Raw genomic sequence first — 56,120 nt, 5'->3', positions numbered from 1 at the left:
GTTTTAAAGTGCTGGATGTGGGCGGGCCGCTGACCCTGAGCGCCATGAAAAACAACCAGGTGCAGGTGGCCGACCTGCTTTCCACCACCCCGGCAATCAAAAAAGATCGCCTTGTCGTGCTGGAAGATACTAAGCATCTGTTTGCGGCACAGAATATCGTTCCCCTCGTCGCAGACGGTTCGCTGGACGGCAGCGCAGCGGCGATTGTGAATAAAGTTTCCGCCCAGTTAACCACCGACGACCTGATCGACATGAACGAGCAAATGGCAGAGTTTGTCGGCGTTGATGAGGTGGCCCACCAGTGGCTGCTGAAACACGGCTTTGCGAAATAAGGACCGACAATGACAACTGACCTGGGCTGTATCACCTTAGGTGGCGGGCCGTGCACAATTGAAGAGATTGTGCGTATTGCGGACGGGGCAGAGGTTTTTCTGGAGCCGCACGCGCTGGAGAACATGGCTGTCGTCAGCCAGTACATCCGGCGGGCCATTCAGGAAGAGCAGGTTATATATGGGCTGACGACGGGGGTGGGCGATCTGGTTACCACCCGGCTCTCCGCCGGGCAGATAACGGATACTCAGCTCAACATGCTGCGCAGCCACGCCTGCGGCGTCGGTGCTGCTCTGACGATGCGTGAAGTGCGGGCCACGATGGCGGTGACGCTGAAATCGCTGCTTCAGGGCTACAGCGGCGTCACTCCGGCGCTGGCGCTGCGCATGGCCGATATGCTGAATAAACAGGTCACGCCCTGGTCGCCATCAGGGGGATCGGTCGGCTATCTGATTGCGACAGCCCATATCGGCCTGTCGGTCTTTGGTGAAGGAAAATGCTGGTATCGGGGGGAGCTGCTGCCCTCGGATCGGGCACTGGCGCTGGCGGAAATCCCGCCGTATCTCCCAGGCCCCCGAGAAGGCCACGCGCTGGTGGGCGGCACCTATGAAATTACCGCTCTGGGCTGCCTGGCGGTAGCAGATTTCCAGCGGCTGCTGCCGGTGGCCGATATGGCAGGCGGCATGTGTCTGGAGGCGCTGAAGGGCAACACCCGTGGCTACGATGCTCGTCTGCACGCCCTGCGTCCGCATCCCGGCCAGCAGGAAACGGCGAAAAATCTGCGGCTGCTGCTGAGCGGAAGCGAGATACTGGAACGCTATCGTGAACACCGAATTCAGGATGCCCTGAGCTTACGCTGCATTCCCCAGATCCACGGCGCGGTGCGTGACCAGCTGGCCCACTGCCGCCAGGTGATGACCATTGAGCTAAATTCGGTGACGGATAATCCGCTGTTTCTGATAGAAGAAGAGCGGCTTACCGTGCTGCCGGGCGGCAACGGCCACGGCGCGCCCGTCGCGCTGGCGCTGGATTCGCTGGCCGTCGCCATCGCGCAGCTGAGTAGCGCATCCCAGGCCCGCTCCGACCGCATCACCAATGTGCATCTTAGCGGGCTGCCGGCCTTCCTGGTTACGCCGGGCAGCGGCTGTTCCGGGATGATGATCCCGCCTTATGTCGCCGCGGCGCTGGCGGGTGAAAATCGCAGCCTGGCAGGCCCGGCGAGTATCCACACGGTGCCTACCTGCGCGGGCCAGGAAGATCATGTCAGCATGGGAGTGTCGGCGGCCCGTCAGGCTCTGAAAGCCGTAGAGAACGCCGTAGATATTGTGGCGATTGAGCTGCTGTGCGCCTGTCAGGCGCTGGAATTCCACCGTCCGCTACGGGCCGCGGTGGGAAGCGAGGCTACGCTTGCCATGGTTCGCCGGGCGGTTCCCTTCCGGGAAAAAGACACCGCGCTGTACCCTGACATGCATGCGCTGCGCTCTCTGATTGTTGAGGGGGAATTAAGCGAGATGCTGCAGGAATTGTGTAGTCAACAGTAAAGAGATGACGCCACGGAGGACGAAGGTCTGTCCGCGGCGTTATTTATTCAAGAGAGTAATGCAGGCAAGACGTGCTTCCGGGGATCCGCTGTTGACGTCCAGCGTTCCCGGCTCGTCCACCAGCAGGCTGTCATAGCGATCCAGCCGATAATCCTGCCCCGCGATCTGAACCCGCACGGCAGAGCCTGCGTTGAACAGCACGCGTAATCCGCCCTGATAGTCCCACTCCGCAGAGCGGCACCAGGTCACCGTGGCCTGCATGGCCGCCTCACGGTAAATCACGTTAAAGTCCAGCAGCGGGCCGCCGACTATCTCGCAGGAAACGCTGCTTTCGCCGTTAAAATTCAGCGCCTGAAACGGAGGTATCAGCGGGCTGCGCTCCGCCTCTATCGTCAGGTACATCCCTTCCCCTTCCAGCACGCTGATACTGCGCAGGTAGCCGGGAAAACTCGAAAACGGGCCAGAATCACGAATGGTCGCCAGCGAAATCCGCCAGTCGTACTCTCCGGCTTCGGGAAAACGGCTGACTTCACGCGTGACCCCCAGGCCATTCTTCCAGGGCATCTCGATGTGTTTTTTTGCAGGGAGCAGGCGGATCATTTGCGCATGCTTCCTTCAAGACGGTAGCGCGACCCCGGATAGACCAGGCGCACGCTGGTAACAATTTTCTTATCCTGACGGCCAGTCCAGGTCCGTCGGTTCACCATCAGGCAGGGGGTATGCTCTTCTATTTCCAGGTAAGCACACTCCGTACGGCTGACGTTCACCGCCTCGATAACGTGCTCGCCTTCAACAATGGGCGCAATAGATGACAGATAGGCATTGGGCGTGATGCGGGTAAAGTCCTGCTGCAAATAGTCCGGCACCACCAGGGTGTTCACCAGGCGATCTTCGAGCATCACCGGCACGCCATTTTCATAATGGCAAATCAGCGAATGGTAGAGCGCGCAGCCCTGCTGCATGCCAAAGCTAAGCGCCTGCTGCGCATCGGCTTCTATTTCAGTCAGACTAAAGACTCTGGCGTGGTGACGATGCCCCCGGTTGGCGATCTCATCGGCAATATTGTTGATTTCCAGCAGCGCTGACTGACCGCGGATCTCCGCCACAAAAGTCCCCACGCCCTGCATACGCACCAGAAGCCCATCCGCCGTCAGCTCACGCAGCGCACGGTTGACCGTCATCCGGCTGTAGCCAAACTGGCTCACCAGCTCACTTTCGGAAGGGACACGATAGTTAACCGGCCAGGCACCGCTGTGGATCTTGGTTTTGATCATCGCCTTCACCCTTTCATAAAAAGGGGCCGGCGGCTCTTGCAGTGCATCCTTTGAAACCGGGTTAGTCAGGTCGTTTTGCGCCATGAATGCTTCCTCAATCTGATGACGTAGAAAGTTTACTCTATGGCCTGTTAGATGTATATCTATGTACATGTATATACATTTACAACAAGCTGAATACAAGGTGATAACATGACGGTCTGGTTCGCAAAGAAAGCGCTCTTGCCTGATGGCTGGGCAAACAATGTCAGCATAACCGTGTCCGATGAGGGAATCATCACGGCCCTGGCGAAGGAAACCAAACCCGCGCCGCAGGCCACCCTCATCAACGGCGTGGTAGTGCCGGGCATGCCCAACCTGCATTCTCATGCCTTTCAGCGGGCGATGGCCGGCCTCACTGAGGTGGCGGGAAATCCCTCTGACAGCTTCTGGACCTGGCGGGATCTGATGTACCGACTGGTGGATAAAATCTCGCCTGAACAGTTAGAAACCATCGCCAGCTATCTGTATATCGAAATGCTGAAAGCGGGCTATACCTCCGTCGCTGAATTCCACTATCTGCACCACAGCAATACCGGCGCGCCGTATGGCGAACGCGCTGAGCTGGCGCTGCGGATATCCAGCGCGGCGAGCACGGCGGGCATTGGCCTGACCCTGCTGCCCGTTCTCTACAGCCATGCCGGATTTGGCGGGCAAACGCCGAGCGCCGGGCAGCGCCGTTTTATCAACGATACCGACGGCTATCTGGCGCTGTATGAGACGCTCACCGCCCGTCTGTCCCGTGAGCCGATGCAGCGCACCGGGCTGTGCTTCCATTCACTGCGGGCCGTGACGCCGCAGCAAATCGACACCGTTCTGAACTGCCACCCTGGCCAGCAGCCGATCCATATTCACATTGCCGAACAGCTTAAAGAGGTTGAGGATTGCCAGGCCTGGTCCGGCGAGCGTCCGGTTGACTGGCTTTACAACCATGTCCCCGTGGACGAGCGCTGGTGTCTGATCCACGCCACGCATTTGACCCCGCAGGAGACGCAGAAAATAGCCGCCTCCGGTGCCGTCGCAGGGCTCTGCCTGACGACAGAAGCCAACCTGGGTGATGGCATCTTCCCGGGCGTAGAGTATCTGGCCCATCAGGGCCGCTGGGGAATTGGCTCCGACAGCCACATCAGCGTCAGCGTCACGGAAGATTTACGCTGGTTCGAGTACGGACAGCGATTGCAGGCGCAGCGCCGCAATCGGCTGTATACGCCGGCGGAGGCGAATATTGGCAACGTGCTTTATCACGGAGCGCTGAGCGGCGGCGCAAAGGCTCTGGGGCAGAACATCGGTAGGCTAGAGGTGGGTTATCGTGCGGACCTTCTGGTGCTGGACGACCGGGATCCGTTTATCGCCAGCGCACAAGACCAGATGCTGCTAAACCGCTGGATCTTCGCCTGTGCCGGCAACCCGATTCGGGCGGTCATGACCGGCGGGCAGTGGGTGATTCAGGAAGGACGGCACAGTAAAGATGAAGAGATCGGCTGCGCGTTTACGCAGGTGATGAAGGAATTGGTGGTCTGAGCAAGGCTTCAAAAGCAAAGAGATCCGGCTGCGGATCTCTTTTGCAGGTGTAACGAGACGGAGATTATATCGCCGCGTCGTCTTCTTCGCCGGTACGGATACGCACCACGCGCGCCACGTCAAAGACGAAGATTTTACCATCGCCGATTTTACCGGTTTGCGCGGTACGGGTGATGGTATCGACGCAGGTATCGACGATATCGTCGGTCACCACAATTTCAATTTTTACCTTAGGCAGGAAGTCGACCATATACTCCGCGCCGCGATACAGCTCGGTGTGACCCTTCTGACGGCCAAAACCTTTCACTTCCGTAACCGTCATACCGGTGATGCCCACTTCTGCCAGCGCTTCGCGCACGTCATCCAGTTTGAACGGCTTAATAATCGCATCAATTTTTTTCATGGTTTTCTCTGTCATTCCCGCACAACTTGTGTGTGCTGCAAGCTTGGTAATCGGTTGCTCAAATTAACACAGACTACTCTTTAAAGTCATTGGCATCGAGTTCATGCCGGGAGAGTAATTTGTAGAATTCCGTGCGGTTGCGCCCTGCCATTCTCGCCGCGTGGGTCACGTTGCCTTTGGTGATTTGCAGCAGCTTGCGCAGATAGTTCAGCTCGAACTGGTTGCGCGCCTCGACAAAGGTTGGCAGCGCGGTATTTTCCCCTTCCAGCGCCTGCTCCACCAGCGCTTCGCCGATCACCGGGGCCGACGTCAGGGCCACGCACTGTTCAATAACGTTAACCAGCTGGCGCACGTTGCCCGGCCAGCTGGCGGCCATCAACCGCTTCATGGCATCCGTCGAGAAGCTGCGCACAAACGGCTTGTGGCGATCGGCGGACTGGCGCAGCAGATGGTTCGCCAGCAGCGGGATGTCTTCGGCTCGCTCATGTAACGCCGGGATTTTCAGGTTGACTACGTTTAAGCGATAGAACAGATCTTCGCGGAACTCCCCGCGCTCCATCGCCTTCGGCAAATCCCTGTGGGTTGCAGAGATAATGCGCACGTTGATATCCAGATCCCTGTTGCTGCCCAGCGGGCGCACTTTGCGCTCCTGCAATACGCGCAGTAACTTCACCTGCAATGGAATCGGCATATCGCCAATTTCGTCGAGGAACAGCGTGCCGCCTTCTGCCGCCTGGAACAGGCCTTCACGGCTGCTTACCGCACCGGTAAACGCGCCACGCGCATGTCCAAACAGCTCCGACTCGAGCAGCTGTTCCGGGAGCGCGCCGCAGTTGATGGCAATGAAAGCATTTTTGCCGCGCGGGCTGGCGTTATGAATGGCCTGCGCCAGAATCTCTTTGCCGGTGCCGCTCTGGCCGTTAATCAGCAGGCTGACATCCGACTGCGCCACCATACGCGCCTGCTCTAACAGGCGAAGCATGTTCGGGCTGCGGGTGACAATGGTTTCGCGCCACATGTCATCACCTGCGGCAACCGTATGCTCCAGCGCATTATCAATGGCCTGATATAACGCGTCTTTATCGACAGGTTTGGTAAGGAAGCTGAACACGCCCTGCTGGGTTGCCGCTACGGCGTCCGGAATCGAACCATGAGCGGTGAGGATAATTACCGGCATCCCCGGCTGTAGCTTCTGAATTTCGGCGAACAGCGCCATGCCGTCCATCTCGTCCATGCGCAGGTCGCTGATAACCAGATCGATCTTTTCACGACCCAGCAGCCGCAGTCCTTCCGCGCCGCTCTCCGCCGTGGAAACGGTGTAGCCTTCGCTGGTCAGACGCATACCGAGCAGCTTTAACAAGCCCGGATCGTCGTCAACCAGCAGTAGTCGGGCCGGTTTGCGCTGCGTCATGGTTTAGCCTCCTGCTCGGGTTTTTCTGCGTCCTTAGCTGGCGCAGGCTTAGCGATCTCGTCGTCAGCATCCCCTTGTGCCGCTGAAGCCGGCGCTGCTTTATCCGCGCCTTTAGGGTTTTCGGGCATGTAGCTGCCGGAAGGTTTGCGGCTGGAGAGCTGACGCTCAATGTCCGTAAGGTTTTCGAGTTTGCGGGTGGTCAGATCCAGCTGGCTGCGCAGGCGCTGCTGCTGCTCGCGCAGCGTGTCCAGCTCACCATCCGTCGATTGCTGGAGCTTGCTGTAGCGGCTGCGCTCATCAGAAAGATCGAGCAAAGAGGCCTGGCCATCGCGCCAGACCTGGAAGAGTGGCCGCACCTGAGGGGGCACCTCGCCGGTCATCGCGTCAAGCTTAGTCATATAGCGACGGCGCTCGGTGGGCGTGATTTTGGCATTGGCTAACAAAATGCCGCGCTTGAAGGTGTCCTGCCAGTTCTGAGCCTGCCAGCGCCGGGCTTCCGCGCGGGCTTCCGCAGGCGGCAGGCGTTCTGCACAATCCATACCGCGCAGCCAGAACAGCGGGTTATTCAGCGATTCATGGGCCTGGATGTGCCAGATCTCCATACAGTCGGTAGAGAGGTAATCCGCCAGCTGCTGCTCAGGTTCCTGAGGCTGATGTGGCTGTTTGACTAAACTGGTCACCGCGTTTTGCACACAGCCTGCGAGCAGTAACGGCAGCAGCATTACGCCAACGCGGCGACGGAAATTAGTGACTTTCATTGTTATTTATTCTCGGGGAAAACAGGCAATTCGATACGGAAACAGACGTCCGTCGTGTCATCATCAACCAGATGCAGCTCGCCGTGCATACGACGAATACAGTCCTGGGCGATGCTCAGCCCCAGGCCACTGCCTTTGACCGCACCTTTACGTTGTAAGCTGCCCTGATAAAAAGGCTCAAAGATCATCTCCCTTTCGGTAGCCGGAATAGGTTGTCCCGTGTTGGCTACCTCGATACGCAACACCTGTCCATTTTGGGTGCTACGCAGATAAATGGTACCGGATTCACTGCCATAGTGCACCGCATTGGAATAGAGATTATCCAGTACGCTCATCAATAGCACAGGCTCAGCAAGGCAAGCCACCGGGCTAAGATCGCACTCGGTACGCATCATTTTAGCCCTTGCTGGTAAACTATGAGCGGAGATCACCACTTCTACCAGCGGCGCCAGCTCAACTTTCTCAAGTTCTACCTGGCCATCGGCCAGCTTGCGGTTGTAATCGAGCAGCTGTTCAATCAGCTTTTGCAGATGGCGGCTGCTGCTGTCGAGGATCTCCACCACCTCTTTCTGGTCCGCCGTCAGCGGCCCGGCGACCTGGTCGGCCAATAATTCTGTCCCTTCCCGCATGCTGGCAAGCGGCGTTTTCAGCTCATGGGAAATGTGCCGCAGGAATTCGTGACGCTGTGATTCGAGCCAGGAGAGCCGCTCGCTCAACCAGACGATACGCTGCCCAACAGAGCGCAGCTCGCGCGGGCCTTTGAACAGCACTGAATCGCCAAGCGAGCGCCCTTCGCCCAGCAGGTTGATCATTTGTTCTATGCCCTTCACCGGGCCGATAATCATGCGGGTAAAGACGATGACCAGCCCGAGGCTCAGCAGGAAGAGCACCAGCGCCTGCCAGCCGAAGAACTGTCCACGCTCGGCGATTTCCTGTTGCAGCTGCTGGCCGCGGGAGAAGACCACCGCGCGTGTCGCCTGCACCATTTCAGCATTGGCGTTGGCGAAAGTTTCGAGATGTGCCGCAGCCGTGGTATCCGGGCCGCTATTTCTGCATTGCAGAAGAGCAAGATTGTTCAGCGACTGACGCAGGGTCTGATAGAGATCTTCGTCGGGCAGCACGTCAGCGTGAGCCTCAAGCATTTGCGCGTAGCGCTTGCGCTGCCCCTGATAAACCTTTGCGAGGGTCGCGTCGTCCAGTACGCAATACTGACGGTAGCTACGCTCCATTTCGAGAGCGGCATTGGTCATCGCTTCGCTGCGGCGCGCATCAATAAGCGTGGTGCGGTTGGTCTGGGCGGCCTGGGCGCTTAACGCATTCAGACTCTGCCAGGCCTGCCACGCCAGCACCAGCAGCGGCACCAGCACCAGCAAAAAGGCCATCATCACGAGCTGACGTAGCGAACGGGGGAAAAAGTGCCACTGGTTCAATAGCTTCATCTCATTCTACCTGTGAGACCTGATGCTAGCTGGGATTGGCGGGAGTTGAAAGGCTTGAATGCAGGAATTGTTATTCGGCAGCTTAACCACAAAGAAGGAAAAACCACGTTTTTTCCTTCTTTGTCAGAAACGACAAAGGCAGAGATTTTTCTCTGCCTTTGCTTTCGGAAACAGGCGGTGCCTTACTCAACGTTTCGCCCGGAGTATGCCAGGTCTCGAAGACTATTGGCAAAAGGTGGACGGCAGGCACCTTGAGTGCGTCATTCGATGGTTTATGTAGCGCGCTCTGTAAACAGAGGTCTGACATAAGAGAGTGAATGAGCCACTGCTTATATTAATGCACTATGCGTGCCAGTTTTCCACAAACATACATATACGCATGATTTTAAATGAATTTAATTATTCAGCGCCAAAAACCGATCTGAGCAAAACTCGCTCACTGTGTCGCTAATCAGCTACACCTAAAGGGTACTCATATTAAATCATTTAAAAACAACCAGTTAAATGTCTCCATTTGGAGACGGTAAAAATCAGGTTATGTCGGGATTTGCAGACAGGGAGGAAACGATCCCCTTTCCCTTGAGGGAGAGGGTCAGAATGAGGGGGAATATTAAGTCATGGCGCAGGGCGTAAGCTGGTTACGCCCTCACCCGACCTTCTCCCCCAGGCGAGGGAGAAGGACTGTGCGGTTAACCCAACTGCTTACGCGCGTTGCGGAAGATACGCATCCATGGGCTGTCCTCGCCCCACTCTGCCGGGTGCCAGGAGTTGCTCACGGTACGGAACACACGCTCCGGGTGCGGCATCATGATGGTGACGCGCCCGCTTTCGTTGGTAACCGCCGTTATCCCGTTTGGCGAGCCGTTCGGGTTCGCAGGATAGTTCTGCGTCACTTTGCCGAAGTTGTCGATAAAGCGCAGCGCCACCAGCCCTTTGCTTTCAAGCTGGGCCAGATGGGCGGCGTCACGCACTTCCACATGGCCTTCGCCGTGGGAAACCGCGATTGGCATGTGGGAGCCAACCATGCCCTGCAGCAGCAGGGACGGGCTGGAGGCCACTTCGACCAGGCTGAAACGCGCCTCGAAACGGTCTGACTGGTTGCGCACAAAGCGCGGCCACAGATCGCTGCCGGGGATCAGCTCGCGCAGGTTAGACATCATCTGACAGCCGTTGCAGACGCCCAGCGCCAGCGTTTGCGGACGATGGAAGAAGGTTTCAAACTCGTCGCGCACGCGCTCGTTGAACAGAATGGACTTCGCCCAGCCTTCACCAGCGCCGAGTACGTCGCCGTAAGAGAACCCGCCGCACGCCACCAGCGTCTGGAACTCCTCCAGGCCACGGCGCCCTGCCAGCAGGTCGCTCATGTGCACGTCTATGGCGTCAAAGCCCGCACGGTGGAAAGCCGCAGCCATCTCTACGTGGGAGTTAACGCCCTGCTCACGCAGCACGGCCACTTTTGGTCGCGCGCCCGTCGCGATAAACGGCGCGGCGATATCTTCTTTGATATCGAAGCTCAGCTTCACGTTCAGGCCAGGGTCGCTGTCGTTCGCCTTCGCTTCGTGTTCCTGGTCGGCACACGCCGGGTTATCACGCAGGCGCTGCATCTGCCAGGTGGTTTCCGCCCACCACATACGAAGCGTGGAGCGGCTTTCGCTGTAGACCGCATGTCCGTCAGACTGGATGGTGAAACGGTCGCCGGCGGCTGCTTTACCGATAAAGTGAGAGCAGTCAGCCAGACCATGATCCGCAAGGATTTGCTCAACCGCAGCGCGATCCGCAGCTTTCACCTGGATAACCGCGCCCAGCTCTTCGTTGAACAGCGCGGCCAGACGATCGTCGCCCAATGCGGCAATATCGGCTTCGATGCCGCAGTGGCCGGTGAAGGCCATTTCAGCCAGCGTTACCAGCAGGCCGCCGTCGGAACGGTCGTGGTAGGCCAGCAGTTTCTGCCCGGCCACCAGCACCTGCATGGCTTCATAGAAGCCTTTCAGCTGAGCGACGTTGCGCACGTCCGCCGGCTTGTCGCCGAGCTGACGATAAACCTGAGAAAGCGCCGTTGCACCCAGCGCGTTGTGGCCTGCGCCCAGGTCGATAAGCAGCAGGGCATTGTCTTCGGTGCTCAGCTGCGGCGTGACGGTACGACGGACGTCTTCCACGCGGCCAAAGGCAGTGATCACCAGCGACAGCGGAGAAGTCATCTCGCGCTGTTCGTTGCCTTCCTGCCAGCGGGTTTTCATCGACATGGAGTCTTTGCCCACCGGAATGGTGATGCCCAGCTCCGGGCAAAGTTCTTCACCCACGGCTTTCACCGCTTCGTAGAGGCCAGCATCTTCGCCCGGGTGTCCTGCGGCAGCCATCCAGTTAGCGGAGAGCTTAATGCGTTTCAGCGAGCCAATCTGCGTCGAGGCGATGTTGGTCAGCGCTTCGCCTACCGCCAGACGGGCAGAAGCCGCAAAGTCGAGCAGCGCGACTGGCGCACGTTCACCGATGGACATCGCTTCACCGTAGTAGCTGTCCAGGCTGGCGGTTGTGACCGCACAGTTGGCAACCGGGATCTGCCACGGGCCGACCATCTGGTCACGGGCAACCATACCGGTCACGCTGCGGTCGCCGATGGTTATCAGGAAGGTTTTTTCTGCCACCGCCGGCAGATGCAGAACGCGATTTACCGCGTCGGCAATCGTTATACTGCTGCTGTCGAGCGCGTCGCCCTTCGCTTTCAGGGTCTCGACGTTACGCTCCATCTTCGGCGCTTTGCCCAGCAGCACGTCCAGCGGCATATCAATCGGCTGGTTGTCAAAGTGGCTGTCGTTCAGGGTCAGGTGTTTTTCTGCGGTGGCTTCGCCGATAACGGCATACGGCGCGCGCTCGCGGCGGCACAGCTCGTCAAACAGCGCAACCTGCTCCGGCGCGACGGCCAGAACATATCGTTCCTGAGATTCGTTACACCACACTTCCAGCGGGCTCATACCCGGCTCGTCGTTCAGGATATCGCGCAGTTCAAATCGCCCGCCGCGCCCACCGTCGCTGACCAGCTCCGGCATGGCGTTGGACAGACCGCCCGCGCCCACGTCGTGGATAAACAGAATCGGGTTGTCTTCGCCCATCTGCCAGCAGCGGTCGATCACTTCCTGGCAGCGGCGCTCCATTTCAGGGTTGTCGCGCTGCACGGAGGCAAAGTCCAGATCCGCATCGGACTGGCCGGAGGCCATAGAAGAAGCCGCACCGCCGCCCAGGCCAATGTTCATCGACGGGCCACCCAGTACGATAAGCTTCGCGCCCGGAGGGATTTCCCCTTTTTGCACGTGGTCAGCACGGATGTTGCCGATGCCGCCCGCCAGCATGATTGGCTTGTGGTAGCCGCGAAGCTCCACGCCGTTATGGCTGTTGACCTGCTCTTCGTAGGTACGGAAGTAGCCGGTCAGCGCCGGACGGCCAAATTCGTTGTTGAACGCCGCGCCGCCAAGCGGTCCTTCGGTCATGATATCCAGCGCGGTAACGATACGCTCCGGCTTGCCAAAGTCTTCTTCCCAGGGCTGTTCAAAGCCCGGAATACGCAGGTTAGATACGGAGAAACCGACAAGACCCGCTTTTGGTTTTGCACCGCGACCCGTTGCGCCTTCGTCACGAATTTCGCCGCCGGAACCGGTAGCCGCCCCCGGCCACGGAGAGATCGCCGTCGGGTGGTTGTGCGTTTCAACCTTCATCAGGATATGCGCCTCTTCCTGATGGAAATCGTAGCGGCCCGCCTCGTGGTCGGCAAAGAAGCGCCCTACCTGGGAGCCTTCCATCACCGCCGCATTGTCTTTATAAGCTGACAGCACGTGGTCCGGCGTTTTCTCGAAGGTATTTTTGATCATTTTGAACAGCGACTTTGGGGCTCGCTCGCCGTCAATCACCCAGTCGGCGTTGAAAATCTTATGGCGGCAGTGCTCGGAGTTCGCCTGCGCGAACATATAAAGTTCGATGTCATTGGGGTTGCGCCCAAGCTTTGTGAACGCATCCTGAAGATAGTCGATTTCATCTTCCGCCAGCGCCAGCCCCAGACGGATATTGGCTTCCGCCAGCGCGTTGCGGCCCAGGCCCAGCAGATCCACGCTCTGTACCGGAGCCGGCTCGTGGCGGGAGAACAGCTTTTCACCGTCCTCAAGGGAAGCAAAGACGCTTTCCATCATGCGGTCGTGCAGCAGGGCGTTAACGTCCTGCCACTGCGCCTGCGTCAGGGTTTCGCCGCTGACGTAATAAGCCACGCCGCGTTCCAGACGCTTAACTTTTGCAAGGTCGCAGTTGTGCGCGATGTCGGTAGCTTTAGAGGACCAGGGTGAGAGGGTGCCAGGACGCGGGGTAACCAGAATCAGGTGGCCTGTCGGGGCATGGTCAGCAAGGGTTGGACCGTATTTCAGCAACCGTTGCAGGCGCGCGTGCTCTTCATCAGTTAGCGGTGCGTCGAGATCGGCAAAATGAACATACTCGGCATAAATGTCGCTCACCGGAAGGTGGGCGTCTTTAAAGCGGGCCAGCAGTTTGTTGGTACGAAATGCCGATAGAGCGGGGGAACCACGCAGAATTACCATCATCAAAGATCTCTCGTCTTCAAGCGTGAGCGACGCTCACGTGGGCGCAAGGGGAAAACGGGCGTCATTATAGAGAATCCCGGGCCGCGACGAAACCGTTTGCGTAGAAATAAAAGCATTAGTTTTTACGGTATAAAAAATGCGCGATATATCCGAATAAGTTGCTAAGTGGCGCTTAGTTAAGCAAAATGCGCATCAACTTATGACAGAACTACTGTTGGCATGACCAGTTGTTAGCGACCATGTGGCGCATATAAAAATAATAACCATTTGAAAAGATTCAAATTTAATTACCTTCTGATCGGCGTCGTGACCCTGCTGCTGGCCGTGGCCCTTTGGCCTTCCGTGCCCTGGTTCGACAAAGCCGAAAACCGTATAGCCGCCATTCAAGCGCGGGGAGTTCTGCGCGTCAGTACCATCGCTTCTCCGCTAACCTATTCCGTCTTCAACGGGAAAGCCTCTGGCCTGGATTACGAGCTTGCCCAACAGTTTGCCGACTACCTGGGCGTGAAGCTGGAAATCACCGTGCGCCCGACTATCGATGCGCTGTTTGACGATCTCGACAACAACGCAGCCGACCTCCTTGCCGCAGGCCTGGTCTATAACAACGATCGTAGTCAGCATTATCAGGCAGGGCCAACCTATTATTCCGTTTCGCAGCAGATGGTTTACCGCGTGGGGAGTCCCCGCCCGAAAACGCTGGGCGGCGTAAAAGCGAACCAGCTGGTGCTTTCACCCGGCCTCGCCGTGCTGACCGATCTTCAGGCGCTTAAAGAGAGCAAGTATCACGATCTGTCATGGCGCATCGATGATAAACACACCAGCACCGACCTGCTGCAGCAGGTCGTTAAAGGCAACATCGCCTTTACGATTTCCGATTCTATCGCCATCAGCATTTTCCAGCGGGTTCATCCGCAGCTGGCGGTTGCGCTGGACGTGACGGATGAACAGCCCGTGACCTGGTTCAGCCATCGCGATAACGACGACAGCCTGAGCGCCGCCCTGCTCGACTTCTATAACAGGCTGAGCGGCGACGGCACGCTTGCACGCCTTGAGGAGAAATACCTCGGCCACGTTGGCGACTTCGACTATGTCGATACCCGCACGTTCCTGAAAGCCGTGGATACCGTTCTGCCGGAATTACAGCCGCTGTTTGAGAAATACGCCACGGATATCGACTGGCGGCTGCTGGCGGCTATCTCATACCAGGAATCGCACTGGGACAGCCAGGCCACCTCCCCTACCGGCGTGCGGGGTCTGATGATGCTGACCAAAAATACTGCCCAGAGCCTGGGCCTGACGGACAGGCTGGATCCGGAGCAGAGCATCGGCGGGGGAAGTCGTTATTTAAAGGATATGATGGGGAAAGTGCCGGAGACGGTACCGGAAGATGAGCGTATCTGGTTTGCGCTGGCGGCCTACAACATGGGCTACGCCCACATGCTGGATGCTCGCCAGCTGACCGCGAAACTCAAGGGAAACCCGGATAGCTGGGCGGATGTGAAAATGCGGCTGCCGCTGTTAAGCCAGAAGCAGTACTACAGCAGAACAACTTACGGCTATGCACGCGGCCATGAGGCCTACGCCTACGTTGAGAATATCCGTAAATATCAGCTGAGCCTGGAAGGGTATTTGCTGGAAAAAGAGAAGCAGGCGGCGCAGGAAGAGAAATTTGCCGAGGCGTACCCGGCGGTCGCCCCGGTTGAACTGGCTATTCCGCGTTACGGGCCAATTCCTTTAGGGCCTTTTTCTCCAGCCGACGCGCGCGAAAGAAATCACTCAGCATTGCCGAACACTGGTCTGCCATTAAGCCCTCGATAACCTTCACCTGATGATTCATACCAGGATGTCCCAGCACGTCCATCAGGGAGCCAATCGCACCGGTTTTCGCATCCCGCGCACCGAATACTAACGTGCCGATTCGGCTGTGAACCATTGCGCCTGCGCACATCACGCAGGGTTCGAGGGTAACGTAGAGCGTGGTATCTGGCAGCCGGTAGTTCTGCAACACCATGCCGCCCTGGCGCAGCGCCATAATTTCGGCATGGGCCGTCGGGTCATGACGGCCAATGGGCCGGTTCCAGCCCTCACCTATCGCTTTGTTGTCATGCACCAGCACCGCACCGACCGGAACCTCCCCTTCATCCCAGGCACGCTGTGCAAGCGTTAGCGCGTGGCGCATCCAGTATTCATGGGTAAATTCGCTTTCTGACACGGGCAACTCCTGCGGACTAAAGGGCGGCGCATTATACACACCACCCGGAGATTGCGAAACGCGTTACTCAAGTTGCTGAAGCTGCCCCTGCGGCGTGACGCGCCAGCGGTGCTGACAGAAATAGAGTAGCGGGTTGTCCTGGTTACTGTCGCTGTATCCACTGTAGAGCTGGAGCGGCGTGCCAATCTGCTGTTCGAGCTGGGCCACTTTCTCGTGCCCCAGACAGCGCATCGTCAGCACCCAGCCGCCGTGGGATCGTTTGATCTGGCTGGCAATGAGTTTCACCCGCGGCAGCCACGGCGTGTCGTGATAGACCTGCTGAACCAGCGGCTGAGGTGAGCCGGTAATCAGCCAGACATCCGCATCTGAACTGGTGAGATACTCCGTCAGCCGCTGCTGGACGACCGGGAATGCCGTCACGCGGGTGCGAAACCAGGTGACAAAGTTCATCTCAAGCTGCTTGAGGCGGGCTTCGCTATGACCAAAGGTAGCGCTCCACAGCAGCAGGCTCATTGGCCAGCGTGCGGCACGGCCTTTTATCAGCAGCGCGCCACCCACCACCGGCAGGAGCGGAACCACCAGCAGCAGATTGAGGGGCTGGCGACGCAGCAGGTAACGCAAAAAGCTGCCGAACATGTCCTGCTGATGCAGCGTGCCATCTAAATCAAAAAAGACTACCCGGCGCTCACTCTGGTTTGCCAAACGCTTCTCCTCTGGATCGTTCAATCCCATTTGTCCTGTTGATGTGGTTGCGGCGATAACCGTTATCACCAAGCCTAACAGATAGACCGCCACTTTTCCGGTGGCATCCCCCCCCGGGCGTTTGAATATTTAATTCCAACTGGCCTGCCATAAATGGAATTTAACAATCATACCCACAGGGAAAATTACGTTATTATTTAACAATCATACTGATGACCAGCCTGCACCGATTGAGATTCGAAACGCTCTTGCAAATAAATAACAAGGAAAATCAATTAATTGATTTTCGGCTGCTCACCACAAAGAAGGAAAAACCCCGTTTTTTCCTTCTTTGTCAACAACCTCAATCTTATCAGGCTCAGACTCAACGGAGAGAAAATGAACTGTTTACTGCGTATTCGCCAGCGCTATGCCACGCTCGCGCAGAGTGACCGTAAACTGGCAGACTTTCTGTTAGCCAACGCGGAACATGCCCGCCACCTCAGCTCGCAGCAGCTTGCCCAGGAAGCCGGGGTCAGCCAGTCAAGCGTGGTGAAGTTTTCCCAGAAGCTGGGATTTAAAGGCTTCCCGGCGCTGAAGCTCGCCATCAGCGAAGCCCTTGCCAGCGGCCAGGCCCCCCATTCGGTACTGGTGCATAACCAAATCCAGGGGGACGACCCTTTACGGCTGGTAGGCGAAAAGCTGATTAAAGATAATCTTGCCGCAATGCATGCCACGCTTGATATCAACAGCGAAGATAAACTGCTGGCCAGCGTCTCCATGCTGCGAAACGCGCGGCGGGTGCTGCTCGTTGGCATTGGCGCATCGGGCCTCGTGGCGAAGAACTTTGCCTGGAAGCTGATGAAAATCGGCATCAATGCCGTGGCGGAACAGGACATGCACGCCCTGCTGGCCACGGTACAGGCCCTGAACCCGGACGATCTTCTGCTGGCCATCTCCTATTCAGGGGAGCGCAAAGAGATCAATCTGGCGGCAGATGAAACCCTGCGTACGGGGGCTAAGATCCTCGCCATTACCGGCTTTACGCCAAACATCCTGCAACAGCGCGCCTCGCTGTGCCTGTACACCATTGCCGAAGAGCAGGCGACGCGCAGCGCAGCCATCTCTTCTACCAGCGCGCAGATGATGCTGACGGACCTGCTGTTTATGGCGCTGGTGCAGCAAGACTTAGCGCACGCGCCGGGCCGCATCCGTCAGAGCGAGGCATTAGTGAAGAAGCTGGTCTGAGGCATCAAGCCGCCGCGGCGGGGAATTTTTTGTAAAGCGTAGAAAGGCCGACGTCAAAGATCAGGGCGACCTTCTGTCTGGCTTCGCCCGCCGCCAGAAGCCGCCCGGCCTGCGCCCACTGCTCAGAGGTCAGTTTCGGCCTTCGTCCGCCAATGCGCCCCTCCCGCCGCGCCGCCGCAAGCCCCGCCCGGGTGCGCTCCACAATCAGCTCCCGCTCCATTTCGGCCAGCGCGCTCATGACGTGAAAGAAAAAGCGCCCCATCGGCGTGCTGGTGTCGATGCTGTCGGTCAGGCTGCGAAAATTAATCCCCCGCAGGCGTAGCTCTTCAATCAGCAGCACCAGGTTTCGCATGCTGCGCCCGAGCCGATCCAGCTTCCACACCACCAGCGTATCCCCTTCGGCAAGCGCTTTCAGCAGCTTCTTAAGGCCGGGGCGCTCGGCGGTTTTGCCACTCATCTTGTCCTCAAAAATTTGTTCACATCCTGCGCTAAGCAGCGCCTGACGCTGCAAAGCCGTGTTCTGGTCATTTGTTGACACCCGTATATAGCCAATCAGCACGCTTTTCTCCCCGAATAAAAGCAGCCAGCATGCCAAACGGTAGCCCGGGAGTCATTTTCTTAAACCTTGGTTTGGGGGAAGGCTCTGCTTTGCCGGTTGGCGTGCCTGTTCCATGGCCTTCTGCCACACCGCCAGAGGGTTGGCTTAAATGTAACGGCGCGGCTTTCGACAAGACTAAATATCCAAAGCTGGCACTCGCATATCCATCCGGCAGCTTGCCTGACCTGCGTGGGGAATTTATACGTGGTTGGGACGACGGGCGTGGGGCGGATAAAGGTCGTGGATTGTTGAGTGCACAGAACTTTGCAATACAAAATATTATTGGTTCGCTCACGTCAAGATCATCGGCGCTAACAGGCGGAGGGGTTGTAGTTGAGGCAAATGGAGCATTTTCCGTTGCGAAACAAAGTGGTGCTAATTATGTTCAAATGCAGGGAGCCAGTGGTTCATCAGCAGCGGATGTGACGACATTTGACGCGTCACGAAATGTAAATACTGCAATAGAAACCAGACCACGTAACGTCGCATATAATTACATTGTCAGGGCACAGTAATAATTTTTCTGAGTATGAAGGCGGTGAATATTGAATGCATATCACCGCCTTAGCCTAGGACGTATTGTGTTTGCAGTGATAATTAACTTGCTCTAACTAAATAATTTAATGCAATGTTTCTGCCTCTCGTTTCCGCTGCTGTTTTGGGCATATTCCCCCCAGGATTACTCCAACCAGTACTTGCTCTGTAAGTGCGTAGGGAGGCATATTGAGCATCCGGCATACTCGCTAAGCCATTATTATTACCAAGAGGCTTACCATCAGCACGAATATATATTCTTGGTTGGGAGTAATCAGTCCATTGGCCACTGCTATTTTCCGTTCCGATATATCGCATGCTGTCAGCAAATGCTGCATAAATATCGTTTTCAGTGCTTCCTTTTTCTATTCCCGCGTACCCCTGATTGGTAGGTAAAGTTAACGCATGGTCTTCAAATGCACACCCTTGAACACTAAGCAATACTCGACCGGTATCAACCCCCCTACCATCATCCCAACCGCGGATAAACTCACCGCGTAAATCCGGTAGTTTCAAATCAGGATAAAGGAGTGCCAACTTTGGATAAGTTGTCGCACTAAAAGTCGCTCCGTTCATTTTTAAAAAGGTCATTCCTGCCATAGAGGAGAAAACTTCATTTGGCATTTTCGTGCTCGGCCAGGCAAACGGCGAACCAATAATTGGCGACCCTTCCCCCAAACCAAGGTTTGCGAGAGCCGTGGAGACTGCGGCGCTGCCATCTGCTTTGATATCGCCGAACGGGTTTTCGCGGCTCAGGTATTCGGCGGCGAAGCCGCTGGTCATTTTGGCGATAAAGCCTGCTACGTCGCCGTCGTCCAGTACGTCCTCGCCGCTTTTCTCGCTGACGAACTCTGCCAGCGCGGAGGCGATAAACGAGGTCTGGCGCAGCGCTTTGTTGACCTGCGCGCTGCTGGCTTTACCGGAGGTGAAGCCGCTCAGCAGCGCGGGCAGCGCTTCCCAGTCTTCCTGCGGGGTGACGTTTGCCGCGGGGCCGGTTGCAAAAGGTTTAAATTGATTTGTAGCCATTAGAGTTTGCTCTCCCAGGCGCCGTCGTCCAGACCGGCGATGTAGTCGTTAGTGATATCGAAGCCGAAGAAGCGGCTTCCCTCTGAGGGTGTTTCAACCGAGGGCGTCTGGATGTCGCCAGCCCACACGCCTGCGGCTTTTATCGTTAAATATCCCTGTTTTATCGCCGCGATTAGCTCGAGCGACATGTCAGCAATATCGGTTTCCGGGAAGACCCAGACCGAGATCGTCATGTCCTGGTTATCGACGATTTGCATCCGCAGGCCGGAGCCGGCGGTTGCCGCATCGAGGATCGCCGGCAGCGAGTCGTTCTGTCCGTCCCAGGTGTTGATGGCGATTTTCGCCTTCAGGATGATGCGATAGGTTTCATCGCTGAGCGCCGTATAGCCCGTATCAGGGTCGTACGGCCCCTGCCAGACGCCCTGGTCGTAGCCCAGCCCTTCCTGATCCCAGCCGAAGTAGATGCCGGAAATCGGCTCTGTGACGTAGCGGCTGCGGCCAATCCACTGCCCAAGAATATCGAGCTGCACCCCATCGGCGCTGTCGATATCGAAGGCGGAGATCAGTGAGCCGGTCGTGTCAGAGACGGCGGTGAACGGGCTGGTCGTCAGGTCGATATGGTCGAAGAACAGCGGTTTGCCGGCGTGATAGCTGGTGATGAGATCCGTGTATCTGCTCATGGCGTCACCGCGATCGTGATGTTCTCCGCGGTACAGGACGCCGACTCGTCGTAGGCGATATCGATGTTCGCCACCACCGTGCTCTCGGCGCTTTTGCCTATCGCCAGGCTGGTGATGTCGTAGTAGCGCGCGTTACCGCCGCTCACCACGCCGAGGTTGGCCGGTGAAAAGAGGCGGCTCAGCAGGACGTCGTCACCAATGGTCAGCGAGTTGATATAGTCCGCCACCGCCTGCTTGATCTGCTCGCCAATCTGCGAGGTGTAGCCGCTGAAAGGTTTAAGTTCGAGGGTGACAAACACCGGCACGTCGATGGAGCGGGAGAAGCTGATAACGTGCGGATTGCCGTATTTGTCCGGCACGGTGACCGACGTTGTTCCCCAGGTGCCGACGCCCTGCCCTTTTTTACCGCGCAACGTCTGGGCGATGGCGGTCACGTCGCCGCCGTCGACAATGGCCGACAGCGAGTGCGGCGGCAGGCCGTTTTCATCTTCGCTGCCTTTGTCGTTCTCGTAGAGCTTATGGCGCGTCACGCCCGCGACGTTGGCCAGCGCGCCGTCAAGCGCGTCGAATGAAGTTAAGGCTGGCAGCGCCACGCTCTGCGCCTGGCGAACGCGAAGCTCGGCGTCCGTTTCGGCGGCCACGCCCGGCGTTGCTGCCGTCGGGTTGGTGACCGTCGTCCAGCCCCGTGTTGGGGTGTTGATGGTGGTGATGGTGCCGGCCAGTGCCGCTACTGCCCCGCTAATAGCGCAGGTAGCAGTGACTATCGTCGTGCTATCAATACCGATAACTGCCGACGCGGGCAGGAGCCAGTTAACGCCATTGGCATCTTTTACGCTGCCGTTGACGATGGTGGTGCCCGGCGTGCCGCCCAGCAGCAGATCGACGGTAGAGCTGGTTGCGCTTTTACGCGCAATGCCGTTGATCTTGACGTTGCTGGACAGCCCGTTGCCCATACCGGTTGCGGGAGAGAAGCCGTTATAAACCGCGATAGCCGTGTTATTGGCATCGTGAACGGCCAGCGCCAGCAGCGAGATCATCTGGCCGTCTTTGCTGTCCGGCTCCAGATAGGCATCGCTGCCGTAGATTTGCCTGAACTGGTCCATCAGCGCATTGAGGATGGTCTGATAGTCAGGCGCGGAGATCCCCTGGGCCGTTATCGTTGCCGATAACCCCAGCGTTGCAGGATGAATAGCCATTACGCCTCGCTTGTTACTGTAGTTGTGCCGTAGAGGGTGTCGATGGTGGCGTTGAAGGTCACGCGCCGCCCGGCCTGCTGGCTGGTCTCGACGCTGAGGACGGATTTGACGCCCGGCGTCTGGCTGACCCGATCGCGCAGGATCAGCGGCCAGGCCTTGTCCGGCCTTTTACCCAGCACGGACTGCCAGTACGGCGTGCCCTGTGTTGTGTCGAGAAACCATTCGCCGCGCCATAGCTGCAGGCGGGTGTTGACCGCCTGGGCGACGCATTCCGGGGAGTCCGTCAGAAAGTTGTTATCCCCCTGACCAAACGAGTAGTCCCCGCTGCTACTTTCTCTGCGATATCTCATGTTGGTGTTCCCGTGGTTGATCCTCCCGACTGGACGCCGCCGTGGCGGTGGCTGGTCAGGCTGATGCCCGCCGCTTTGACGTCGCCGCTGACGGTGACGTTACCGCTGATCGTCACCTCGCCGGTTAAGTCGATGGCCGAGGCGCTGGCGGTGAGCGGCCCCGTCGTGCTGAGCGTGATGGCGTGGCTGGTTGGGTTAAGTTCCACAAATGCCGCGCCGTCGTCGCTGCGTAGCTGCACGGCGCTGGTGCTGATGCCGCCAATTTTTTTTGTCTGTGACTGCGGGCCCGGCAGGACGAAAGCATCCGAAAGAGAATGCTGCCGGCCATCCACCGGTTCCTGAATGCCACCGTTCTGCCACCAGAAATCCATCGCCCGGTCGGCAAAGACCACCAGACATTCGTCGCCTTTGGCCAGCGGGAAGGTTAGCGTGCAGCCTCCGCCGCGGGGAAAGATCACCGGGACATCCACCAGCAGCGGGTAGTCCACCGGGCTGACGGAGCCGTCGCTGGCGGTTTGTGCGCCTTTGATCGCCGGGGCGACTTCACAGGTCACCGTTTCCGGGTCGAAGGACTGAATAATCCCCGGTAGCGCGACGCGCAGGTCGTTACTCAGGGCGGCGTTATTGGCCGCGAAGGTATCCGCCAGCTCGCCGCTAAGGGTGGTTGCGGTTAAAGCCATCTTGCCTCCTGGATATAAAAATCCCGCCGGAGCGGGAGCGTTTTACGATGCTGTTTTCTTTTCGGCAGGCTTAGTGCCGGGTATCCAGCACGACAATTTCATATACCAATCCTGCGCCCGGGTATCCCCGGAGTAGGTGATGCCATAGACCTGGTAAATACCGTCCGTCGCCACGGGCGTCCAGGAAGGGAGTTTATCCCCGTCGGCAGTGGCGCTCGCCCTGTAGACCTGGCTTTGCTCGAGCTGCACCCGTCCGTTGAGCACGATATTGGGATTGATCAGACAGCAGATATTGACGCCCGAACCGGTGGTGGTTTGCGGTCTGCCGATAAGCCCGTTGTTGCCGTTGAGCCTGATCGGCTCACTTTTCTCCTCGCTGTTGCTGTAGTAATCCAGCCTATCGTCCACCAGCTTCCAGCTGGCGTTGCACAGCTTGCCTATCTGGTCCAGATAGAGGCTGGCTTTACCGTGGAGGGTGTAACCGCGTGGGAAAACGGTGGTTGGAAAAGGCGGTTTTTTACCGCCAACTATCTGGTATTTCGCCAGGCTGGTCAGTACGCGGTTGTAGAGATCCTCCACCTTGTAGCCTTTCGCCAGCGTTTCGCTGACCACGGCGGAGGTGAGCGCCTCATGGCCGTCAACCGCCTGAATCAGCAGCGAGCTGTCCGGCGTGTTTGCTTCCCATCCGGCAATGGTGATGCGGATGTCGCCGCTGAAGATCAGGCCGAAGTTCTGCCCGTCGCGCTGCCCCCACTCCTCCTGCGTGACCTCACGAACCTTGCCAACTTCATCCTCGCTAACCACGGGCATCAGGCCGTTGTACCCGGCGATCAGCCGGATTTTGGCGAACTCGTTGTTTTGCGTAATGCGGTTGAGGGTTTCAGATGAGAGGTTGTAAATGGTAACGTCCGCGGTTTTTGGTGCGCTGCCGCTACGCCAGTTGACGGTGAATTTCACCTTAAAACCAGACAGCACGATGCCCCCACCGTCTTTATCCAGCAGCTGTAGCTCAAAATGGCGTGACCAGTTCAGACTCATTGCATCTCCCCTAATCCGTCGTCACAAAGTACAGATGGCTGCCGTAGCCCAGGTTGGTTTTGCTGGGATATTCCTGCGTTTCGTCGTCAGAGACGACCCACAGCCCGCCGGAAAAGCCGAGCGAGCCGTAGGCGGCCAGCAGATCGACGCCGGGGACCAGCGGAATACCGCTGACGATCGGCCGCTCGTCCGGGTCGAGAATATCCAGCACCCAGCCCGCCACATCGCGATAGATCAGCCGCAGGCGAAGCTGCTGGCCCGCCAGCTGAAGGGTAAAGAGTTGGTTGTCCGCACTCAGCGGAATTTCTGCAATCGACATGGTTCCTCCAGTCAGGTGATGGGGATGACCGTAGCCGATACCACCGGCACGGGATTTCTGGTGCCGCCGTTGCTGACGCCGCTGGTGCTCACCCCCTCTTTCATGTCCGCCTTCTTCGCCGTGGGAATCGCTTCCGTACGGGCAAGCTGGATCTGGCTAAGGGTGAGCCTGCAGCTCAGGATGTTCTCCAGGCCATTTTTGGTGGTCACATCGATCTGCTTTAACAGCATGTTGCTGTAGGTTCGTCTGGTGGTTATCACGTCAAACGGCTCACAGCTGCGCTGAAGATCGAGGAGCTGCTGGTAGATTTTGTCCTGCCCCAGCGCGTTCGCGGAGCCGAACAGCACGCCGGCGCCCGCAAAATCCCTCAGATCGTCATCCGCAAAGCAGCAGTCAATGACCAGGCTACTGGCACTTTTCCAGGCGTGGTCGCTGATGCTGCCCCCGTATTCAATGGGGTGGCTGGCGATCTCGAGAGTGTCGGAGTGGGCCTCGTTGATCACCACTTTCGGGATCAGGAAACCAATCTGGTGCGCGGACTGCTGAAAAAGAGCTGAAATGCTTGCCATCAGGAGACCCCCGGTGTGTACATCTGGGCGAGATTTGAATAGACGTTGGTCTGGCGGCGCTCTACCTCACTGCCCACCGCAACCGGATCCGTCGCGCCGTTGATAACGATGTCGGTTTTATTGGTAATAGTGGGAGAGACAACGCTGCTGGAGCTGTTCTGGGTAATATCGCGGCTGGTCGCAAACCGTCCGGTGTCACCCGCGGTCCCCGGCATCAGCATCGCGCCTGCGTCCGGTGCCGCCAGGTTGTTGATGGCCTTTGACGAAAGCATTACCGTCGATGTTGCTCCCTGAGCCACTGGCTTCTCGTCATCCATCAGCCAGTTGTTAAGGTCGCCAGCTTTTTCCGCAAGCCAACCCGGAAGCGAATTTGAGAAACCGCCGACGATCAGATCTTTGCCGATCGCAGCCACCTGTGACCAGTCGCCCTCTTTCAGAGCGTTAATCAGTTTGCCGACTTTCTGCAAAGTCTCGCCCAGCTGATTAAAGCCGCCGATGAGTTCCTCAAAAATACCGCTAAGGGACCATTTGCTGAGATCGATGCCAAACATGTCGGCCAGCCCGACGGTAAGATTTTTAATGGTTTCTGTCAGGCCTGAAATCATATCCGTTGCCGCTTTAAGAACAGGTTCCCAGGCTCCCCAGTCAATCAGGCTTTCGCCGTCTTGTTGCCACTTCATGTAATCGTCATAAAGCAGGCCAATGGCCCCCGCTAGTGCGAGAACCATGCCGATGGGCGAGGCCAGAAATGCGCTATTCAGGGCGAACCAGACGGCTGTCAGGCCAGCAATAGTCGTGATAACGGTTTGGGTCGAGCTGTCCAGCTGCTGCCACCAGCCGATAATTTCCGCAACGCCGCTAATGAGCCCGCTGAAAGCATTGCCCACTACACTGGCGACATCTCCGGCCACGGCGATTATCCGGTTAAAGGTAGGTTCAATTTTCCCAAAGCTGACAACCAGGGTGCCGGTGAGTTTATCTATCGGCCCGGTGAGCTCAGCGGCCAGGCCTGCTCCCGCTTTCTCGCGCAGAATTTCAACGACCGTTTCTGCTTTACGTAATGACGTCATATAGCGACCGGCATTTTCCGCAGCCGCGGTATTGTCAAAACTCAGAGACTTCGTAATCCCATGATATTTCTGAACAAATGCCTGATTTTGTTCAGGCTGACCGGCAGACTGCTCAGCCGCATACTCATTTGCACGGTAGACTTCAAGGCTTACACCTTTTTGCCGTGACGTTTGATAATCACTTTCCAGTTTGCTGGCGACACCGGTAGTGAAACCGATGACCTTACCCACTAACGACTCAACAACGCCTGCGGCTGCCGGGATGTGAGAGACCGCACTTCCCAGTACGTCAGACGTTGCGCCAAAACTTCTGCTCAGACTTTGTAATAATTTCTCCAGACGGCTTTCGGAAGCCGCCATTTCATCTTCGTTTGGCCAGATGAAAGAGAAGGGATGCAACGCAAGCTGCGTACTTTCACTCATTTGCCTCTCTCCAGCGCAGGATGCGGGCTTTGTTATCAGCCTGCATCTCGAGGTAATCGTTCATCAGCGCGATGTCATAAAGATCCACCGCGCCACTTTTCAGGTCCTGCCAGCTGAGGCTAAAAACCTCCGCCGGGCGGAGGATGTAATCTTCTCCGCCCGGCAGGGTGTCTAACTTCAGGCCGCATCCTGAGTCGGCGTCTGGCTGCCGGGGAGTTCTTGCAAAAAATTTCCCAGCGAATCGGCTACCACCCGAGCCACCAGCTGCAGCAGCGTCATCAGCTCGATATCGTCAAAAGCCATAGCGCCCTGGCTGAATACCGGTACCCAGCCCTTCATGTGTTCGCGGGAGACCACGGCCAGACATGGGTAGAGGATCGCGTTACAGTCATCTTCACTGAGGTCGGCCAGCGTGCGGGCAATTTTGGGCAGCACGGATTCGAGGGCGTTACCGCCCTCCTTCCCCTGTAAGCCGCGAAAATCGCTAACGACGCCCGCCAGCACCGGCAGCAGCTTGCGCGCCACGTTCAGCTGTTCAAACACGCCAAGCTTGTCGATGCGGTAGTTCACCGCTTTAAGGGTTATCTCCATGGTTTAGAACTCCCCTAAAACCTGGTCGATTTTGCCGCAGTCGAACGCCCAGGCCACGCTGCCGCCCTCTTTGCCATTTTTGTTGTCCGGCAGCTTCTGGAAGGCAACGGAGCTGGCGGTAATGGTGTCGCCGGAAGCGGTGTTGCGGATAACGATGGTATTGCGGCCCCAGGTGGCGGACGAGAGCACCTGCGTGTTGTAGGCCTGCATCAGCTTTTTATTCGCCGGGGAGGTTTTCATTAGCGTGACCGTGATAGTGCCGCTTTTGCCCGGCGTCATGCTCTGCATCACTTCGCCATCAATACCGATGGTCATGGTGTTTTTTGCCACGCCCATCGACACGCTGATGCCTTCATCGGCGTTGGCGCTGCCCGCACCGAGATCGATAACGCCGGTCATACCGGTCAGGGACGCAGTGACGTCCATAAAAGAATAAGTACCCATTTAGATCTCCTTAACGAACCACATTGATTTCAACATCGGCGAAGTGCACGGCACCCGCCAGTTTGCAGGCCACCTGAATGACAGGCGCTTTGCGTGCTTCCCGGTCTGACTGTGCCTGGGTGGCGATAGCCGGGGCATAGACGTAATAGCCTTTGGTCAGCGTATCGCCGGAGGCCAGCTGCCCAATCTCACCGCCGTTCCAGACGCCCGGCGCCACCAGTCCGTTGCTCACCGACTGCGCCATGGACTGCTCCACGTTGCTGACCAGACGGGTCACGCCGGCATCGGTTTGCGGGATCTTCGAGGTGCTGGTGTACAGCAGGTTATAGAGGTTGGTCTGCACGTAGTTTTGCAGCCAGTCGAGGCCGTGGCGTTCATCAATGAAATCGCCGTTGCTCATCACGCCTTCCTGAATGATGGCGGTGTCGTTGTTGTAGTTAATGAAGACGTTGGCGTTTTTCGCCGCCAGCGCGTTGGCCTGGTTCTGGGTCAGGGTTTCGGCGGTAATGCCCGGCTCCTGCTTGAACTTCAGGGTGATGGTCGTGTTGTTGCCGTTAAAATTGACGCTGAAGGCGCGCCCAAACAGCGAAGCGGCGGCAAACGGCGTGGCGGCGGAGTACTGGCCAAAAGTACGGGCGTATTTCGCCGCTTTCAGCTTGCTGAAGATGTCCGAGCTGTCGTTCGGGTCCAGCACGGTAGCGGCACTGGACGTATGCCCGAAGATGCGTGATACGCCATCGCTTTCAATCACGGCCGCAACCGAGAGGACGTCCTCATCGGTTAACGCGTCATCGGCTACGACCAGACCGTACCAGTCGGTCGATTGGCTGCTCAGCGCGGAAATACATTCCGCAATGCTCTCCTCCGTAGCACCCTCTTCCTCGGTGGTTTTCACCCAGCGGCCAATGTATAAGTCCGCAGGCTGCGGCGACTGCTGATAGTAGAGGCTTGCCGCCAGGTATTCTGGGGTATCCAGACCAAAGTCAGCCGCCACGCCGCTGATGCTGGAGTAGGCGCGCAGCCGCTCGGTAGCCGAAATGACGTCGCTTGAACCAACCACAAGCAGTGCGCCGTAGTTACGAGACTGGGCGGCGCGCGCAGCCATGCTCACCGTCACGCTGACGATGTTAGAGACAGGTAAACCCTGTGACATAGTTTATTCTCCGAAGATAGTTACAGAACCAGATAGGATGGATTGGATACCGTATTCGCGAACGACCTGGCGGTGCAGCGTCACGGTAAGGTTGTAGCGGCGTTGCCACTGGTTATCGATAAGTTCCGGGGCCGGGATTAGCGCTCCGCAACTCACAAAGGTAGGCCCGATTTTGTTCAGTTCCGCATTGTTTTGCGTGACGTACAGGCCATCGCGAAAGAGCGCCGCAACGGCCTGGCCACCGGGACCATAAAAACTGCAGTTCACTGCCAGTACTTCGTTTTGCTGCATGACATCTTTGTCTTGATCACCCGTGCTGATGGCGGGCGTTTCTCCCAGCTGCACGCTGGTATCAAATTCACACCAGGTCAGCCCCGCAGCGGGCGTTGCCGGCGGCGGGTCAGTCCAGCGAGGAAAAACCATTTCGGCGGGTAGCCCGGAAACACCGCTGATCCACGGCAGCAGATCGTTTTCCAGCGCTTCGTCGTAATGGGGCGAGTCACCAAGCGGCGTCAGATAGCCCGCCCGGGTGGAGTCATTCATGGTTATCTCCCTTGTTGTTAGGGTTAAGGCACTGCTGGCGGACATAGTCCTGAAGTCCTGCCAGCTGTTTTAAGGCGAGCGCGGCGCGGCTTCGGAGACGGAAATAATCCCGTTCAGCGGCGTCTGTAAGTCCGGGGCTGGCTGCATCATCCACGCCGGTGGCGGCGGAGGTGGCAGACAGAGGCTGACAGGTGGCCCGGAGGCGCAGCCGCTTACTGCCAGCAGCCACGTTGCGCTGAAGATCGTCGATAGTTTTTTGAGCATGATTCAGCTCCGAGGTATAACGAGCGTCGAGCGCAGCTGTTTGCTGCTGGCGTTCGCGCATCTCGGTAATGATTTTTTGTTGCGTGAGGAGCCGGGTTTCAGCCGCCGTCGTTTGCTCTTTCTGCATCTGATAGAGAGCCTGATAGCGGTACAAGCCCAACGTCGTTCCCAGCAGCAGACAGATTGCCACGACCGCTAGCGTCTTCACGATCGCCGCCTTTGCCAGTGACAAACTTCGTATTCGACCTCTCGTCGATTAATCAGCCCCTGCCATTTTCTGCCGCCGGCCCAAATCCATTGTTTGAGGCCGGCGCAGGCTTTCTCCGTTTCGCCCGCATTCAGATAGCGTAAAACGGAGGAGTGCTCGAAAGCGGAGATCCCCACGTTGTAGCTGAAGCTGATTAAAGCTGCTTTCTGGTATTCATCGGCGGGAACGGTGACGGCCCGCTCAACCGCACGGGAAAACGGCTGAAGGTCGTCATTAAGCATTTTTTCGCACTCTGCCTGGCTGTAGCGTTTATCGGCAATGATGTCTTCGCCGGTGTGTCCGTAACAAACAGTCAGCACACCGACAACGTCCTGATAAGGCGTGTAGCGTACGCCTTCAAGCTCCGGCACCATGACGCTGGCTATCGTCAGCGCGCTGGCACCCGTCAGGCTGAGCAATGCTTTTCTGAGACCTGGAGACATGTTTATAACCCTCCTGCGCGTTTAACAACCTCGCTAACGGTATTCACTACGGCGGGACTTTTGGCTGCGTTTTTGTCTGGTAAAGCGGCCAGATAGTCCTCTAACAACTGTGTTCTTTTCTCATCCTCTTTTTGTCTGCGGCGCGCATCCAGACGCCCATTGATATAAGAGGCAATTGAAATGGCGACACCTGTCAGCCCGAATATCATGTAGACCACATCCTGTGTTGTGATACCCAGGCCGGCAGCCAAAGCCGCAAGCCACGCAAAGGCCTGCGTCACCACATTTCCTGGCTGGTCATTCATGGGATATTCTCACTGCGGTTTATTTCGGGAAGTGGGCAAAGAAAGAGATTTAAATCAGCGACCTGGATTTACCGCGGCGCGTCTCTTTAGCGCTGGCATCGGCCTCGCCGGAAAGCGTTTTCGGCGCGGCGTGATAGAGCCTGCGGGTCATGCTGTCTTGCTGCTGTCGGAGCTGGTGATAGCGCTCGGCGTTCTGAAGAATTTGTAAGCCATAGACATTAACCACTTCCAGGGAGTTAGCTACCCTGTCCGGTGGTTTGCGGTTCAGAACGAGCGGTGGTGAAGCGACGGGTCTGGCACTGATGCCGACAAGCAAAGAGTTAGCCGCTTTCCAGGCCGCCTGTTTCGCCTCACGACGCTTGCGGCGGCGGGCCTGTGAATCCATACAACCTCCTGTCAATCAACTTTGGCGATATCCTCAGATATCCCAAAGCCTGTTGCTTTGGTGTATGTACCCTTTTTCAGGGCTGGCTGTTAATGAGCATTCACTTCCTGTGAGTCCTGCGTCCTGCTGATGAATCAATATTGAACCAATGGTACGAATGCGTCAAGAACTAAAAGTACGAATTACAGATAAAAAATCACCTTTGGGTTTTTATTATTGATTTATAAGGGATTTTATTTTTAGCGCCGGGGGGATATCAGGCGTGGCGGCGGATCGAATGGCTGTACATCACTCTGCCGATGATCTTGAGATGCTGCTCGTTCTCTTCGTGGATGTTCCAGTCGGCGTATTTAGGATTGTCGGAGCGCACCAGCAGGCTGTCGTGGGTCATTTGCAAACGCTTGACCAGCAGCTGTCCTTTATAGAGGAAGACGTAGATGCCGTCGCCGTCGAAATAGTCCTTCGCGATATCAACGAAGATGTAATCACCCAGCTCGATGGTGCCGGACATGCTGTCCCCCGTCACGGTGATCACCTTGATGCTGGAGGCTGGTCGATGGCCGAAAAGTTCGAGCGCTTCCTGGCTGTCGTACACGATATGATTGATTGTTTCGGTCACGTCGCTGGAGGTGATGCAGCCGGGGCCAGCGCTGGCTTCAATGTCCAGCACGTCCACCCGGAAACCTGATTCAGGCTGCGGGACATAGAACGGCGTAACGTCATTCGCAGAGAAAGACTGCATGACTTCCCTGCCCTCGTCGGAGAATGCCCCTTCGTTGCCATGCTGCAACCAGAGTACATCCGCCCCCAGAAAGGCAGCCAGTTCATACATCTTATCCTGCCGGGGTACCGACTCCGCGTTAAGCCATTTGCTGACCGCTTTCGAGGAGACCCCCAGAGCCCTGGCAATCGCCATCCCCCTGCCAAACTCGTCGAGATTAGCCTGAGCGCAAGCCTGGGCAAGGCGGCGAGAGAAAGCCTGGCGAAGTTGTTCTCTTTGTACCATAAGTACGGTCATAACCTTAATCCGGGGACTGATGGTTCACAGTATAGCACGTACTTTAAGTTCAGAAATACCCATCAGACGCACAGCTGAACTCCTACCCTTTTCAGGATACTGTATAAAAACACAGATCGAGTTAAACGAAAAGCCCGCCGGGTAATAATTAATATTGGGTACTTAAATTTCATCCTAATTTATATTTAAACATTGAAAAGCACTTTTGGTTAAAATTAAGGCTATAAATAAAACGATCATTCTTTCCTTATTTTAGAGAGAGTATTACCATGCACGGATTAATTACGATACTCGATGCGTTCATCTTCTTCGTATCGCTGTTCTGCCTCTTTGGCCTGTTCTCTGTTATATCCTGAAGGAAGTACCATGCTTTTAACATTAGCTATTGTAATTATTAGTGTTTCAGTTCTGGTTGGCGTAGCGCTCATCCACGTTGCTAACACCATTTTCCCGGAAGACGTAACATTTAACGATTCTAATACCCTTCAGTAATACCAGTTTGATTTTACTAAAATATTTATTATCCGCACTTTAGCGTCACCGCATAAATAACAATTAATTTATATTTAAACTTAGCGCTATATTTATATATCTTTCGGTCATCTATTTTCTGTGGTTTGCTCGTCAACTTCCTTCCCCGAGCGGAATGGCGGCGGCGGGACGTTTAGATTTTCATCGTTATTGGGGGATGGCGACGAGTGTGGTAAAGTGCGCCCTTCGAAACTTATGCGCTTGCTGAAAGAAACCGGTAACTCGTTGAAATGGCTCTATTAATTACAAAAAAATGCATTAACTGTGATATGTGCGAACCGGAGTGTCCGAACCAGGCCATCTCTATGGGTGACAGCATTTATCAGATCGATGTCGATCGTTGTACCCAGTGCATCGGCCATTACGAAACGCCTACCTGCCAGCAGGTCTGCCCGATTGTGAATACGATTATCGTCGACCCGGCACATGTTGAAAGCGAAGAGCAGCTGTGGGACAAGTTTGTGCAGCTCCACCACGCCGATAAGATCTAGTTCTCGATAATCACCGTGGCGCAGGCGTAATGACGTTCGTCAGCCAGCGTTACGTGCACTGAACGCACGCCCATTCGCTCGGCCAGCCGCTCCGCCTCTTCCCAGAACCGTAGCTGTGGTTTCCCTAAGGCATCGTTAAAGACTTCAAACTGGTTGAACGCCAGCCCGTTACGGATCCCCGTACCAAACGCTTTTGCTGCCGCTTCTTTTACCGCAAAGCGTTTGGCAAGAAAACGCACCGGCTGCTGGTGCGCTTCATACTGCTTCCATTCGTTGGCGCTCAGCACGCGCTTCGCCAGACGATCGCCCGAGCGCGAAATCACGCTCTCAATACGCGCAATTTCCACGATGTCCGTGCCGAGGCCAAGAATAGCCATTAGCGACGCGCTTCCTGCATCAGACGTTTCATTTCCGACACCGCTTCTTTCAGGCTGCTCATCACCGCGCGGCCAATAATGGCGTGGCCGATGTTCAGCTCGTGCATTTCAGGCAGACGCGAAATCGCCTGCACGTTGTGGTAGGTCAGGCCGTGCCCGGCATTGACCTTCAGGCCTTTGCCCGCGGCATAAGTCGCGGCTTCGGCAATGCGCGCCAGCTCTTTTGCCTGGGTCGCTTCATCTTCCGCATCGGCATAACAGCCGGTATGAATTTCGATATAAGGCGCGCCCACCGCTACTGCGGCATCAATCTGCGCATGGTCGGCATCGATAAACAGGGAAACCAGAATGCCGGCATCGGCCAGGCGCTTGCAGGCATCGCGCATTTTGTCGAGCTGCCCCGCCACGTCCAGGCCGCCTTCGGTGGTCACTTCCTGACGCTTTTCGGGCACCAGGCAGCAAAAATGCGGTTTGGTTTCGCAGGCGATGCCGATCATCTCTTCGGTGACGGCCATTTCAAGATTCATGCGGGTATCGAGGGTCTGGCGCAGGACGCGCACGTCGCGATCGGTGATGTGGCGGCGATCTTCACGCAGGTGTACGGTGATGCCGTCGGCCCCTGCCTGTTCGGCGATAAACGCAGCCTGAACCGGGTCTGGATAAGCCGTGCCGCGCGCGTTGCGCAGCGTTGCGATGTGATCGATATTGACGCCTAACAGTAATTCAGCCATGACTATCCTCGGAAATCAGAACGATATGTCTGGCAGTGTACACCGGGGATGGAAAGCGTGGCTATGTCCAGGAGGTTATTGCGGGTCGTCCGGGGATTTGAGTGGTGATTTTTTCGGCACAAACTGACGGAACAGTTCACGACTCTTGAGCGGTTTGCCGCCGAGGTAGGGCTTTAGCGCCATGCGAGTAAAGCGCTTAGCCGCTCGCAAAGAGGCGACGTCCGGGAATTCACGGGTTGCCAGCGCTTTCAGCTCATGTCCGGTGAAGCTGTTGTTATCGATAACCAGGCTCGCGATAAATCCTTTTTCTTCGCGATAGCGGTAGGTCATGGCGTCAGCAACTTCCTCACCGCTCCCTGCGCAATGCAGAAAATCTACGCCGTAACCAAGATGCCCCAGCAGCGCCAGCTCAAAACGACGCAGCACAGGCTCAGGGGAACCGTTAGTGCCGGCCAGGGCCTGCACGCAGTGTAAGTAATCGAAGAAAAGCTCTGAGAATCGCGTTTCCTGCTCCAGCACGCGGGAGACAAGCTCGTTAACGTAAAGGCCGCTGTAGAGAGAGATACCGCTAAGAGGAAGAGCAAGGGAGACGGCTTCGGCGCTTCGCAGCGTTTTGACTTCGCCACGTCCGCCCCAGCGAACCAACAGGGGGGTGAAAGGCTGTAAGGCCCCTTTCAGGTTAGAGCGGCGAGAACGTGCGCCTTTGGCGATGACACGAACTCGTCCGGACTCTTCAGAAAACAGGTCAAGGAGAAGGCTGGTTTCGCTCCAGGGGCGACTATGCAGGACAAAAGCCCTCTGCCAGCCTTCCATTGGTTAGTCGTCTGTATAACCGAGGCTGCGCAGCGCGCGCTCGTCATCTGCCCAGCCGGATTTAACCTTCACCCACAGCTCCAGATGGATTTTCGCTTCGAACATGTCTTCCATGTCCTTACGCGCTTCGATACCAATGGTTTTGATCTTGGCACCTTTGTTGCCGATGACCATCTTCTTCTGGCCTTCACGCTCAACCAGAATCAGACCGTTGATGTCGTAACCGCCGCGGGCATTCGTCACGAACTGTTCGATTTCCACGGTGACAGAGTACGGCAGTTCCGCGCCCAGGAAACGCATCAGCTTTTCACGGATGATTTCAGAGGCCATGAAACGCTGGGAGCGGTCGGTAATGTAATCTTCCGGGAAGTGATGAATCGCTTCCGGCAGACGCTTGCGCACGATGCTGGCGATGGTATCGACGTTCATTCCAGTTTCAGCGGAAATAGGTACGATATCCAGGAAGTTCATCTGGCTGCCCAGGAACTGCAGGTGCGGCAGCAATATGCCCTTATCCTGCACGTTATCCACTTTGTTTACCGCGAGGATAACCGGCGCTCGCGCATCGCGCAGCTTGTTAAGCACCATCTCGTCGTCGGCGGTCCACTTGGTGCCTTCGACAACGAAGATAACCAGCTCAACGTCGCCGATGGAGCTGCTGGCAGCTTTGTTCATCAGGCGGTTGATGGCGCGTTTTTCTTCCATGTGCAGCCCCGGGGTATCGACGTAAATCGCCTGATAAGCCCCTTCGGTATGGATGCCCATGATGCGGTGACGCGTGGTCTGCGCCTTACGCGAGGTAATAGAAACTTTTTGACCAAGCAGCTGGTTCAGCAGCGTGGATTTGCCGACGTTCGGGCGACCCACGATGGCCACGAACCCGCAAAATGTTTGTTCTTCGTTCATTCCAGCTCCAGCTTTTTAAGCGCCTGCTCAGCTGCAGCCTGTTCCGCTTTACGGCGGCTTGACCCGGTCCCGACGACCGGCTCAGGCAGGCCACTCACCTGACAGTGAATGGTAAATTCCTGATCGTGCGCTTCACCACGGACCTGCACCACCAGATAAGACGGTAGCGGCAGATGGCGACCCTGCAGATACTCCTGCAGACGCGTTTTCGGATCTTTTTGCTTGTCGCCCGGGCTGATTTCATCCAGACGGGATTGATACCATGCGAGGATCAAACGCTCTACGTTCTGAATATCACTGTCCAGGAAAACGCCGCCGATTAAAGCTTCAACGGTATCAGCAAGAATGGATTCCCGGCGGAAACCACCACTTTTCAGCTCGCCCGGCCCCAGACGCAGGCATTCGCCCAGGTCAAATTCACGGGCAATTTCTGCCAGCGTGTTTCCACGAACCAGCGTGGCGCGCATACGACTCATATCACCTTCGTCTACGCGAGGAAAACGGTGATAAAGCGCATTAGCGATAACATAGCTCAGAATGGAGTCACCCAGAAATTCCAGACGCTCGTTGTGCTTGCTGCTGGCGCTGCGGTGGGTTAAAGCCTGCTGCAACAGATCCTGATGTACAAAAGTGTAGCCCAGCTTTCGCTGCAGCCTGGTGATTACGATGGGATTCATGCGATACCAATTAATGAATGCGTCAATTATTCAGCACACGGAACAGACCTGAAAAAGGGAAACCAACGCTGTTTCGTGTGCCGTGGCTCCTCAGTGAGGAGCCAACCTTATTACGGGGGGATATTCTATAGATAACGACATAGAATGTCGTTATCTGAATAGATTTAATTGATCAATGAATTCCGCCAATGCGACTGAGACGAACGCCGGTTGGCCACTCACCTTCCTGTTTCTCAAAGCTCATCCAGATGGCCGTTGCTTTGCCCACCAGGTTTTGCTCCGGAACAAAGCCCCAGTAGCGGCTGTCGGCGCTGTTGTCGCGGTTGTCACCCATCATAAAGTAGTGACCCGGCGGGACAATCCAGGTTGCCAGCTGCTGGCCCTGCTGCTGGTAATACATCCCCAGCTGATCCTGCGCGACCGGCACGGTCAGAATGCGGTGTGTCACATCGCCCAGCGTCTCTTTACGTTCCGCCAGACGAATACCGCCTTCTTTGGTCTGATTTTGCGGCAGCTGGAAGAAGCCCGAACTTGCTTCACCGCCGTTACGGCGCGCGAAGGTCTGCACAAAATCACTCGGCTCAACGTTGCTGTAGGTAATCGGCAGCGCATTTTCACAGGCCTGGCCGGAGCTACAGTTTGGCTGCACGGTAACCTGTTTCGCGACAGGATCGTAGCTCACACGGTCACCCGGTAAGCCAACGGCGCGCTTAATATAATCAAGACGCGGATCTTCCGGATATTTAAATACCACAATATCACCGCGTTTCGGATGGCCGGTTTCAATTAGCGTTTTCTGGTAAATAGGATCTTTAATGCCGTAGGCAAATTTCTCGACCAGAATAAAATCGCCAATTAACAGCGTTGGCATCATCGAACCTGAGGGGATCTGGAACGGCTCGTAAACGAACGAGCGCACAATCAGGACGATTGCCAGGACCGGGAATACGGACGCTCCCGTTTCCAGCCAGCCAGGTTTAGGACCCACTTTTTTGAGGGTTTTCGCGTCGATGCTGTCACCGGCAGCAGCCTGCGCTGCCGCCTGCTTTTCGCGACGCTTTGGCGCGAAGATAAACTTATCCATGCACCATAAAATGCCTGTCACCAGCGTGGCTATCACGAGGATCAAAGCGAACATATTCGCCATGCCAACTCCTTAGATTATTTGCCGTCTTTGCCAACGTGCAGAATGGCGAGGAACGCTTCCTGCGGCAGCTCAACGTTACCAACCTGCTTCATACGTTTCTTACCGTCTTTCTGCTTCTGCAGCAGCTTTTTCTTACGGCTTACGTCACCGCCGTAACATTTCGCCAGTACGTTTTTACGCAGCTGCTTAACGGTTGAACGGGCGATGATGTGCGCGCCGATAGCCGCCTGAATAGCGATATCAAACTGCTGACGCGGGATAAGTTCCTGCATTTTTTCGACCAGCTGACGTCCACGGAACTGGGAGTTACCGCGGTGGGTGATCAGCGCCAGCGCATCCACGCGATCGCCGTTGATCAGTACGTCCACGCGCACCATGTCTGATGCCTGGAAGCGCTTGAAGTTGTAATCCAGTGAAGCATAGCCACGGGAGGTAGACTTCAGACGGTCGAAGAAGTCGAGAACGACTTCCGCCATTGGGATTTCATAGGTCAGCGCAACCTGGTTACCGTGGTAAACCATGTTGGTCTGCACGCCACGCTTCTCGATACACAGAGTGATGACGCTGCCCAGGTACTCCTGCGGCATCAGCATGTGACACTCGGCGATCGGCTCGCGCAGCTCAGCAATATTGTTCAGCGCCGGCAGCTTGGACGGGCTATCAACATAGATCGTTTCGCCACCGGTAGTTTCCACTTCATAAACTACGGTAGGTGCCGTGGTGATCAGGTCCAGATCGTATTCGCGTTCCAGACGCTCCTGAATGATTTCCATATGCAGCAGGCCGAGGAAGCCGCAGCGGAAGCCGAAGCCCAGCGCCGTTGAGCTTTCTGGCTCATAGAACAGGGAAGCATCGTTGAGGCTGAGTTTGCCCAGTGCATCACGGAAGTTTTCGTAATCATCGGAGCTAACCGGGAACAGACCGGCGTAAACCTGTGGCTTCACTTTCTTAAAGCCTGGTAGCGCCTTTTCTGCCGGGTTACGAGCAAGCGTCAGGGTATCACCAACTGGCGCACCCAGAATGTCTTTAATGGCACAAACCAGCCAGCCTACTTCGCCGCAGCCGAGCATATCGCGGTCTACGCGTTTTGGCGTGAAGATACCGATACGGTCGGCGTTATACACCTGGCCGGTGCTCATCACCTTGATTTTGTCGCCTTTTCTCATGGTACCGTTCTTGATACGAACCAGAGAGACAACGCCAAGGTAGTTATCGAACCAGGAGTCGATGATCAGCGCCTGCAGCGGTGCTTCCGGATCGCCTTCCGGCCCAGGGATATCACGCACCAGACGTTCAAGAACGTCGGTTACGCCAAAGCCAGTTTTTGCGGAGCAGCGCACCGCATCCGCGGCGTCGATACCGACGATATCTTCAATTTCCTGCGCTGCACGTTCAGGATCGGCAGCCGGCAGGTCAATTTTGTTAAGAACCGGAACAACTTCCAGATCCATTTCCATTGCGGTGTAGCAGTTCGCCAGCGTCTGAGCTTCTACGCCCTGCCCGGCATCGACCACCAGCAATGCACCTTCACAGGCGGCCAGGGAGCGCGAAACTTCATAAGAGAAGTCGACGTGGCCCGGGGTGTCGATGAAATTCAGGTGATAAGTTTCGCCATCGCTTGCTTTGTAATCGAGCGTCACGCTCTGCGCTTTGATGGTAATACCGCGTTCACGCTCCAGATCCATGGAGTCCAGAACCTGAGCTGCCATTTCGCGGTCGGACAGGCCGCCGCAGATCTGGATGATACGGTCAGACAGCGTCGATTTACCGTGGTCGATGTGGGCAATAATAGAAAAGTTACGTATATTCTTCATATTTAGAGGTTTTTATGCCTTACAAATGGCCTGAGAGCTCGGCGCTTCGCGCTGTACGGAGCAGGATGTCATGGCGGAATTCTGCCTGAAACGACGCATTCTACACTACAACCAGAAAGCGAGGAAACAGCTCATCCTGCAAGCTTCGCTGAGGAAAAAAATGAGGCCGGACGGAAGAGTGAAGCGAGAGAGCGGCCGGAGGAAAATTACCGGCCATCTGCGGAGGTGATTGTCTCGACGCGCAGTGCGTCTGGCGGTAGCGCAACGCTAAGAATAACGGGCTGCCAGTCGGCACGGTGGCTCAGTTTTGCTGAAAAGCCCCGCGCTATTAAAAAGCCACCAACGCCACCCAGCATTGCCCCGCAAAAAGCCGCGAGATCGGAGCCGAACAGCCCCTGGAAAAGGGCTGCGACGATAAACAGCCCCACCAGCGGAGACATATAAACCAGCAGCGCCGAGCCGATCAGGCTGCCTTCGGCAATGCCCAGCTCAACTTTTTGCCCTTCCACCAGCGGCTGCTCGCTTGCCACGGAGAGCATGTGATGATTCTGCGGCCCCAGCTTGTTCAGCAAACGACTGCCACAGCCTGCTCGGGAAGCGCAGCTGCTGCAGGAAGCTTTGACGTCGCAGCGCAGAATGGCTTCGCCGTTCTGCCAGGAGACTACCGTTGCCCACTCTTTAATCATGGGGCATTCCTGAATTTGATGCTGTCCGCAACGCGCTTGGCCGTTTGTGGCGGCAGCTCACCGACGACGGTGATTTCTGTTTTATCCCGCACTTCTGAACGAACCGTGCGGCGGCCGGTGCGCAACAGCTGGTCGCTGCTGGCGGTGCCTGCCTGGCTGATATTCACCGAGAAGCTAAACAGCCCGTCGGAGTACAGCCGGGACTCAATGGGCACATCCACAGTAGGCAGCGGACGGCGGCTACTTGACACTTCGCTAAACCCTTGCGGCAGCCAGGTCGGCGCCCAGGAGAAATTGGCTTTATCGCTGTTCGGAACCGACAGCAGCGGCGGCAGGCTTGCTTTCGCAAGATTCTGCATCATGCCGCTGACCTGGGCGTTGACCGAGAACGAGATGACGCGGAACTGTTCCAGCGTTTCGCCATCGCGGTCAAGCAGATCGACACGCATTGGCAGCTTGGTTTCGGTGTCCATCCAGACGATATAGCTGTAACGCGTACCGTCACGGGCTACCACGCGGATGACCTCGCAGAGCCTGTCAGCAATGCGCGTACGCCCTACCGATATAAAATCGTAATAAGGTGTTAAGCGTTTGAAATCGGTATAAACGATGGACGGCAGGGAATCAACGATGTAATCACCGGTTAGCGTGAAAGGTTCCAGGCCCGGTTCAAAATAGCTGATCTCGCTTCCCCGCTGGACAACTTCCCGACGAGGGCCATCCATCTGAAGTAATTGCGCAAGCGGTCGGTTATCAAGCCTTGCATGGCGATAGCGTAAAGACTCTATCCCCTGCTTGTTAATGCTGATAAACGCCAGCTCGTAATCGAGTGACTGACTGGCCTGGTTCATCTGCTGCAACAGCGCCCCGGACGAAACGGTGTCCGCCGAGGCGCTGGAGGTGAACAACAGGCTGCCCGTCATCAGAGACAGAGCACACCAAAGTTGCTTCATTACTGCGATTGAGTTCCTAAAGTTTGGTTTCCTGGCACCTGTACCGCAGCCTGCTGGGTTTGCGCCTGTTCAAACTGGAGCTGTTCAGAATGGAGACGACGCTGCAATTCATAATCCTGCAGCATAGCGTTGATACGACGACGCTGTTCCTGAACCTGCTGCTGGCCGGTACTGGCGGTGCTGTCAGACGGCACACCTAAACTAACCGGGCTGGCTCTGCCCATCATCGGCAAAGTATTAAAGACCGGTGTTTCTGGTTGCGCTGAACTGTCTGACTGACCGTTATAGTGCTGCACCCCAACGATAACCGCAAGCGATACGCAGGCGGCAACGCCCATTTGAGTGAGCTGACTGGCCCATGGACGCACCTTTTGCCAAAACGGCATTTTCTGCCAGTGGTGAGGCTGAGGTTGCTGCTCCGGAATAAGTGGCGTGACCTGACGCACTGGTTCATTTTCAATAGCTGCCATCACTTTGGCAGAGATATCGAAATGAAGTAGCTCACTGGTATCTCCGCGCATCGTATCGCGGATCAGGTGGTAGCTCTCCCAGCTTTGCTGCAACGACGCGTCTTTCGACAACGTACCCAGCAGCTCGCTATCCAGAGTTTCCCCATCCATTAAAGCGGAAAGCTGTTCTTTCTGCATGCCTAAATACCCTTCCAGTAACCCGCTATCGTCAACGCCTGATAAGCGGTTGAACTTTATTATCAATAGCTTCCCGCGCGCGGAAAATACGTGATCGCACTGTACCTACCGGGCAATCCATGATGGCCGCTATCTCTTCATAGCTTAGACCTTCCAACTCCCGCAACGTGATTGCCATGCGTAAATCTTCGGGGAGCGACTCAATAGTACGGAAAACTATTTGTCTCAGTTCTTCAGACAACATTAAGTTCTCAGGGTTCGAAATTTCTTTCAGTGCGCTGCCACTTTCGAAGTTTTCAGCGTCGATGGCGTCCACATCGCTGGACGGCGGACGACGCCCCTGAGCAACCAGATAGTTTTTTGCCGTGTTGACCGCAATACGGTACAACCACGTGTAAAACGCGCTATCGCCACGGAATGAATCCAGCGCACGATAAGCTTTTATAAAAGATTCCTGTACGACATCAGGGACATCCCCTGACGGTACATAACGGGAAACCAGACTCGCCACCTTGTGCTGATAACGTATTACCAGCAAATTGAAGGACTTCTGATCTCCCTTTTGGACCCGTTCGACAAGGACCTGATCCGTTAACTGCTCGCTCATCCGAGGTAATGTCTCCCCAAACCCAATTTCCACGCGTAATCGAAAAGCCACCCGAACTCTGTAATATGAGCAAGTTCAGGGTTTGAGTGCCCGATCGGAGCAAAGTTCCGTTACGCCTTTGTTTTTCTGTTCTGTTTTGCGACTGATCTCTTCTTAATTATAAGTTCGGCTGTGCAAAACGGTAATAAAAGCTTTTCTGAAAAATATCTCCTCAGTACTTTGCAGAGTATCTCACGAATAGTGATTTTTCATCAGTAAATCTGTTAGTAACGCTCCTTTCTGCACAGATTTTACATTTTGTTTCGCTGTTCATTACCCCCACTGCATTCCACGACTTGTTTAGTTGATATAACAGAACCGGAAAAAAAGCGTGTTGCAGTTCGCAACGGGTGCTATGCTGGCCTGACCTTTGTTTAGTAAATTAAACACCATGAAGACAACTCCCGAACTTGCCTGTGATGTGCTGATCGTTGGTAGCGGTGCTGCCGGTCTCTCTCTGGCTTTACGCCTGGCGGAAAGCAGCAAAGTGATTGTCCTTAGCAAAGGGCCGATCAATGAGGGATCGACTCTGTATGCCCAGGGCGGTATTGCCGCCGTGTTCGATGAAACGGACAGTATCGACTCCCATGTTGAAGATACGCTCATTGCCGGTGCGGGAATTTGTGACCGCAGCGCCGTGGAGTTTGTGGCAAGCAACGCCCGCCACTGCGTGCAGTGGCTAATCGATCAGGGTGTCCTGTTTGATACGGAAATCCAGGCGAACGGCTCTGAGAGCTATCACCTGACCCGCGAAGGGGGTCACAGCCATCGTCGCATTCTTCATGCCGCTGACGCCACGGGCAAAGAGGTCGAAACGACGCTTGTCGGTAAAGCCTTAAACCATCCTAATATCCGTGTGATCGAACGCAGCAACGCCGTGGATTTGATTGTTTCCGATAAGATTGGCCTGCCGGGCACCCGCCGCGTGGTCGGAGCATGGATCTGGAACCGTAACCGCGAAAAAGTTGAAACCTGCCGGGCGAAAGCCGTGGTGCTGGCAACCGGCGGTGCTTCTAAAGTTTATCAGTACACCACCAACCCTGATATCTCCTCGGGGGATGGTATCGCCATGGCATGGCGTGCGGGCTGCCGCGTTGCGAACCTCGAATTCAATCAGTTCCACCCAACGGCGCTTTTCCATCCTCAGGCCAGAAATTTCCTGCTTACCGAAGCACTGCGCGGCGAAGGTGCCTACCTTAAACGCCCTGACGGCACCCGGTTCATGCCTGACTTTGATGAACGCGGCGAACTTGCCCCACGCGATATCGTCGCCCGCGCAATTGACCATGAAATGAAGCGCCTCGGCGCAGACTGCATGTATCTGGACATCAGCCACAAGCCAGAAGAGTTTGTTCGTCACCACTTCCCGACCATCTATGAAAAACTGATGGGGCTGGGCATCGATCTGACAAAAGAACCCGTTCCCGTCGTTCCCGCCGCACACTATACCTGCGGCGGCGTGATGATTGATGATAACGGGCGCACCGACGTCGACGGGCTCTATGCAATAGGCGAAGTGACCTACACAGGCTTGCACGGCGCAAACCGCATGGCTTCTAACTCACTGCTTGAATGTCTGGTCTACGGCTGGTCTGCTGCTGAAGACATCCTGAAGCGCATGCCATTCGCCCGAGAAACCCAATTGCTGCCGGACTGGGATGACAGCCGTGTGGATAACCCGGACGAGCAGGTTGTCATTCAACATAACTGGCACGAGCTGCGTCTGTTTATGTGGGACTATGTAGGAATTGTCAGGACGACGCGTCGACTTGAGCGCGCTCTACGCCGCATTACGATGCTTCAGCAGGAGATTGATGAGTATTACGCTAATTTTCGCGTATCGAATAATCTACTCGAACTGCGCAACCTTGTGCAGGTTGCTGAGTTGATTGTGCGCTGCGCGATGATGCGCAAGGAGAGCCGCGGGTTGCACTACACCCTCGACTACCCAGAACTGGCTGAACATTCGGGACCGAGTATTCTCTCCCCGCTTTACATAAACAAATAGAAATCCTGGGTCAGGCCACAGTAATCTTCCGACCAGTTCTGGTCTGGCCCACGGATAACCAGGCGCTCGGTAAAATACTCTCCGTCCGTCGGTGATAGCGCCAGCATGACACGATGCGGCAGGCGTGTTTCATTGTCGGCAACATCCGCACGGTAACGGACAAACCACCCCTGAGATTTCGCCAGTTCGCTAAACGCTGTTCCAGCCGTCTCCGGCATGATCACACAGAAAAAGCCGTCTTCCGTAATTAACTGCGCGGCGCTGCTCAGCAACGCGCTATGATCTAACGTAGTGGTATAGCGTGCCTGAGCGCGTTCGGGAGAGGCACAGGTGCTACCTTGCTCAAAGAACGGCGGATTACTGACAATCAGAGAGTATCGCTGGGTCGCCTGCTGCGCCCACTCGCGTATATCTGCACAGTGCACATTAATGCGGGAAGCCCACGGACAGGCGCTGGCATTTTCGGCTGCCTGCTCGGCGGCAACAGGATCAAGTTCCACGGCGTCAACAGGCACATCATCAGCGGTACGCTGTGCAAGCATCAGTGCCAGCAGGCCGCTGCCCGTACCGATATCCAGCACGCTCTTAACATTAGCGACCGGCGCCCAGGCGCCAAGTAAGGTGCCGTCTGTGCCGACTTTCATGGCACAACGATCGTGCGCGATAAAAAACTGTTTGAATGTGAATCCATCACGACGCAAATTCGCTTTCAGCCTGGACATCTTTTTAACCCTGTAAAGAAACCGCAGTAGCATAAGGCAAAGCAGGAGCCAGGAAAAGCATCACATTGACACACTAACAGATGAAGATCGCAGCCATAACGTCTATAATCGGCGCCCCACATAGAGGTAGACCATGACTGTAAGCACTTTTTCCGAACTCGAACTAGACGAAAGCCTTTTGAATGCACTGCAAGAAAAGGGTTTTACTCGACCGACAGCTATTCAGGCTGCCGCCATTCCTCCTGCGCTTGAGGGGCGTGACGTTCTGGGTTCCGCGCCAACAGGTACCGGCAAAACAGCCGCCTATCTGCTGCCAGTGCTACAGCATCTGCTCGACTTCCCACGCAAGAAATCCGGCCCACCGCGCATTTTGATCGTTACGCCAACCCGCGAGCTGGCAATGCAGGTGGCAGAACACGCCCGTGAACTGTCGAAACATACCCATCTGGATATCGCCACCATCACTGGCGGCGTGGCCTATATGAACCACGCTGAAGTGTTCAGCGAAAACCAGGATATCGTCGTCGCCACGACCGGACGTCTGCTGCAGTACATCAAAGAAGAGAACTTTGATTGTCGTGCCGTTGAGACGCTGATCCTGGATGAAGCCGACCGTATGCTGGATTTAGGCTTCGCACAGGATATCGAAACCATCGCTGCGGAAACCCGCTGGCGCAAACAGACCATGCTCTTCTCTGCCACGCTGGAAGGTGACGCGATTAAAGATTTCGCCGAGCGTCTGCTGGAAGATCCTGTAGAAGTATCAGCAACATCCTCCACCCGCGAGCGTAAGAAAATTCACCAGTGGTATTACCGTGCTGATGATGTTGAGCATAAAACTGCGCTACTGGTAAATCTGCTTCAGCAACCAGAAACCACCCGCTCTATCGTCTTTGTCCGTAAGCGTGAGCGAGTGCATGAGCTGGTGACATGGCTGCGTGAAGCCGGCATCAATACCTGCTATCTCGAAGGTGAGATGGTGCAGATGAAACGTACCGAAGCGATCAAACGTCTGACCGACGGGCGCGTTAACGTGCTGATCGCAACCGACGTTGCCGCACGCGGTATCGATATCCCGGAAGTGAGCCATGTCTTCAACTTCGACTTGCCGCGCACTGCCGATACATATCTGCACCGTATTGGCCGTACCGGTCGTGCTGGTCTGAAGGGCACAGCGATTTCTCTGGTAGAAGCACACGATCATCTGCTACTGGGTAAAATTACCCGCTACATGAAAGAGCCGTTGAAATCACGTGTGATTGATGAGCTACGTCCGAAAACGCGCGCGCCGAGCGAGAAGCTAACCGGTAAGCCGTCGAAGAAAGTGCTCGCAAAACGCGAAGAGAAGAAGAAAGACGAGAAAGAAAAACCGCGTGTGAAGGTACGCCATCGCGACAAGAAGAACGTTGGCAAGCGTCGCAAGCCAAGTGCGGCGAAAACTGACTCAGCTGAATAATTCATCAGCGTGACAACAAACCGTCTCTCCGGAGGCGGTTTTTTTATAACTTTAAACTCCTTTTTGCCGCTTTCGTCTCAGAATTGTATTGAGGCAATAAAAAAACCGACTCATTGCTGAGTCGGCTTTTGCAGCTAATTAGCTATTACAGACTTTCGGTGAAAGTACGAGCAATAACGTCGCGCTGCTGTTCTGGAGTCAGTGAGTTGAAACGCACCGCATAGCCAGAAACACGAATAGTCAGCTGTGGATACTTTTCTGGGTGCTCAACGGCGTCCATCAGCGTTTCGCGACGCAGAACATTCACGTTCAGGTGCTGACCACCTTCCACACGAACTTCTGGTTTCACTTCCATTGGTACTTCGCGGTATTCAAACTGACCCAGTTTGTTTACTGCTACTACTTCATCTTCTGCAAAACCAGCTTTTGCACAAACACAACGCGCTTCGCCTTTTTCGCTGTCGAGCAGCCAGAAAGAGTTCAGAAGTTCGTCGTTTGCAGCTTTTGTAATCTGGATACCAGTAATCATTTTATGTCTCCCTATGGGTAATTTTTTTGGGCCACATTCTGGCTCATTGGTAAAACCATTGTTGCGTTGATGATCTATATACCAGCCTCACCACCGGCAAACCTTGATTTAAATCAATTAAATCCATGCGGCAATTGTGGGTATGATAGCATTTATTTGTTTTACATCAACTTAGCCTGGGCACTTAAAATTAAAAATTTTGTAAATTTTCAACTTTTTTTAAGAGACCCGCGTTTCTGTGAGCAATGAATTTTGCTATGTAGAAAGAAGAAGTTAAGCTATCGCCATGACAATTCGCAGGAGAGCGAGATGACCGCCCCACTCACATGGCACGACGTGCTGGCCGAAGAAAAACAGCAACCCTATTTCATCAATACGCTCAGCACCGTTGCGGCTGAACGTGCCGCAGGCGTCACCGTCTACCCACCGCAGAAAGATGTCTTTAATGCCTTTCGTTTTACCGAGCTGGGAGAGGTAAAAGTGGTGATCCTCGGTCAGGATCCCTATCACGGCCCTAACCAGGCACACGGGCTGTCATTCTCCGTGCTACCGGGCGTGGCCGTTCCCCCTTCTCTGGGGAATATGTACAAAGAGTTGCAGAGCAACTTTCCGGATTTTGTGCGCCCAACCCATGGCTATCTGGAAAGCTGGGCTCGTCAGGGCGTGCTGCTGCTCAATACGGTTTTAACCGTAGAGGCAGGGAAAGCGCATTCGCACGCTAAGCTTGGCTGGGAGACATTCACCGATAAGGTGATTGCGCTGATTAACCAGCACTGTGAGGGCGTGGTCTTTTTACTCTGGGGCTCGCACGCGCAGAAAAAGGGCAGCATTATCGATCGCAATCGCCACCACGTGCTACAGGCTCCTCACCCCTCCCCGCTTTCCGCTCACCGGGGTTTTCTGGGCTGCGGGCACTTCGCAAAAACCAATGAGTATTTGATTAGCCGGGGGCTGCCGCCAATAGACTGGACGCCGAAGCTACCTGAATAGCAGCTACAAAAAAGCCAGCTTGCGCTGGCTTTCTAATTTCTGAAGCTTAAGCGTTCTTACGCTTTGTTCTGACGCCACCACTCGGCCAGCAGTACGCCGGTCGCTACGGACACGTTCAGACTTTCAACGTTGCCCGTACCGTCGATGGCAATGCTCATATCAGCATTATCGAAAGTCGCTTCCGTTACGCCTTCACGTTCCTGACCCAACACCAGCACCATTTTCTTCGGCAGCTCAGCTTTGAACAGCGGAGTGCCTTTGTGGCTGGAGGTGGTTACGATGGCGTAACCGGCTTTGCGGAACTGCTCGAGGCCGTCGGTAAATGTATCACCGCTGATTGCCTGAACATGCTCTGCGCCACCTTCTGCGGTACGTACAGCCGCGCCGGATTCCAGCAGCGAAGCGTCCTGAACTAACAGGCCTTTCACGCCGAAGTGCGCACAGCTACGCATGATGCCGCCGAGATTATGCGGGTTGCCGACGTCTTCCAGAGCCAGGACACAATCGTCCTCCCCTGCTTTAGACAGCCAGCTCTGCACGCTGATCCCGCTGCGCTTTTTGATCAGGAAGCAAACACCACCGTGGTGCTCCGTACCTGATGCCTTGGTCAGCTCCGCGTCGTCCACCACATGATAAGCTTTACGGTTTGCTGCCATCCAGCGCAGGGCTTCCTTAAAGCGAGGCGTTACGCCCTGGATAAACCAGGCGCGTACGATGCAGTCCGGACGGCTCTGGAACAGGGCCTGGCAGGCATTTTCACCGTAAACACGGGTTTCTTCCGCACGCTGACGGCGGATAACTTCCGGATCGACAAAGCTCTTGCCGCTGATACCACCGTGATCGGGCGTAGTGGACTCTTCCACCGCACGAGGTGCACGGGAAACGGTGCGCCATGGTGAATCACCACGGTCATCACGATCGTCACTACGACTCCGCTCGCGCCCGGCGCCAGGTTTATCATCGCGACGTGGACGGCGACCGCCCTCTGCGCGTGACGGAGCTGTCGCACGCCCACCACCTTTACCAGTACGCGGGTTTTGGCTGCGTTTTTCGCTGTCATCGTCACCGCGGACATACATCACTTTGACTTTGCCGCTTTTACCTTTTAATTCGTCGTTCATTCTTCTCTCCACCTGGCTGAGCGCGTGGCGCGCAGATTACCCGATGTGTCCCCGCTTAGCCATTAACTTTGGTCAAAAGCTAACAACTATTATATCCATCGAATAAATCGCTTTGTTGACAGCAGAATAATCACCGATACTCTTTAACATCTCAGAAACAATTTCGGTTATTCCCGCCGAGAGTTTGACCAAATATCTTTAGAGGTTAGCTATGAATACCGTTTGTGCTGCCTGTCAGGCAACAAATCGCCTGCCTGACGACCGTATTGACGATGGTGCTAAATGCGGTCGCTGCGGTCACGCGCTGTTTGACGGTGAAGTGATCAACGCCACCAGCGAGACGCTGGATAAATTGTTACAGGACGATCTGCCTGTCGTCGTCGACTTCTGGGCGCCGTGGTGCGGCCCGTGCGTTAACTTTGCACCAATTTTCGAAGACGTGGCCGAAGAGCGCAGCGGGAAAATGCGCTTTATTAAGGTTAACACCGAAGCCGAACAAGCGCTGAGCGCCCGCTTCCGCATCCGCAGCATTCCAACCATCATGATTTTCAAAAAAGGGGAAATGGTGGACATGCTCAACGGTGCAATGCCCAAGGCACCGTTCGACAGCTGGCTTAACGAAAATCTCTGACTTCTCCTCTGGGGCACTAATCCAGTGCCCCTCTGTACTATCTACGTTAGAATAGCGTTTTTGCTACCGTATCCCTGATGACCGAAAACGCAGTCCTTCGTCTTCGCGCTGAACGCCTGGCGCGCGCAACTCGTCCTTTTCTTGCCCGTGGTAACCGCGTCCGCCGCTGCCAGCGCTGCTTGCTGCCGCTTAAAAACTGCCTGTGTGAATCAATAAGGCCTCAGCCTGCCCGCAGCCGCTTCTGCCTGGTGATGTTTGATACCGAACCAATGAAACCGAGCAACACGGGGCGTTTGATTGCCGATATTCTGCCGGACACCGCCGCGTTTCAGTGGTCACGAACCGAACCACCTCAGGCAATGCTCGATCTTGTTGCCAGTGCTGATTATCAACCTATGGTTGTCTTTCCGGCCTCCTACGCTGATGCAGGAAGAACCGTGCTAACCGCACCGCCGCTGACCGGTAAACCACCGCTGTTTATCATGCTGGACGGCACATGGACGGAAGCACGCAAAATGTTCCGTAAAAGCCCCTGGCTTGATGCGCTACCCGTTATCTCTGTTGATCTCAGTATTTCTTCCGCCTATCGCTTACGGGTCGCCCATGCGGACGGCCAGTATTGCACCGCGGAAGTCGCGGCAGCGCTTCTGGATCAAGCCGGTGATACTCATGCATCAGGCGGATTAACCGAGCATTTCATACTCTTCCGTGAACGCTATCTGGCAGGTAAACCCCATCATCAGGGCAGCGTCACAGCAGCGGAGCCAGAAAGCGTTTAAACTCACGCAGATACTTCTCAAGGGAGAGAGCAATGAGTCAACGTGGGCTGGAGGCGCTGCTGCGTCCCAAATCAATCGCCGTCATCGGTGCATCAGCAAAAACTGAGCGCGCTGGCTTTTTGATGATGCGTAATCTGCTGGCCGGTGGATTTAACGGCCCGGTGATGCCCGTTACGCCGGCCCATAAAGCAGTTTGCGGTGTCCTCGCCTGGCCCGATGTCGCCAGCCTGCCGTTCCCGCCCGACCTTGCCATCCTTTGTACCAATGCAAAGCGCAATCTGGAACTGCTGGAGGCGCTCGGCGAGAAAGGCTGCAAAGCATGTATCGTGCTCTCCTCTTCAGCCGCACAACATCCAGACCTGCTGACCTGCGCTTCTCGCTGGCAAATACGCTTACTTGGCCCCAATAGCCTTGGCCTGCTCGCTCCGTGGCAGGGGCTTAACGCCAGTTTTTCCCCGGTGCCTATCCAGAAGGGCAAACTCGCTTTCATTTCGCAGTCGGCGGCGGTTTCGAATACGATCCTCGACTGGGCTCAACAGCGGGAAATGGGCTTCTCCTGGTTTATCGCCCTCGGCGATAGCCTGGATATTGATGTGGATGAGCTGCTGGACTATCTCGCTCGCGATACCAAAACCAGCGCAATTCTTCTCTATCTGGAGCATCTCAGCGATGCGCGTCGTTTTGTTTCCGCAGCCCGAAGCGCCTCCCGTAACAAACCTATTCTGGTGATTAAAAGTGGCCGTAGCGAAAGGGCCCAGGCTTTGCTGAAAACACACACGGGCCTGGATTCTGCCTGGGATGCCGCTATCCAGCGCGCGGGCCTGTTACGCGTCCAGGATACGCATGAGCTATTTTCAGCTGTCGAAACGCTAAGCCACATGCGGCCGCTGCGCGGTGAGAAATTAATGATCGTCAGCAATGGGGCCGCCCCTGCCGCTCTGGCTCTTGACGAACTATGGTTACGCAATGGCAAACTGGCAGCGCTGAGCAACGAAACGCTGACCAGGCTGAAAGCTGCGCTGCCGGTGAGCGTCGACAGCGGTAACCCGCTGGATTTAAGGGACGATGCGACACCAGAACGCTATCTGCGCGCCATCGAGGTTCTGCTCGAGAGCCATGATTTTGATGCATTGATGATTATCCATGCCCCTAGTGCCGCTGCGCCGGGAACGGCCAGCGCCTCAGCAATTATTGAATTACTTCAACGCCACCCTCGCGGTAAATACGTCACTCTAATCACCAACTGGTGTGGTGAATTCTCTTCGCAGGAAGCCCGGCGGATGTTCAGCGATGCGGGGATCCCGACCTATCGCACCCCGGAAGGTACGGTGACAGCATTCATGCATATGGTCGAGTACCGCCGAAACCAGAAGCAGCTACGGGAAACACCAGCCCTTCCCGCTAATCTCACCGCTAACGCAAGCGACGCACATCAACTGATTCAACAGGCGCTTGAGGTGGGTGTCACAGCCCTTGATACTCACGAAGTCAGTCCAATTCTTAAAGCCTATGGTCTGAATACGCTGCCGACCTGGATTGCAGGCGACAGCGCCGAAGCCGTGCATATTGCCGAACAGATTGGCTATCCCGTAGCGCTTAAACTCCGCTCCCCTGATATCCCTCATAAATCCGAAGTGCAGGGGGTAATGCTTTATTTAAGAACGGCCAGTGAAGTGCAGCAAGCCGCAGATGCCATTATTGACCGGGTGAAAATGGCGTGGCCTCAGGCACGGATTCATGGGTTGTTGGTACAAAGCATGGCGAACCGAGCCGGGGCGCAGGAACTGAGGGTCGTTGTAGAGCAGGATCCGATTTTCGGGCCATTGATCATGCTTGGGGAGGGAGGCGTTGAGTGGCGAGCCGACAGGCAGGCCGCCGTCGCCCTCCCGCCGCTGAATATGAATCTGGCTCGCTATCTGGTGATTCAGGCCATAAAGAGCGGCAAAATTCGTAGCCGCAGCGCGTTACGGCCTCTGGATATCCCCGGTATCAGCCAGATACTCGTGCAGGTGTCGAACCTGATAGTCGACTGTCCGGAGATCCACCGTCTGGATATTCATCCTCTTCTGGCTTCCGGTAACGAATTTACTTTGTTGGATGTGACTTTGCAGCTGGCGCCGTTTGAAGGGGATCCGGATGCCCGCCTGGCCGTACGCCCTTATCCTCACCAGCTGGAAGAGATAGTGATCCTTAAGAACGGTGAAAGCTGCCTGTTCCGCCCTATCCTTCCGGAGGATGAGCCGCAGCTACAGCACTTTATTGCACTGGTCACAAAAGAAGATCTTTATTACCGATATTTCAGTGAGATCAATGAATTTACCCATGATGATTTAGCCAATATGACCCAAATCGACTACGATCGAGAAATGGCATTTGTTGCGATACGCCGTCAGGATGGCAACGATGAGATCCTGGGGGTAACGCGGGCGATATCTGACCCGGACAACATCGACGCCGAATTCGCCGTGCTGGTGCGATCTGATCTAAAAGGACTTGGACTCGGTCGCCGCCTGCTGGAGAAGCTTATTGCTTATACCGGTGAGCATGGTCTTCAGCGCCTGAATGGCATCACTATGCCAAACAACCAGGGCATGGTCACACTTGCCAGAAAACTGGGGTTTGCTGTCGACATCCAGATTGAAGATGGTATCGTTAGCCTGACTTTGCCCTTGATTAAAAACAAAACATCGTGAGTAACATACTGGAAACTTGCTCACTTTGCCGGTCAGTAGTGGTATTATCAGCAAGTTCTGACGTCTGGATTTTGCAGAAGGCCATCCAATGAATAGAGAAGAAATGCACTGTGATGTTGTCTAAATTTAAACGTAATAAACATCAACAACACCTTGCTCAGTTACCCAAGCTTTCTCAGTCAGTTGATGATGTTGAGACCCTTTTCTCCCCTGCGGATTTCCGCGAAGCCTTGCTGCAAAAAATCGCCAGCGCGACCCGGCGCGTTTGTATTGTTGCTCTCTATCTCGAGCAGGACGATGCGGGTAAAAGTATTCTTTCAGCGTTGTATGAAGCAAAACAAAATCGTCCCGAAATAGAAGTCACCATATTAGTCGACTGGCACCGTGCGCAACGCGGCAGAATTGGCGTTGCGGCGACAAATACCAATGCTGACTGGTATTTGCGCATGTCCGAAGAATTTCCCGGCATTGATATCCCCGTCTATGGTGTGCCAATTAATACCCGCGAAGCATTAGGAGTTTTACATTTCAAAGGCTTCATTATTGATGATACCGTTATTTATAGCGGAGCCAGTCTGAATGATGTTTATCTTCATCAGCATGATAAATATCGCTATGATCGTTATCAGATCATCAGTAATCCAACGCTTGCCGATGTGATGTATGAGTGGGTGAATCAGAATCTAGTGCGGGGTCGCGCCGTACATCGTCTGGATGCAGAACATCGGCCAAAAAGCCCTGAAATCAAAAATGATATTCGTCTGTTTCGTCAGGAATTGCGCGATGCGACCTTCCACTTTCAGGGTAACGCGGATAACGAGCAGCTTTCTGTTACGCCGTTAGTTGGGCTTGGCAAATCCAGCCTGCTCAATAAAACCATCTTCCACCTGATGCCCTGCACAGAGAAGAAGCTGGTGATCTGCACGCCTTACTTCAACCTGCCTGCGGTGCTGGTTCGCAATATTATCCAGCTGCTGCGCGACGGTAAGCAGGTTGAAATCATTGTCGGCGACAAAACTGCCAATGATTTTTATATCCCTGAAGACCAGCCGTTTAAAATCATCGGCGCTTTACCTTATTTATACGAAATCAATCTGCGCCGCTTCCTGAGCCGCCTGCAATATTACGTGAATAGTGGCCAGCTTATTGTTCGCCTGTGGAAAGATGACGATAACAGCTATCATCTGAAAGGTATGTGGGTTGATGATGAATGGATGCTACTGACCGGTAATAACCTCAATCCGCGGGCCTGGCGTCTGGACCTGGAAAATGCCATTTTGATCCACGATCCGAAGCAGGAACTGGAAGCGCTGCGGGACCGTGAGCTGGAACTTATCCGCACCCATACGACCGTTGTTCAGCATTTCCGGGATCTGCAAAGCATTGCAGAATATCCAGTGAAAGTCCGTAAGCTCATTCGCCGTCTTCGTCGTATCCGTATCGATCGTCTGATAAGCCGAATCCTGTGATTCCTCTATAATTAAGGCCCTGCTTTGCGGGGCTTTTTTGTATATGGTGAATATCAATGCATCGTAAAATCCTCCCTGCAGTATTTCTGCTAACCGGCTGTAGCCATATGGCTCAGGACCAGTGGTCCGGTCAGGATAAAGCTCAACACTTCATGGCTTCAGCCATTCTCGCCGCAGCTGGAAATGAATATGGACAGCATCAGGGCTGGAGTCATTCCCGCAGCGCCAGTTTCGGCCTCCTGTTTTCCGTTGGGCTTGGTGCATCAAAAGAGTTATGGGACAGCCGCCCGGCTGGAAGCGGCTGGAGCTGGAAGGATTTCACATGGGATATAGCCGGCGCTACCACCGGCTATACAATCTGGCAGTTAGCAGAACATTAAAGCTTTATCCCTTTTCCCTTGCGGTGAAGCATCAGAGAGACCAGGAAGGCTATCGCCGCCATTGCTGATACGTACCAGAAGAATGCCGTCTCCATGCCACCCGACTTAAGCGATAGCGCTACATACTCAGCGGAGCCGCCGAACAGCGCATTTGCAATGGCATAGGATAACCCAACGCCTAAAGCTCGAACCTCCGGGGGAAACATCTCCGCTTTCAGAATGCCGCTGATCGAGGTATAAAAACTCACGATCAGCATAGCCAGCATAACCAGACCAAACGCAGCGTATGGCGAACTCACGTTCTGTAATGCTGTCAGAATCGGAACGGTCATAATTGTGGCAAGGCTGCCAAAACAGAGCATTGATGCCCGACGACCAATTTTATCTGAGAGCGCACCAAAAAGTGGCTGCACCAACATGAAGATAAACAAAGCAAAAGTCATCAGTACGCTCGCGACATTGGCATGCATACCCGAGGTGTTCACAAGATACTTCTGCATATATGTTGTGAAGGTATAAAAACTCAGAGATCCGGCAGCGGTGAACCCTAACACCATGATAAATGCACGACGGTTTTTCCAGAGTCCGCCCAGCGTACCGGCATCTTTGTGTTCACGCGTCGCTTTATCGGATGTCTCATCCAGTGAGCGACGAAGATACAGCGCCACAACGGCCAGCACTGCGCCAATCGCGAATGGAATTCTCCATCCCCAGCTGCGTAGCTCCCCATCGCTTAAAATTTGCTGGAGGACAACAACGACCAGCAAGGCCAGAAGCTGGCCGCCAATTAGCGTTACGTACTGGAAAGATGCGTAAAACCCTTTCCGCCCCTCAACAGCTACTTCACTCATGTAGGTGGCGCTTGTCCCATATTCACCACCAACTGACAATCCCTGGAATAAGCGAGCCAGTAGTAAAAGAGCCGGAGCCCACGTGCCGATGGTGGCGTAACCCGGCAAACAGGCAATGACCAGCGACCCAAAGCACATCATGCAGACAGAGATGAGCATGGATGTTTTGCGCCCGTGCTTATCTGCAATATAGCCAAACAGCCATCCCCCTATCGGGCGCATCAGAAAACCAGCGGCAAAAACGCCCGCGGTCTGTAGCAGCTGCGTCGTTGTATTTCCCGAGGGGAAAAAGATATGCGCAAAGTAAAGCGAACAGAATGAGTAGACGTAAAAGTCGAACCACTCGACCAGGTTACCAGATGAAGCTCCCACAATTGCCCAGATACGCCGCCGCGTATCGGAACCCGTAAGAGCAGCTTTATTTTCGTGTGTTGCTGCTTCAGTCATTATTATCTCCTGTCTTCCTGAATGGGCAAAAGAACCCAGCATTCAGTACAGCAGGTAACAGCAAAATTGGGAGAGGGAATGGTCAGTTACGCAGGATTTGCAGTGATTTTTGTGAGCAGGCTAAGCATTTTGGCAGTTTTATTCATAAATCACAGACGGCAAAAAGCCCTGTACAGAGTACAGGGCTTTCTACTTGTTTGGAGCCTGGCAGTTCCCTACTCTCGCATGGGGAGACCCCACACTACCATCGGCGCTACGGCGTTTCACTTCTGAGTTCGGCATGGGGTCAGGTGGGACCACCGCGCTAGTGCCGCC

59 protein-coding genes, 1 rRNA gene and 1 pseudogene (1 of these 61 running past the window's edge) are annotated in these 56,120 nt (G+C 55.4%); 15 read left to right on the top strand and 46 right to left on the bottom strand.

The genetic code is table 11. The features are described 5' to 3' along the window. Both HYQ67_RS12155 and HYQ67_RS12150 read left to right on the top strand, forming a co-directional pair. Positions 1-332 carry the 3' portion of an ABC transporter substrate-binding protein gene (locus tag HYQ67_RS12155; protein ID WP_202303948.1) on the top strand. It extends 541 nt beyond the left edge of the window, so 332 of the gene's 873 nt are visible here — the last part of the coding sequence; its start codon lies beyond the left edge, outside the window; the stop codon is at positions 330-332. Positions 333-341: 9 nt separating this feature from the next. Then, positions 342-1,871 carry an HAL/PAL/TAL family ammonia-lyase gene (locus HYQ67_RS12150; RefSeq protein ID WP_202303947.1) on the top strand — a complete coding sequence of 510 codons (1,530 nt, stop codon included), beginning with the start codon at positions 342-344 and terminating at the stop codon, positions 1,869-1,871. A 39-nt stretch (positions 1,872-1,910) separates the two neighbouring features. Here the strand turns inward: HYQ67_RS12150 and HYQ67_RS12145 are convergent, their stop codons facing one another. Continuing rightward, on the bottom strand, positions 1,911-2,471 hold the full coding sequence (locus HYQ67_RS12145) for a HutD/Ves family protein (protein ID WP_202303946.1): 561 nt from the start codon (positions 2,469-2,471) through the stop codon (positions 1,911-1,913). Then, entirely contained in the window at positions 2,468-3,229 is a 762-nt protein-coding gene (hutC, locus tag HYQ67_RS12140) for a histidine utilization transcriptional repressor HutC (protein ID WP_202303945.1), read from the bottom strand. The genes HYQ67_RS12145 and hutC overlap by 4 nt, the downstream gene beginning before the upstream one ends. Before the next feature lie 108 nt (positions 3,230-3,337). Here hutC and HYQ67_RS12135 point away from each other — a divergent pair, with 108 nt between their 5' ends. Beyond that, positions 3,338-4,705, top strand: a complete 1,368-nt coding sequence (locus HYQ67_RS12135) for a formimidoylglutamate deiminase (protein ID WP_202303944.1) — start codon at positions 3,338-3,340, stop codon at positions 4,703-4,705. 64 nt (positions 4,706-4,769) lie between these two features. Here HYQ67_RS12135 and glnB read toward each other — a convergent pair whose 3' ends face one another. From glnB to purL, 5 genes are all read right to left on the bottom strand, one after another. After that, the gene (gene glnB / locus HYQ67_RS12130) at positions 4,770-5,108 is read right to left on the bottom strand and encodes a nitrogen regulatory protein P-II (protein ID WP_202303943.1); all 339 of its coding nucleotides are present in this window, start codon (positions 5,106-5,108) and stop codon (positions 4,770-4,772) included. Between the two features lie 73 nt (positions 5,109-5,181). Next, positions 5,182-6,519 (bottom strand): two-component system response regulator GlrR, encoded by a 1,338-nt coding sequence (glrR, locus tag HYQ67_RS12125; RefSeq protein ID WP_202303942.1) that lies wholly within the window; start codon positions 6,517-6,519, stop codon positions 5,182-5,184. Further along, the gene (qseG, locus tag HYQ67_RS12120) at positions 6,516-7,277 is read right to left on the bottom strand and encodes a two-component system QseEF-associated lipoprotein QseG (RefSeq protein ID WP_202303941.1); all 762 of its coding nucleotides are present in this window, start codon (positions 7,275-7,277) and stop codon (positions 6,516-6,518) included. The genes glrR and qseG overlap by 4 nt, the downstream gene beginning before the upstream one ends. A 2-nt stretch (positions 7,278-7,279) precedes the next feature. Further along, positions 7,280-8,716, bottom strand: a complete 1,437-nt coding sequence (gene qseE, locus HYQ67_RS12115; RefSeq protein WP_431355438.1) for a two component system sensor histidine kinase QseE/GlrK — start codon at positions 8,714-8,716, stop codon at positions 7,280-7,282. Positions 8,717-9,405: 689 nt separating this feature from the next. Then, positions 9,406-13,293: a phosphoribosylformylglycinamidine synthase gene (purL, locus tag HYQ67_RS12110; RefSeq protein WP_202303940.1), complete on the bottom strand. Its 3,888-nt coding sequence runs from the start codon at positions 13,291-13,293 to the stop codon at positions 9,406-9,408. Positions 13,294-13,560: 267 nt separating this feature from the next. On the opposite strand from purL, the gene mltF reads away from it, so the two are divergent. Next, positions 13,561-15,111, top strand: coding sequence for a membrane-bound lytic murein transglycosylase MltF (gene mltF, locus HYQ67_RS12105; protein ID WP_202303939.1), 1,551 nt, complete (start codon positions 13,561-13,563; stop codon positions 15,109-15,111). Here mltF and tadA read toward each other — a convergent pair. Both tadA and yfhb read right to left on the bottom strand, forming a co-directional pair. Continuing rightward, complete coding sequence (gene tadA / locus HYQ67_RS12100) at positions 15,002-15,505, bottom strand: tRNA adenosine(34) deaminase TadA (RefSeq protein ID WP_202303938.1); 504 nt, start codon at positions 15,503-15,505, stop codon at positions 15,002-15,004. The genes mltF and tadA overlap by 110 nt on opposite strands. Before the next feature lie 63 nt (positions 15,506-15,568). Then, positions 15,569-16,237 carry a phosphatidylglycerophosphatase C gene (gene yfhb, locus HYQ67_RS12095; protein ID WP_202303937.1) on the bottom strand — a complete coding sequence of 223 codons (669 nt, stop codon included), beginning with the start codon at positions 16,235-16,237 and terminating at the stop codon, positions 15,569-15,571. A gap of 348 nt (positions 16,238-16,585) precedes the next feature. Between yfhb and HYQ67_RS12090 the strand changes: the two genes are divergently transcribed. Next, positions 16,586-17,434 carry a MurR/RpiR family transcriptional regulator gene (locus HYQ67_RS12090; RefSeq protein WP_202303936.1) on the top strand — a complete coding sequence of 283 codons (849 nt, stop codon included), beginning with the start codon at positions 16,586-16,588 and terminating at the stop codon, positions 17,432-17,434. Positions 17,435-17,438: 4 nt separating this feature from the next. Here HYQ67_RS12090 and HYQ67_RS12085 read toward each other — a convergent pair whose 3' ends face one another. Further along, a complete protein-coding gene (locus HYQ67_RS12085) occupies positions 17,439-17,993 on the bottom strand; it encodes a recombinase family protein (RefSeq protein ID WP_202303935.1) in 555 nt (184 codons plus the stop codon). A gap of 62 nt (positions 17,994-18,055) precedes the next feature. Here HYQ67_RS12085 and HYQ67_RS12080 point away from each other — a divergent pair. Continuing rightward, a pseudogene (locus HYQ67_RS12080) lies at positions 18,056-18,547 on the top strand (phage tail protein); the annotation flags it as partial. Positions 18,548-18,629: 82 nt separating this feature from the next. Here the strand turns inward: HYQ67_RS12080 and HYQ67_RS12075 are convergent. The 19 genes from HYQ67_RS12075 to HYQ67_RS11990 all read right to left on the bottom strand — a co-directional run bounded on the left by HYQ67_RS12075 (position 18,630) and on the right by HYQ67_RS11990 (position 31,310). Continuing rightward, on the bottom strand, positions 18,630-19,592 hold the full coding sequence (locus tag HYQ67_RS12075; RefSeq protein ID WP_202303933.1) for a phage tail protein: 963 nt from the start codon (positions 19,590-19,592) through the stop codon (positions 18,630-18,632). Beyond that, complete coding sequence (locus HYQ67_RS12070) at positions 19,592-20,272, bottom strand: DUF2612 domain-containing protein (protein ID WP_202303932.1); 681 nt, start codon at positions 20,270-20,272, stop codon at positions 19,592-19,594. The genes HYQ67_RS12075 and HYQ67_RS12070 overlap by 1 nt, the downstream gene beginning before the upstream one ends. Then, entirely contained in the window at positions 20,269-21,468 is a 1,200-nt protein-coding gene (locus HYQ67_RS12065) for a baseplate J/gp47 family protein (RefSeq protein ID WP_202303931.1), read from the bottom strand. The genes HYQ67_RS12070 and HYQ67_RS12065 overlap by 4 nt, the downstream gene beginning before the upstream one ends. Beyond that, a complete protein-coding gene (locus HYQ67_RS12060; RefSeq protein WP_202303930.1) occupies positions 21,468-21,818 on the bottom strand; it encodes a contractile injection system sheath initiator in 351 nt (116 codons plus the stop codon). The genes HYQ67_RS12065 and HYQ67_RS12060 overlap by 1 nt, the downstream gene beginning before the upstream one ends. Next, on the bottom strand, positions 21,815-22,498 hold the full coding sequence (locus tag HYQ67_RS12055; protein ID WP_202303929.1) for a Gp138 family membrane-puncturing spike protein: 684 nt from the start codon (positions 22,496-22,498) through the stop codon (positions 21,815-21,817). Before HYQ67_RS12055 ends, HYQ67_RS12060 begins: the two co-directional genes overlap by 4 nt. Positions 22,499-22,540: 42 nt before the next feature. Further along, on the bottom strand, positions 22,541-23,536 hold the full coding sequence (locus tag HYQ67_RS12050; protein ID WP_202303928.1) for a hypothetical protein: 996 nt from the start codon (positions 23,534-23,536) through the stop codon (positions 22,541-22,543). A 10-nt stretch (positions 23,537-23,546) separates the two neighbouring features. Next, positions 23,547-23,855: a phage baseplate plug family protein gene (locus tag HYQ67_RS12045; RefSeq protein ID WP_202303927.1), complete on the bottom strand. Its 309-nt coding sequence runs from the start codon at positions 23,853-23,855 to the stop codon at positions 23,547-23,549. A gap of 11 nt (positions 23,856-23,866) precedes the next feature. Beyond that, positions 23,867-24,424, bottom strand: a complete 558-nt coding sequence (locus tag HYQ67_RS12040; protein WP_202303926.1) for a phage baseplate protein — start codon at positions 24,422-24,424, stop codon at positions 23,867-23,869. Then, entirely contained in the window at positions 24,424-25,917 is a 1,494-nt protein-coding gene (locus tag HYQ67_RS12035) for a phage tail tape measure protein (RefSeq protein ID WP_202303925.1), read from the bottom strand. The genes HYQ67_RS12040 and HYQ67_RS12035 overlap by 1 nt, the downstream gene beginning before the upstream one ends. Then, the gene (locus HYQ67_RS24400) at positions 25,910-25,981 is read right to left on the bottom strand and encodes a DUF6889 family protein (protein WP_408626173.1); all 72 of its coding nucleotides are present in this window, start codon (positions 25,979-25,981) and stop codon (positions 25,910-25,912) included. The genes HYQ67_RS12035 and HYQ67_RS24400 overlap by 8 nt, the downstream gene beginning before the upstream one ends. 113 nt (positions 25,982-26,094) lie before the next feature. Then, entirely contained in the window at positions 26,095-26,508 is a 414-nt protein-coding gene (locus HYQ67_RS12030) for a phage tail assembly chaperone (RefSeq protein ID WP_202303924.1), read from the bottom strand. A gap of 3 nt (positions 26,509-26,511) precedes the next feature. Continuing rightward, entirely contained in the window at positions 26,512-26,952 is a 441-nt protein-coding gene (locus HYQ67_RS12025) for a phage structural protein (RefSeq protein WP_202303923.1), read from the bottom strand. A gap of 10 nt (positions 26,953-26,962) precedes the next feature. Continuing rightward, positions 26,963-28,105: a DUF3383 family protein gene (locus HYQ67_RS12020; RefSeq protein ID WP_202303922.1), complete on the bottom strand. Its 1,143-nt coding sequence runs from the start codon at positions 28,103-28,105 to the stop codon at positions 26,963-26,965. A 3-nt stretch (positions 28,106-28,108) separates the two neighbouring features. Beyond that, the gene (locus HYQ67_RS12015) at positions 28,109-28,648 is read right to left on the bottom strand and encodes a phage neck terminator protein (RefSeq protein ID WP_202303921.1); all 540 of its coding nucleotides are present in this window, start codon (positions 28,646-28,648) and stop codon (positions 28,109-28,111) included. Next, entirely contained in the window at positions 28,641-29,120 is a 480-nt protein-coding gene (locus tag HYQ67_RS12010) for a lysis protein (protein ID WP_348519211.1), read from the bottom strand. Before HYQ67_RS12010 ends, HYQ67_RS12015 begins: the two co-directional genes overlap by 8 nt. Then, complete coding sequence (locus HYQ67_RS12005; protein WP_202303920.1) at positions 29,117-29,602, bottom strand: lysozyme; 486 nt, start codon at positions 29,600-29,602, stop codon at positions 29,117-29,119. Before HYQ67_RS12005 ends, HYQ67_RS12010 begins: the two co-directional genes overlap by 4 nt. Before the next feature lie 2 nt (positions 29,603-29,604). Then, positions 29,605-29,907: a hypothetical protein gene (locus tag HYQ67_RS12000; protein WP_202303919.1), complete on the bottom strand. Its 303-nt coding sequence runs from the start codon at positions 29,905-29,907 to the stop codon at positions 29,605-29,607. A 49-nt stretch (positions 29,908-29,956) separates the two neighbouring features. Continuing rightward, positions 29,957-30,292, bottom strand: coding sequence for an antitermination protein N (locus tag HYQ67_RS11995; protein WP_202303918.1), 336 nt, complete (start codon positions 30,290-30,292; stop codon positions 29,957-29,959). Between the two features lie 256 nt (positions 30,293-30,548). Beyond that, positions 30,549-31,310, bottom strand: coding sequence for a LexA family transcriptional regulator (locus tag HYQ67_RS11990; protein ID WP_237391218.1), 762 nt, complete (start codon positions 31,308-31,310; stop codon positions 30,549-30,551). Positions 31,311-32,071: 761 nt separating this feature from the next. On the opposite strand from HYQ67_RS11990, the gene HYQ67_RS11985 reads away from it, so the two are divergent. Continuing rightward, positions 32,072-32,332 (top strand): YfhL family 4Fe-4S dicluster ferredoxin, encoded by a 261-nt coding sequence (locus HYQ67_RS11985; RefSeq protein WP_202303917.1) that lies wholly within the window; start codon positions 32,072-32,074, stop codon positions 32,330-32,332. Here the strand turns inward: HYQ67_RS11985 and acpS are convergent. The 12 genes from acpS to rseD form a co-directional block, all read right to left on the bottom strand. Beyond that, the gene (gene acpS, locus HYQ67_RS11980; protein WP_202303916.1) at positions 32,329-32,709 is read right to left on the bottom strand and encodes a holo-ACP synthase; all 381 of its coding nucleotides are present in this window, start codon (positions 32,707-32,709) and stop codon (positions 32,329-32,331) included. The two genes, HYQ67_RS11985 and acpS, sit on opposite strands and share 4 nt — an antisense overlap. Beyond that, positions 32,709-33,440: a pyridoxine 5'-phosphate synthase gene (gene pdxJ / locus HYQ67_RS11975; protein ID WP_202303915.1), complete on the bottom strand. Its 732-nt coding sequence runs from the start codon at positions 33,438-33,440 to the stop codon at positions 32,709-32,711. Before pdxJ ends, acpS begins: the two co-directional genes overlap by 1 nt. A gap of 75 nt (positions 33,441-33,515) precedes the next feature. Further along, a complete protein-coding gene (gene recO, locus HYQ67_RS11970) occupies positions 33,516-34,253 on the bottom strand; it encodes a DNA repair protein RecO (RefSeq protein WP_202303914.1) in 738 nt (245 codons plus the stop codon). Positions 34,254-34,256: 3 nt separating this feature from the next. Further along, a complete protein-coding gene (gene era, locus HYQ67_RS11965; protein ID WP_202303913.1) occupies positions 34,257-35,159 on the bottom strand; it encodes a GTPase Era in 903 nt (300 codons plus the stop codon). Then, positions 35,156-35,836: a ribonuclease III gene (gene rnc / locus HYQ67_RS11960; RefSeq protein ID WP_202303912.1), complete on the bottom strand. Its 681-nt coding sequence runs from the start codon at positions 35,834-35,836 to the stop codon at positions 35,156-35,158. The genes era and rnc overlap by 4 nt, the downstream gene beginning before the upstream one ends. Positions 35,837-36,008: 172 nt before the next feature. Further along, a complete protein-coding gene (gene lepB, locus HYQ67_RS11955; RefSeq protein WP_202303911.1) occupies positions 36,009-36,983 on the bottom strand; it encodes a signal peptidase I in 975 nt (324 codons plus the stop codon). Positions 36,984-36,997: 14 nt separating this feature from the next. Further along, complete coding sequence (gene lepA, locus HYQ67_RS11950) at positions 36,998-38,797, bottom strand: translation elongation factor 4 (RefSeq protein ID WP_202303910.1); 1,800 nt, start codon at positions 38,795-38,797, stop codon at positions 36,998-37,000. Positions 38,798-39,003: 206 nt separating this feature from the next. Beyond that, positions 39,004-39,483, bottom strand: a complete 480-nt coding sequence (gene rseC, locus HYQ67_RS11945) for a SoxR-reducing system protein RseC (RefSeq protein ID WP_202303909.1) — start codon at positions 39,481-39,483, stop codon at positions 39,004-39,006. Further along, positions 39,480-40,436: a sigma-E factor regulatory protein RseB gene (rseB, locus tag HYQ67_RS11940; protein WP_202303908.1), complete on the bottom strand. Its 957-nt coding sequence runs from the start codon at positions 40,434-40,436 to the stop codon at positions 39,480-39,482. Before rseB ends, rseC begins: the two co-directional genes overlap by 4 nt. Then, positions 40,436-41,083, bottom strand: a complete 648-nt coding sequence (gene rseA, locus HYQ67_RS11935) for an anti-sigma-E factor RseA (protein WP_202303907.1) — start codon at positions 41,081-41,083, stop codon at positions 40,436-40,438. Before rseA ends, rseB begins: the two co-directional genes overlap by 1 nt. 31 nt (positions 41,084-41,114) lie before the next feature. Then, entirely contained in the window at positions 41,115-41,690 is a 576-nt protein-coding gene (gene rpoE / locus HYQ67_RS11930; protein ID WP_202303906.1) for an RNA polymerase sigma factor RpoE, read from the bottom strand. Next, positions 41,687-41,755, bottom strand: a complete 69-nt coding sequence (gene rseD, locus HYQ67_RS24395) for a rpoE leader peptide RseD (RefSeq protein WP_431355439.1) — start codon at positions 41,753-41,755, stop codon at positions 41,687-41,689. Before rseD ends, rpoE begins: the two co-directional genes overlap by 4 nt. Positions 41,756-42,120: 365 nt before the next feature. Between rseD and nadB the strand changes: the two genes are divergently transcribed. Next, positions 42,121-43,737 (top strand): L-aspartate oxidase, encoded by a 1,617-nt coding sequence (gene nadB, locus HYQ67_RS11920; RefSeq protein ID WP_202303905.1) that lies wholly within the window; start codon positions 42,121-42,123, stop codon positions 43,735-43,737. On the opposite strand, the gene trmN is transcribed toward nadB, so the two are convergent. Next, positions 43,722-44,459, bottom strand: coding sequence for a tRNA(1)(Val) (adenine(37)-N(6))-methyltransferase TrmN (trmN, locus tag HYQ67_RS11915; protein ID WP_202303904.1), 738 nt, complete (start codon positions 44,457-44,459; stop codon positions 43,722-43,724). The genes nadB and trmN overlap by 16 nt on opposite strands. Before the next feature lie 133 nt (positions 44,460-44,592). On the opposite strand from trmN, the gene srmB reads away from it, so the two are divergent. Beyond that, on the top strand, positions 44,593-45,915 hold the full coding sequence (gene srmB / locus HYQ67_RS11910) for an ATP-dependent RNA helicase SrmB (protein WP_202303903.1): 1,323 nt from the start codon (positions 44,593-44,595) through the stop codon (positions 45,913-45,915). A 145-nt stretch (positions 45,916-46,060) separates the two neighbouring features. Here the strand turns inward: srmB and grcA are convergent, their stop codons facing one another. After that, on the bottom strand, positions 46,061-46,444 hold the full coding sequence (grcA, locus tag HYQ67_RS11905; RefSeq protein ID WP_202303902.1) for an autonomous glycyl radical cofactor GrcA: 384 nt from the start codon (positions 46,442-46,444) through the stop codon (positions 46,061-46,063). Between the two features lie 309 nt (positions 46,445-46,753). On the opposite strand from grcA, the gene ung reads away from it, so the two are divergent. Beyond that, on the top strand, positions 46,754-47,434 hold the full coding sequence (ung, locus tag HYQ67_RS11900; protein WP_202303901.1) for a uracil-DNA glycosylase: 681 nt from the start codon (positions 46,754-46,756) through the stop codon (positions 47,432-47,434). Between the two features lie 56 nt (positions 47,435-47,490). Here the strand turns inward: ung and HYQ67_RS11895 are convergent, their stop codons facing one another. After that, on the bottom strand, positions 47,491-48,555 hold the full coding sequence (locus HYQ67_RS11895) for a tRNA/rRNA methyltransferase (protein WP_202303900.1): 1,065 nt from the start codon (positions 48,553-48,555) through the stop codon (positions 47,491-47,493). Between the two features lie 211 nt (positions 48,556-48,766). Between HYQ67_RS11895 and trxC the strand changes: the two genes are divergently transcribed. From trxC to HYQ67_RS11870, 5 genes are all read left to right on the top strand, one after another. After that, complete coding sequence (gene trxC / locus HYQ67_RS11890) at positions 48,767-49,186, top strand: thioredoxin TrxC (protein ID WP_202303899.1); 420 nt, start codon at positions 48,767-48,769, stop codon at positions 49,184-49,186. A 77-nt stretch (positions 49,187-49,263) separates the two neighbouring features. Beyond that, positions 49,264-49,965: a tRNA-uridine aminocarboxypropyltransferase gene (locus HYQ67_RS11885; RefSeq protein ID WP_202303898.1), complete on the top strand. Its 702-nt coding sequence runs from the start codon at positions 49,264-49,266 to the stop codon at positions 49,963-49,965. A gap of 32 nt (positions 49,966-49,997) precedes the next feature. After that, the gene (locus HYQ67_RS11880) at positions 49,998-52,658 is read left to right on the top strand and encodes a bifunctional acetate--CoA ligase family protein/GNAT family N-acetyltransferase (RefSeq protein ID WP_202303897.1); all 2,661 of its coding nucleotides are present in this window, start codon (positions 49,998-50,000) and stop codon (positions 52,656-52,658) included. A gap of 113 nt (positions 52,659-52,771) precedes the next feature. After that, entirely contained in the window at positions 52,772-54,127 is a 1,356-nt protein-coding gene (gene pssA, locus HYQ67_RS11875) for a CDP-diacylglycerol--serine O-phosphatidyltransferase (RefSeq protein ID WP_202304057.1), read from the top strand. A 56-nt stretch (positions 54,128-54,183) separates the two neighbouring features. Then, on the top strand, positions 54,184-54,507 hold the full coding sequence (locus HYQ67_RS11870; RefSeq protein ID WP_202303896.1) for a YfiM family lipoprotein: 324 nt from the start codon (positions 54,184-54,186) through the stop codon (positions 54,505-54,507). Here HYQ67_RS11870 and HYQ67_RS11865 read toward each other — a convergent pair. Both HYQ67_RS11865 and rrf read right to left on the bottom strand, forming a co-directional pair. Then, the gene (locus HYQ67_RS11865) at positions 54,504-55,805 is read right to left on the bottom strand and encodes an MFS transporter (protein WP_202303895.1); all 1,302 of its coding nucleotides are present in this window, start codon (positions 55,803-55,805) and stop codon (positions 54,504-54,506) included. The two genes, HYQ67_RS11870 and HYQ67_RS11865, sit on opposite strands and share 4 nt — an antisense overlap. A 202-nt stretch (positions 55,806-56,007) precedes the next feature. Next, positions 56,008-56,120 (bottom strand): 5S ribosomal RNA (gene rrf / locus HYQ67_RS11860); the annotation flags it as partial.

The organism is Dryocola clanedunensis subsp. sulfonylureivorans (genome assembly GCF_016756775.1).
GTDB classification, from domain to species: Bacteria; Pseudomonadota; Gammaproteobacteria; order Enterobacterales; family Enterobacteriaceae; genus Dryocola; species Dryocola clanedunensis.
Note: the sequence above shows the minus strand (reverse complement) of the source record. Positions and strands in the feature narration are given on the sequence as shown.

Coding starts and splice junctions, on each gene's coding strand:
- HYQ67_RS11885 (WP_202303898.1), top strand. CDS start 49,264: ATGACCGAAAACGCAGTCCTTCGTCTTCGCGCTGAACGCCTGGCGCGC.
- lepB (WP_202303911.1), bottom strand. CDS start 36,983: ATGGCGAATATGTTCGCTTTGATCCTCGTGATAGCCACGCTGGTGACA.
- rpoE (WP_202303906.1), bottom strand. CDS start 41,690: ATGAGCGAGCAGTTAACGGATCAGGTCCTTGTCGAACGGGTCCAAAAG.
- yfhb (WP_202303937.1), bottom strand. CDS start 16,237: ATGGGATTGAACGATCCAGAGGAGAAGCGTTTGGCAAACCAGAGTGAG.
- HYQ67_RS11895 (WP_202303900.1), bottom strand. CDS start 48,555: ATGAACGACGAATTAAAAGGTAAAAGCGGCAAAGTCAAAGTGATGTAT.
- HYQ67_RS12075 (WP_202303933.1), bottom strand. CDS start 19,592: ATGGCTACAAATCAATTTAAACCTTTTGCAACCGGCCCCGCGGCAAAC.
- hutC (WP_202303945.1), bottom strand. CDS start 3,229: ATGGCGCAAAACGACCTGACTAACCCGGTTTCAAAGGATGCACTGCAA.
- HYQ67_RS12090 (WP_202303936.1), top strand. CDS start 16,586: ATGAACTGTTTACTGCGTATTCGCCAGCGCTATGCCACGCTCGCGCAG.
- trmN (WP_202303904.1), bottom strand. CDS start 44,459: ATGTCCAGGCTGAAAGCGAATTTGCGTCGTGATGGATTCACATTCAAA.
- HYQ67_RS12030 (WP_202303924.1), bottom strand. CDS start 26,508: ATGGAGATAACCCTTAAAGCGGTGAACTACCGCATCGACAAGCTTGGC.
- qseE (WP_431355438.1), bottom strand. CDS start 8,716: ATGAAGCTATTGAACCAGTGGCACTTTTTCCCCCGTTCGCTACGTCAG.
- acpS (WP_202303916.1), bottom strand. CDS start 32,709: ATGGCTATTCTTGGCCTCGGCACGGACATCGTGGAAATTGCGCGTATT.
- HYQ67_RS12000 (WP_202303919.1), bottom strand. CDS start 29,907: ATGAATGACCAGCCAGGAAATGTGGTGACGCAGGCCTTTGCGTGGCTT.
- HYQ67_RS12005 (WP_202303920.1), bottom strand. CDS start 29,602: ATGTCTCCAGGTCTCAGAAAAGCATTGCTCAGCCTGACGGGTGCCAGC.
- grcA (WP_202303902.1), bottom strand. CDS start 46,444: ATGATTACTGGTATCCAGATTACAAAAGCTGCAAACGACGAACTTCTG.
- HYQ67_RS11880 (WP_202303897.1), top strand. CDS start 49,998: ATGAGTCAACGTGGGCTGGAGGCGCTGCTGCGTCCCAAATCAATCGCC.
- glnB (WP_202303943.1), bottom strand. CDS start 5,108: ATGAAAAAAATTGATGCGATTATTAAGCCGTTCAAACTGGATGACGTG.
- HYQ67_RS12070 (WP_202303932.1), bottom strand. CDS start 20,272: ATGAGCAGATACACGGATCTCATCACCAGCTATCACGCCGGCAAACCG.
- HYQ67_RS11990 (WP_237391218.1), bottom strand. CDS start 31,310: ATGACCGTACTTATGGTACAAAGAGAACAACTTCGCCAGGCTTTCTCT.
- HYQ67_RS12145 (WP_202303946.1), bottom strand. CDS start 2,471: ATGATCCGCCTGCTCCCTGCAAAAAAACACATCGAGATGCCCTGGAAG.
- HYQ67_RS12035 (WP_202303925.1), bottom strand. CDS start 25,917: ATGAGTGAAAGTACGCAGCTTGCGTTGCATCCCTTCTCTTTCATCTGG.
- HYQ67_RS12050 (WP_202303928.1), bottom strand. CDS start 23,536: ATGAGTCTGAACTGGTCACGCCATTTTGAGCTACAGCTGCTGGATAAA.
- recO (WP_202303914.1), bottom strand. CDS start 34,253: ATGGAAGGCTGGCAGAGGGCTTTTGTCCTGCATAGTCGCCCCTGGAGC.
- lepA (WP_202303910.1), bottom strand. CDS start 38,797: ATGAAGAATATACGTAACTTTTCTATTATTGCCCACATCGACCACGGT.
- purL (WP_202303940.1), bottom strand. CDS start 13,293: ATGATGGTAATTCTGCGTGGTTCCCCCGCTCTATCGGCATTTCGTACC.
- HYQ67_RS11870 (WP_202303896.1), top strand. CDS start 54,184: ATGCATCGTAAAATCCTCCCTGCAGTATTTCTGCTAACCGGCTGTAGC.
- rseB (WP_202303908.1), bottom strand. CDS start 40,436: ATGAAGCAACTTTGGTGTGCTCTGTCTCTGATGACGGGCAGCCTGTTG.
- pssA (WP_202304057.1), top strand. CDS start 52,772: ATGTTGTCTAAATTTAAACGTAATAAACATCAACAACACCTTGCTCAG.
- HYQ67_RS11995 (WP_202303918.1), bottom strand. CDS start 30,292: ATGGATTCACAGGCCCGCCGCCGCAAGCGTCGTGAGGCGAAACAGGCG.
- HYQ67_RS11985 (WP_202303917.1), top strand. CDS start 32,072: ATGGCTCTATTAATTACAAAAAAATGCATTAACTGTGATATGTGCGAA.
- HYQ67_RS11865 (WP_202303895.1), bottom strand. CDS start 55,805: ATGACTGAAGCAGCAACACACGAAAATAAAGCTGCTCTTACGGGTTCC.
- HYQ67_RS12060 (WP_202303930.1), bottom strand. CDS start 21,818: ATGAGATATCGCAGAGAAAGTAGCAGCGGGGACTACTCGTTTGGTCAG.
- glrR (WP_202303942.1), bottom strand. CDS start 6,519: ATGACGCAGCGCAAACCGGCCCGACTACTGCTGGTTGACGACGATCCG.
- HYQ67_RS12065 (WP_202303931.1), bottom strand. CDS start 21,468: ATGGCTATTCATCCTGCAACGCTGGGGTTATCGGCAACGATAACGGCC.
- rseC (WP_202303909.1), bottom strand. CDS start 39,483: ATGATTAAAGAGTGGGCAACGGTAGTCTCCTGGCAGAACGGCGAAGCC.
- pdxJ (WP_202303915.1), bottom strand. CDS start 33,440: ATGGCTGAATTACTGTTAGGCGTCAATATCGATCACATCGCAACGCTG.
- trxC (WP_202303899.1), top strand. CDS start 48,767: ATGAATACCGTTTGTGCTGCCTGTCAGGCAACAAATCGCCTGCCTGAC.
- HYQ67_RS12020 (WP_202303922.1), bottom strand. CDS start 28,105: ATGTCACAGGGTTTACCTGTCTCTAACATCGTCAGCGTGACGGTGAGC.
- ung (WP_202303901.1), top strand. CDS start 46,754: ATGACCGCCCCACTCACATGGCACGACGTGCTGGCCGAAGAAAAACAG.
- HYQ67_RS12040 (WP_202303926.1), bottom strand. CDS start 24,424: ATGGCAAGCATTTCAGCTCTTTTTCAGCAGTCCGCGCACCAGATTGGT.
- rseA (WP_202303907.1), bottom strand. CDS start 41,083: ATGCAGAAAGAACAGCTTTCCGCTTTAATGGATGGGGAAACTCTGGAT.
- HYQ67_RS12150 (WP_202303947.1), top strand. CDS start 342: ATGACAACTGACCTGGGCTGTATCACCTTAGGTGGCGGGCCGTGCACA.
- qseG (WP_202303941.1), bottom strand. CDS start 7,277: ATGAAAGTCACTAATTTCCGTCGCCGCGTTGGCGTAATGCTGCTGCCG.
- HYQ67_RS12135 (WP_202303944.1), top strand. CDS start 3,338: ATGACGGTCTGGTTCGCAAAGAAAGCGCTCTTGCCTGATGGCTGGGCA.
- rnc (WP_202303912.1), bottom strand. CDS start 35,836: ATGAATCCCATCGTAATCACCAGGCTGCAGCGAAAGCTGGGCTACACT.
- srmB (WP_202303903.1), top strand. CDS start 44,593: ATGACTGTAAGCACTTTTTCCGAACTCGAACTAGACGAAAGCCTTTTG.
- HYQ67_RS12055 (WP_202303929.1), bottom strand. CDS start 22,498: ATGGCTTTAACCGCAACCACCCTTAGCGGCGAGCTGGCGGATACCTTC.
- era (WP_202303913.1), bottom strand. CDS start 35,159: ATGAACGAAGAACAAACATTTTGCGGGTTCGTGGCCATCGTGGGTCGC.
- nadB (WP_202303905.1), top strand. CDS start 42,121: ATGAAGACAACTCCCGAACTTGCCTGTGATGTGCTGATCGTTGGTAGC.
- HYQ67_RS12015 (WP_202303921.1), bottom strand. CDS start 28,648: ATGAATGACTCCACCCGGGCGGGCTATCTGACGCCGCTTGGTGACTCG.
- HYQ67_RS12045 (WP_202303927.1), bottom strand. CDS start 23,855: ATGTCGATTGCAGAAATTCCGCTGAGTGCGGACAACCAACTCTTTACC.
- HYQ67_RS12025 (WP_202303923.1), bottom strand. CDS start 26,952: ATGGGTACTTATTCTTTTATGGACGTCACTGCGTCCCTGACCGGTATG.